Consider the following 57,671-nt stretch of genomic DNA (forward strand, 5'->3'; position numbering starts at 1 on the left):
ATGGCAACGATCGGAATTGCAGCGAAACATTGCGGAAACAGAGAATTTAGCCAATGCAGCTTTAAATCAATTTGAGTCTGGTGAAAGTCAGTTAGATGCGTTGATGACAGCAATTGAATCAGGGGAGAGGTTGAAGGAGTTGGTTAAACATACCCCCGATTTAGCCAGTTATCCTACTACACTGCCGTTCTTAGCGTTGCAGAGAATTAATAGTGAGATAAGAAATAAGAACAGGTTTCTCAGCAATGATGTTGTTGAAACCGACGATACATTTTTTACTCCAGATAGTCAACATATCATTTCAGCCAGTCATGCGTATGGAAAAATAACCATCTGGAACCAAGCGGGACAGATTATTGCAGAATGGGAAGATCCACAAAACAAGAAAATCCAGTATGTTTCTATTAGCCCAAATGGAAAGTATATTGCTACAGTCAATTCAGGACACTCAATTCATATTTATAATTTGAATGGAGACCTTGTTTCTAGTGAGAAGCTGGCTGACTATTTTTGGCAAGCAGATTTCTTCTCAAGGGAGCAACGTATAGATCCACGTATAGTTGAATTTAGTACCAAAAGTGATTATATTGCCATAGCTGATACTTACTCATCCAAAGTACAATTTACTGATTTTTCAGGTAAGCTTATTAAAGAAATTGAAAGCAATGCAGAAGGCACAATATATAGTATTAAATTTTACCCGAATGGCAAAGAAGTGATCATTGGTAATGCTGTGGGTGTTTTAGAAGTATATAACTTAGAAACGCTGAATAAAATCAAGACGATTAAAGCACATGATTCTAGAATCATAAAAATTGAAATTAGTGCTGACGGGAATCGAATTGCTACGTTAGGTATTGATAATGGAGATTCTGGGCAACCTGAATATGTATCTAAACTTTGGAATATATCTGGAGATAAAATATCAAATTTGAATTCTTCTAAGGTACTTAATTGGAATGCCAATCTTGGAGATATTGATTTCAGTCCTGATGGTCAACAAATCTCCACAGTACATCCAGGACTTGGATTACTCAATACTTATAATTCTCATTCCGGGGAATTAATTAGACAGACTACAATAAATAGATTATCTGGGTTTGGTTTAAGTTATAGCCCAGATGGTAGTGTCATTGGCGTTGCTGGAGAGCCTGGAATTCAATTTATCAGTGCATCTGATAATATATTTCAAGAATTACCAATAAATTATGAACGCATAGACCCAAGAGGATATAAGGAGAGCAGTTTAGTTAATCTTCAATATACTGATGATAGCAAATACTTATTTGCTACAGATGCTGGCAATCGTGTTTTAGATATTTGGAATTTGGAACAGCTTAACCCTCGAAGACTGGAGCTAGATAGCTCCAGATGGATGACTCTTTCTAGAAATGGTAAGAATTTAATTGAATTTCATAATAGTAGTATTAGTGTTTTTTCACAAAAAGGTGAATTAATTTCGACATTAAAAGGGACATATGAAAACAGAGATGATGAGACAGAAAATGATAGTTTTTTCACTGTGTTTAGCCACCTCTTGGGTAACGGATATGTTTTCCCCGATTACTATAGCTCCAGTTATAATGGCAATGTAATTGTCACGATGGGAAGGGGTTGGAATAGTGTTCCAATTGGAACACGGCCAATCTATTTATGGGATTTGACACAAGAAAGTTTTAAGAAAGTACAAGACAACTCAATAACTCAAGTAGCAGAACGAGTTGTAATTAGTCCAGACGGAAATTACATTGTTGCTCTTGATAATACAGGAGGTGGCTTTATGGGATACCTATTGGATGGATCTGGCAACTTAATTTATGACCTAGATGTTAAGGACATTCAAGAAACTGAAGAAGAGGCCGATAATTTGTTTTCAGGAATAGGGATTCTGTTATCTCATAATTTTTCGGAAACTCGTCATTTTGATGAAAATCTCTCTTATAAAGAGATTAAAGTTATTCCCATTATGCAAGTTTGGAAAAACTCGACGGCAATTCAAGCAGGCTTTCAACCTGGAGATCTTCTTCTAGAAGTGGATGGCAAACCTGTGTCTGAATTTGAAGATCCTCTAGACACCTATCAGATCTTGAATGGAGAACTAGGAACTATTGCTAAACTAAAGATTAAAAGAGGTATTGAAATACAAGAATTTAGTGTTGAACGTGAAAATTTACAATATCCAATATCTAATCAATTCATTATAGGCGATCATGGAAAATTTAGCCCTAATAGTAAATATTTGTTGACATGGATGAGAGGGGAGAAATTATTATTTTTGCGAGATTTAGAATCAGAAGAACAAGTTACCTGGAATCATCCAGCAACGATTCTGAATGTCTATCCTAGTCCTGACAATAAACTGATTGCAATTACTGGCACGGATTATACCATCAGCCTATTAGATTATTCCGGTAACCTAATTCGCTCCATTAAAGTCCAACAATCTCCCAATGACTTAGCATTCAGTCCTGATGGCGAGAGAATCGCTTTTTTAGGACATCCTAATGAACTGAGTATCTGGAATTTAGCGGGAAAGATGCTGGCTAAATATACCATTCCGGAAGAAGGTGCAGGATTAGTTAGATTTGCTCCTGATGGAAAATCGCCGGAAACACTTTGGTTCTTGATATTAGGCAGTATATCTTTCCCATCTCTATGAGTCGATGAGACTATCTCAACTACCAGTATCCCATTACAGGGTATACGGTGGCGATCGCCCCAACTGTAATAAAATAGAGTATCACTCCTACTCAACCGCCCTCTTGTCGTGACGCGCCAACCCCACGATCAATTTGCCAAGCAGTACCTCAAAGAACTACTCGAACCCCTGGGAGAAGTAGAAATTAGTCGGGAAATTTCAGGGGAAGCTCTGGCTATTGACCTGATTTTCGAGCCATCCCCTAAACCACCAAACAACCCTCCAGCCTTGGGTTTACTCTCTCAACTGGCTTCTACGCCTTGTTTACTAGAACCCTATCGCAACTGTCCCAGCAACCCAGAAATTCGCAACTGTATTCTCAAGCTTTTCCATGTCCATGCAGAACTGCAACGTCAAGCCAAACGGGAGCAGCGAACCCTGGAGGAAGAGCAATTGCCTCGATTATGGATTTTAACGCCAACTGTTTCTGAGAAAGTATTAGAAGGATTAGGCGCTCGTCCTGACTTAAAACAATGGTGTGCAGGAGTACATCTTTTAGCAAAAACACTCAAAGCGGGGATTATTGCCATCAACCAACTCCCGGAAATCCCAGAAACCTTATGGTTAAGGATGTTGGGAAAAGGAGGAACACAGAAAAGAGCCATTGAGCAAGTGCTGGAACTACCCATAGAACATCCTCAACGGCGAAATATTCTACAGTTAGTGGGGATATGGCGGATTAATGTTGCCAGTAAAATAGAGTTAGACACAGAAGAAAGGGAGTTGATTATGGAATTATCACCAGCCTATCTAAAATGGCGAGAAGATACAATTCAAGAAGGGGTTCGACAAGGACTCCAACAAGGACTCCAACAAAGTGTTCAGCGACAACGCTTGATGCTTGAAGCTCTTTTAAGAACTCGGTTTGGTGAGTTGGATGAGGCGATTTTGGGCATTATTGACTCTCTGTTAGTCTTATCTCCCGATGAGTTTATGCCTTTGTGTTTGCAGTTATCCCGTGAGGAGTTGTTGGAGCAATTTGGCGATCGCCAATCTTAAGTATTGCTAGTCTAAATGAATTGTGCAACAGGAAATGCCCTCTCCCACGGGATTCTTGACTTTCCCCTTCTCCTGGGGGATGAGGGGCAGTCGCTTCGCTACGGGAGGACACTACTGAAACCTTGAATGTTTTGGTGTGGGAGCGTCTGGCTCCCAAGCGTCTTAACTCTTCCTCCCTCTATTGAGCAGGAAAGACTCCTGGACGGACAGTTAAAGGTAAAGACCGATCGCCACGACGGATTAACACGTTTAAAGAACTACCCACTTGGGTATTTTGTACTGCTTGTTGAATTTCCGTGGCTTCCCTCATCGGTTTACCATCGATTTCGGTAATCACATCTCCAGCGCGGATACCAGCTTGAGCTGCTGGAGATTGGGGCATTACTTGCACAATTAAAACCCCCTGCTCTGCGGAGATCTTAAAGCCACTATTCGGATTTTGATTAATTTCTTTTTGCAGATCTGGCGTTAGGGTGACCATTTGAATGCCAAGGTAGGGATGGTCTACTTGACCTTTACTGACCAGTTGATCGGCAATGTTTTGGGCTGTATTGATGGGAATGGAAAAGCCTAAGCCTTGGGCCCCTTGAATAATGGCGGTATTAATACCAATAACTTCCCCATTTTGGTTGAGTAGGGGGCCGCCAGAATTACCGGGGTTAATGGCTGCATCGGTTTGAATAAAGCTCACTCGTTTATCGGGAATCCCCACTTGGGCGCTAGAGCGACCGGTGGCGCTGATAATGCCTACGGTAACCGTATTGTCTAAACCGAGGGGGTTACCAATGGCGATCGCCCATTCACCGGGCTGTAAAGTATCCGAATTCCCCAATTTTACCGTGGGTAGATTTTCTCCTTCAATCTTGACAACTGCTACATCAGTGACTGGGTCTGTACCTAAAACTTTTCCTTCTAAGGTGCGTCCATCTTTGAGCGTCACATCTACGATATCTGTGCCCTCAATCACATGGGCATTGGTTAAAATCATACCTTCTTCATTAATAATAAATCCTGAACCTGACCCTCGAACTTCTCGTTCTTGGGGCATGGGAGTTGAACCACCAAAGAAGCGCCGGAAAAAGGGATCGTTGAAGACATCCGGGACTTGTTGCGTGACAATCCGGGACGCATCAATGCGAACAACCGCAGGACCAACATTTTGTACAACCTGACTGACAAAACTATCATTACTGGTGGGCACTAATGGAGCCGTTGTGCTTGAAGGAAGGGCTGAGACAGTCGTAGAGGTTTGTTGAGTTGAAGTGGATAAATTTGGCGATCGCGATAAAACCTGAGTCCCAACTAAAGTGAGCGTACTGCCCAAGAGCATTAGGGTAATGTAGATGAGGGGTTGTTTCCAGGGGGCTGGAGTTGCCGGTTTATCGGATGGATAGGGATTGGTCATGGGTCACACTCTGGCGATATCAGGTTAAGTCAATGCTGACCGTTTAGCTTTATATTATTAGGTTAGCGATTTTGTCGGTTGATTGGCTGTTTCGGTTAACCGCACTGGGAGAAGATGCGGGGGCACTCCAGATGCGCAGATTAATCACTACGCCTTATGCTATAGGGGCCAAAATTCTTCATCAGATTGATCGGATGAATTCCGATCGCCACTTCCGCCATTCAACGTAGCAATTTGACGTTGATAATCATTCGGATCGAGTCCCTTACCCATGGCTGCAAATTCTGGATCGATCGCCTGTTCTAAAGCTTGAACTCGATCGTTAGTATGGGGATGGGTGCTGAGAAAGGTTGGTCTAGAGGGCGATCGGCCTAATTTTTTCATGAAGTCTACCATGCCAATTTGGGCATAGCCTGCCGCTGTCATCATATTCAGTCCCACTCGATCTGCTTCATATTCGGCTTCCCTAGAATGGGGTAAACGCAGGGCAATTTCTACTCCTAAGCGTACGATCTGGCTTTGATCGACTCCCGCAGCAGTTGCTAACCCATTGGTTAGAGCGACGCGACGCATTTGGTTAATGGCATGACGTTCGGTGATATGGGCAATTTCATGACCGATGACGCTCGCTAATTCGGCTTCGTTTTCAGCTTCTTTCATCAGTCCGGTGTGGAGATAAACAAAGCCGCCCAGGGTAGCAAAGGCATTAACAGAATCATCATCAACGATTTGGAATGTATACCGATAATTTGATGTGGGTGGACGGTAACTTTCTTTCGCCAGCCGTTGCCCAATGCGATCGATGTAATCCGTTAATTCAGGATCGTCATAGATTCGGACTTCTTGGCTAATGAGTTGCTGGTTAATTTGTTTGCCTAGGGCTATTTCCTGGCGATCGCCTAAACTGGTCAGTTGCACATATTGAATCACATCTGGAAGAATATCCCAAATCGAAAACCCTTGGCTCATTTGGGGACTCCCCACCCAAATTCCCAGGGCAACCCAAAGGGAAATCACGGGATAAATCCATCGCCGAAGCTTCAATTTCTTCATAAGACTTAACATAGCCATCATTCACCGTCACGCAGATGTCCTTAGACGCACCCACCTCTTCAAAGGTTGCTTGAAGCTCTAGAGTTCGATCCTGAGGAAAGTTTTCTATCTACACTTTAATGTAATGTACAGTCTAGTTTTAGGGAATCAGGACTCTCAAGGGTTGTCTTACATCAAGGCGAAATAGGGGTAATTCATTGCCCCTATTGTCGTGAATTGATTGTTCTGGTATTGCATAAAAGAGTGTCCAATTGAGGTTGAGCCACAGAAAGTTAGTTGAGAATAGCTAGATCAATCGTCCCCTTCTACTGGAGACACCACAGTTACGGCTAAGAACAGGAGTCCCACACTGGCTACTCCTAAGAGCAATACGAAAATTAAACGTTTAACCCATTGAACTAATCCGCGATCGACAGACGCTATTTTCTGTAACGAATTCGGCTCAACTTGCAGTTCTAGCCTATCCGCAGAAACGGCAGGGGGAGGGGTGGAATAGGATAATTCTCTCATGGCAGTTTGACCCAAGATTAAGGGAATAAAAATAAGCAATGACTCGTTTTATTCCTGACTAACTGATGTGGTTATCTTTTTTATCCTATGATATCATCTTCAGGAATTGTTTTCCATCTGGTTTTTTACTAATTGACGGCTGATATAGATTCGGATCACTTGAAAGTCTTGCTGGGTAACTGGAATAGACAATATAGCGCTTCACACTCTAGCAATAGTCTGTATCACTTAAGGTCTAAGGCTTCAAGCTGAACTCCATAAGAAGAGAGATACACTATAGAAGACAAATAGAGCAGCAAGTCAAGAGTTTCAGTCTCTAATTCATATCAGACATGATTGGATAAAAATTGGGTTTAAATTAAGTTAGAATTACAGGAAAAACAACTTATATCTATAGTAACAAGTTTATTGGCACATGGGGATCAATTTTAAGAATTCTCAAAATAACGATCGATATCGGTTAAGTATCCAAGCTTATTGCCGTCCATTTAAGCAGCCCTTGCATACCCATCATGGCGTGTGGCGCGATCGCCAAGGGATTTGGATTCAGTTGCGCCGGATCGACGAAGAAGAATCGAACGATCGCGGTTGGGGAGAAATTTCCCCCTTACCTGCGTTTGGGTCAGAAAATGTTACAGAAGCTTTACAATTTTGTCAGTCGTTTGGTGGTCAAATTACCGAGGAACAGATTCGTTCTATTCCCGATCGTTTCCCTGCCTGTCAATTTGGTTTTGAGTCAGCCTTAATCGATCTACACAATTGGGAAGCGCCGCCTAATTTAACTCAGGTTTGTGGCTTATTACCGACAGGAAAAGCCGCCCTCGACCTCCAATTGCCAATTTGGAATCAAGGCTATCAAACATTGAAATGGAAAATAGCGGTAGCAGAGATTTCCCAAGAATTGAACGATTTTCAAGACCTCTTATCGATGCTTTCAGATGGGATAAAACTGCGCTTGGATGCTAATGGGGGACTCACGGAAACTCAGGCCCATCAATGGTTGCAAGCCTGTGCAGATCGGCCGGTGGAATTTTTGGAACAACCTCTAGGGATATCTGAGTTTGAGGCTATGTTAGCCCTCTCTCAGGAGTATCCAACCCCTTTAGCTTTAGATGAATCGATCGCCACCTGGCAACAGTTCCTAAACTGTTATCACGCAGGATGGCCAGGAGTTATGGTTGTTAAACCCGCAATTTTAGGCTTTCCCTCCCGGTTGATCGAGTTTTGCCAAGCTTATCGAGTGGATATGGTTCTCTCTTCTGTCTTTGAAACGGCGATCGCCCGTAAAATGCTCCTCAGATTAGCGGCGACTCTTAACCTACAGCGTGCCCTTGGATTGGGAACCGATCGCTGGTTCGAGGACTGAGGGGATGGGGGGATGGGGCGATAGGGAGACACGGGAACGCGGGGAGATTCCCTATTGCCTCTTCCCTGTTGCCTCTTCCCTGTTGCCTCTTCCCTGTTGCCTCTTCCCTTCCCTCAAATTCTTACCAAATGTGGAGACTCTGAGCGCAACCGTTGCAAAATCTGCTTTAACACCATCGCTGTCCAATCTATATCCGCTTCAGTGGTTTGTTTACCCAACGTGAAGCGAATGCCGCCGATCGCCTCCCGATCGGAATATCCCATCGCTTTTAAAATTGGACTTGGAGAAAGTTTCCCACTATGACAAGCCGAACCTGCACTAATCCCAATTCCTGCTAAATTCAGTTGCCGTACTAAGGTTTTGCCCGTAATTTCCCGAGTATCTTGCCAACATAAGCTTACGTGATGAGGTAAGCGATGCCAGCGATCGCCCGTAGGGACTAAGCCCTCAATATCCACCAATTGCTCAAAGAGGCGATCTCGCAACCGCCTTAACCGCAGCATTTCTTCTGGTAACTCTTCACTAGCTAATTCCGCAGCTACCCCAAAACCAGCGATCGCCACCGTAGCCTCTGTTCCCGAACGTAATCCCCGCTCCTGTCCACCTCCACCGATTAAGGGATGCAACTGAACTCCCGGTCGCACATACAACGCTCCCGTTCCTTGAGGACCATAAATCTTATGACTCGACAACGACAACAAATCTACCGGCAAACTGGCCACATCTAAAGGTAATCGTCCTGCCACCTGTACCGCATCTGTGTGAAAAACGATGCCATGGGCTTGTGCAATTTTTCCCAACTCCTCAATCGGTTGTAAGGTTCCCACCTCACTTTGACCATAGATAACCGAAATTAACACCGTATCCTTACTAATAGCCGCTTCTAAATCCGCCGGATTGATCCTGCCCTGGCGACTCACCGGTAAACGAGTCACCCTCCATCCCCGTTGCTCTAAAAATTGGGCCGGTTGGGCAACAGCCGAATGCTCCACACTGGAAATAATTAAATGTTGCGGTTGAGTATATTGCCCAGCAATCCCCATCAGGGCTAAATTATCAGACTCTGTGCCACCAGACGTAAAAATAATCGATTCGCTAGAACTGGCTCCAATTAAACCAGACACCTGCATTCTGGCTAATTCTAATACCGTCGCTGCCCGTTGTCCCCAACTATGTAAACTGGACGGATTGCCCCATTGATGAAGCAAAATCTCCTGCATGGCAGCGATCGCCTCTGGGCGTGTTGGGGTGGTAGCACTATAATCCAAATAAATTTGCATAAGTGGGTTCAGTAGCGTCGGGATCTCCTCTCTTCAGCTTAGTATGGTTTGACCGCTGTGTGTCAATTGGCATCTTCGGCTAGAGATTGGATAGACTAAGCAAGGTGATTGCCATACGGGACTTTGATTACCTGAGTCCGAAAATTTAGGCGACAGGGAGCAGGATCGCCAATTGATCTACCTATGCTTAACAATGATGGAAATTTTGGCTAAACAACAACATAAACAGGGAATTCGGTGGTTGATGGGATCGGGGGCGATCGCCGCAATTTCTGTTTTCAGTCTTCTGGCTTATACCTCAATACTTCAACGTACCCCTTCACCCGTGAAAGTCACGACAACAGCGATTGAATCCGGTTCACTAGAGCAGACGATTAATGAAAGTGGAATCGTGCGATTGGGCGATCAACAAACGATCAAAGCCCCTGATGATAGTACAGTCGAGCAAGTGTTAGTCACTGTGGGTGAACAGGTACAGGCTGGAGAGGAAATCATTCGGTTACGCAATCCAGAACGGGAAACTCGTTTGCAAGCACAACTGACTGAAATCGAAGAAACGATGGTTCAGTTGGCACACGATCGACAGAAGGTGCAAGCAGCCGAACAGACATTAGAAACAACCCAACGACAACTTCAGATTCACACGTTGGAATTGGAAGAAAAACAGTTAAGGTTAGAACGTCACCAACAACAGGTGCAGGAAAAACAAGCGGATTTAGCCGATAGTCAAGAAGAGTTAGAAAATCTACTAGAATTAGAGGAGAAGGGATTTATTTCTGGAGATCAATTGCGAAGCCAACGCCGAAAGGTGAGAGATGCTGAAATTGCTGTGCGTGAGGCCCAATTAACAGTAGAAACAGAAACCCTCATCTTAGAACGGCAGAAATTAGAACAATCTAATCAACAGCAGACGGCGATCGCAAGTGCCACTTCTGAACTGCAAAATGCCCAACTTGCTGTCAACAGAATCCAACTGCAACTGCAACGACAAGAGTTAGAGTTACGCAAAATTCAACAAGAACTGCAAGATACCCTGATTACTACTCCCATCAATGGCGTAGTTTTACGGGTGAATGTTAATAATGGTGAGGGAGTCACACGGGGGCATGAGTTATTAACCCTGGGAGACCCCACCCAGGAATATGTACGGCTGAGTTTATCCACCCTGAATGCAGCCAAAGTACGCTTGAATCAACCTGCTCGGATTACGATTATTGGTCCGGATTCCCCAGTTTATGACGGTCAAGTCGTGGCGTTATCTCCCCAAGCGATCTCCGTCTCCGACTCTCAAGGCTCGCCAGGTGGACTGGCGACTGTATCAGCTATCATTCAACTCAATCAGTCCACAGGAACTTTGATTCCGGGAAGTCAGGTCAATGTGGAAATTATCCTCGATCAGCGCCAAGATGTGGTGGTGGTTGGTTTAGAGGCGTTACAAAGGTCAGGCAAAATGACGTTTGTTTGGGTCAAAGATGAGCAGGGTTTCGCCCAAAAACGAGAAGTGACCCTAGGTTTAGAAGGCTTAGATACAGTAGAAGTACTATCTGGTTTAACACCAGGGGATAACGTGATTCTACCCAATCCAGATCTAAATTTGGAACCGGGAACCCCTTTAGAGACCCAATCGAGTTAGGATGGGTGACTTAAGATTCTCCAGGGGAGGTATGTTGGATGACTCGATAGAGAAGCCAGAGGGTGACGGTTACACCAACGAGTTCAGCGGCGATCGTATTCATCATTGCTTGTAGGGCAATCATATTCATAGGCACAATAATAGAGCCGGGATTAACAACCGCAGCTCCTGGCATAGGCGTATAAATGGTTGAGGCTCCAGGAGGCAAGGATAACATCCGGAATAATAAGGTTCCGACTCGCCAGAGAGCCACAATCATCGCGCAAGTCATGCCACACAAATTGGCTAGAATCCCAATCCATAGACTACGACGAATTTGAGCCTTAGAGGGGCGCAATTCTGGATTTTTGAGTTGATCGGACAATTGAGTGTAATGAAAACACCAATAAATCGTAAAAATTAAGGTTAATAAACACCCATAGGCTAGAATTGTACCTAGCCAAGCATTACCCGCTTGTGCAGAGTTCGGTCTATTGTCAAATAACAAGACAAACAGCAAAATAACAATGGGTATGATTCCTAAACCAAGTTGTACCCAAAAACCAATCCATCCCAATCGATAAAATTCGCTGGCAATTTGGTGGACATTAGGTTTAGAAGGAGGTAGCGGATCAAACATAAATTTAGGAAAGCAGAGACTATGATCGATAGTGTACAAGGAACAGGAAACTCGAGAGAATTAGATCCTTACTTCTTTAACTTCTAGAGAATTCGTTTATCTTAAAAACTATGTCAGGATGCATCTAGGGACATCATAACTGCAATGAGGCCGTCCACAGTGAGCGTAAATACTCCTCCTTATCTTGTCCTTAAAACCCCTTCATCAATTCGCCATCTTTCATTAGCGGGCAATCAGTGTTGGACCATTGGACGCACTCAAGACAATACCGTCGTGTTGTCTGATCCATGGATCTCGCGTAACCATGCCATGATCCAACATACAGACACGGGAACAGTTTATTTAATCGATCTTGGAAGTCGTAATGGAACGTTTGTCAATGGTCGTCGGGTGAATGTGCCAGTCACCCTACAAGATGGGGATCATTTGATGTTTGGCCAGACTGAGGCCCACTTTCACGATCCCTTGGCGGTTCCAGACCCAACCTTAGATTTGGAAGATATAGAAGAGAATTCCCATGTGACGGCGGCTTTACATGTGCGTCGGTTGATTTCGGTGATGGTGGTTGATATTCGCAATTTTACCGGTTTGACTCAGCAGATGGATGATGTCACTTTATCAACGATGATGGGCAATTGGTTTCGCAATGTTGGCAAGATTCTCCGCAAGTATGATAGCTGGGTGGATAAGTATATTGGGGATGCGGTGATGGCGGTTTGGTTTCATGGTACGGAGGGGGTAAACCAAATGGAGGTGATGAAAATCCTCTATGCTCTCCATCAACTGCATCAGATGACCCAGAAGTTGGCCAAGGAGTATCCTTTGCCGTCACCGATGCGTATTGGAGCTGGAGTAAATACGGGATATGCCATGGTGGGCAATACGGGAAGTGGCGATCGCCCGGATTATACAGCTTTAGGAGATACCGTTAATGCGGCTTTCCGACTCGAATCTTGTACGAAGCAAATTCAGAAAGATATTGCTCTAGGTAAAACAACTTATCAGTATTTGTTTAGTGTGGGAACGAATCCGACTCTATTTGAAAAACATATGGTGCAACTGAAAGGGTATGAACATCCTGCTGTTACCTATGGCTGCTCGTTTTCTCAATTGCAGGCATTTTTGCTTAAATCCCCTAAATTTCACTGATGCATGGCATCAATGGGCCAAATCAGTCCCATAATAGGTAATGATGGCTGTGTCATGGTTTAGTAATAACTGATTAATAAAGGAGGAATGATGCCCATGAAACGATTGCTGTGCCTATTCTCTGCTTTCGTGATTTTGCTTGCCACTCTGATGAGCGTTAATACAGCACCTGCTACGGCTGGGGCTTTGACAGTTTCAAGTGTACAGCCTATCTTGGCCGAGGCTAATGTGCGCAATAAGGCCGATGATAAATTGGCGGAAATAGGCGATCTCATTGATTTGAATAACTCTAGTGTCCGATCTTTTCTAGATCTCAAAGGATTTTATCCAGTCTTAGCAACCAAAATTGTGAACAATAGCCCTTATGGGAATGTGGAAGAGATTCTGGACATTCCTGGGTTGAGCGATCGCCAAAAAGCTAGACTTGAAGCCAATTTGGATAAGTTCACCGTTACTGAACCCACAGAAGCGTTTGTCTATGGACAAAATAATGTGAATAACGGTAACTATGACTAAGCACAATTGCTGAAACTAAGAGGTTGGGATCATTGTATAGATGACTCCTCAACCTATCCGATCCTCTGATTCAGGTTCAGGATCAATTTTTAAAGTTTTTTCTCCCCCAGTCTCTTTCTCTATAGATTCACAAGAGGCTGGGATTTTTCTGTCTTTTGCTCTGGTTACACAATTGAGAACGTGCTATACTGAAAACAATTGATAAGTTATTGAACTCAATAAAGATCAAAAACGCGTACAATTGTGAAATATCTGTTACCTACGCTACTGAATTCCGGAAACCACCTGAACTATACTAGGATGCTGCCGATTCTAAGTCCTACTCGGTCAAATCCCGTTGCGACGAACCCGGTTAGGTGTCCTCAGTTCCCTGGCCAAGCAAGAATACTAGGGTCGGAATATCCTTACTTTCCTAGCTAGAAGGTTCTGGTTACTGGTATCTATCAATTAATCAGCAAAATTGCTCCTTGTAGAGTATGAGCGTTAGCGCCCTCCAGTGTCTCCTGTACTTTCAGGAGAACCATTGTCAGGAGGTTCGTACCCTTTGAGCAGTTGAATCGCATCTTGATGGGGGGGATCAACCCGATCAACAGAGGAATTGGCCCAACTTGGTTGTGAACAACTGGCGATCGCTAATGCTCCCGCTAGGAGGAGAGCTGTGTATTTGTCAAGGCTTAACGGTGTCCTCATACCCATAACCCTAGTTAATGCGAGACCTACTTTCCATTATACTGGCAATTTCACTGGCAGTTTTACCGAATTTAACAAATATTGTCAATTGGTCAATCCTGAAGATTCCGTAGATATACGGTTTCACCTTCAGAAGGCTTACGATAGCTCTAAGTGCCACACCTCAAAATCAAGTCTGAGGATTTACGTAACCTTATTCTTTTATTCTGACCCGTTCGCTCAAACCCGGAAATCCTAAAGCTCTAATTGTAAAGATTTGATACAACTTTAGGGATTGCTCTGATGGGAAGACGCAAGAAAATACTGATTTTTACCCTGGATCTTGGCTTGGTACATCGCTTGATCGGCAGATTTGATCAACACCTCAAGACTCTTGCCATCTTGAGGATATACACTAATACCCAAACTTAAAGTGATTTTGAGATCCGCTCCTTTGAGAGTTAGGGGTTGAGTCACGGCCAAAATAATCTTTTCCGCAACCCGAATAGCTACAGATCGACTGGGAATTTGGGGTAGTAAGACTGTAAACTCATCTCCTCCGAGTCGAGCGACTGTATCACTTCCACGCAAACAACTTTTCAGGCGTTTAGCCACTTCCTTAATCACCAAATCCCCCATATCATGGCCAAAGGTATCATTAATATTCTTAAAGCCATCTAAATCCAGGAAGAAGGTCGCTAGCATTTTTTCATTGGCCTGAGCATAAACGAGCGCTTCTTGCAGTCTCTCTTCAAACAACTTACGATTGGCTAAACCGGTCAGTACGTCATGATTAGCAATATGGCGCATCTGGTCTTCTGAGAGCTTCAATTCATCATTGTGGCGTTTGAGATCTTCGGCTAATCGCTCTAATTCCGCTTCCCGTTCTTTTTGTTGAGTAATATCGCGGATCACACCCACTAGAAATGAATTACCCCCAGCATCCCGATGAAGCGATCGCTTAGTTTCAATTACTCGGTGAATTCCCCCAGCATCCGTAAATCCCTCTTCTTGTTGGGTACTTTCCTGAGTTACAAACAGGCTCTCATCTTGTTTCCAGAATTGTTCTGCTTCTTCAGGTGCAAACAAATCATAATCCGATTTATCCATTAACACTTGCAAGGGATAGCCCACTAACTGAGCGTAGGCTTGGTTTAAGACAATCCAACGATGGTTTTGATCTTTGACAAAAATGGGATCGGGAATCGTATTAATAATTCCCTGGAGAAATTCTGTAGAGCGCTTAAGTTCTCCTTCCTGATGGGCAAAATGAATCAAAATCATCAGGGATGAGCCAACAAAGCCGAACAGAGGTGGAATGAAGGGAAACCACCAGCGAGCCAGAAACAGAACATAGCTGGTGAGACAGAGCGTTCCTAGGGTGACTCCTGAACTGAGGGTTAATTGGAAGGGTCTTCTCAATTTCCAGGCTAGAATAGAGCCTAATCCTGACCAAGCGAAAATCCACAAGCCTTCAATAGGATCGGGTAAGGTTCGGATTGCAGTCTGTTCTCCAGTAGCCAGATCTAAAATAAAGCTAATTAAATTGGCTTGAGCTTCAACACCAGGGACGGGATCGGGGTTACTGTAGGGAATAGGAACAAAATCTTTGAGGCTAATGGCAGTTAAACCAATTAAAACCAGGCGATCGCGAAATAACTGTGGATCAACTTCTCCATTTAAAACCTCAGACATAGAAACGGTTGTAAAAGTATCGCGAGGACCGCGAAAATCCGCTAAAAAAGGGTATCCGCTAGCCTCTGCATTGACATAGGCTCCATCGTAGGACTTAAAGGGATAGAAGACGGCTTCGCCTAATTGTAAGTATTTGGGATTGACTGATGAAGCCGTTTCCTCTATACCGAACTGGTCTAAGTATTTTAAGGCGAGTTGGAGGGCAAAACTTTTGTGAACTCTTTCTGTATGTACATAGAGTAACCCTCGACGCACCTTACCATCAATATCTAAGAGAACATTATTAAATCCCACTTGGGTTGTGGGGTTCAAAACTGGAGGAGCGGGAATATTTGGAGCTTTTTTATCAGCTACCCGTTCAATACCGACTAGGTTAGGCAACTGTTGCATCACCTGTTTGAGTTCTTCATGGCCAGGATTGACCGGTAAATCCCGATATAAATCTAATCCAATGGCTTGAGGTTGGCTTTGAGCAATCGTTTCTAGGAGAGTAGCCAAGGTAGAATCAGGGACTGGCCATCCTAGGTTTTGTAGGTCTGGTTCATTGATGCCAATAATAATGATTCGGTCATCTTTTGGTAAGGCAGGACGCAGACGAACGAAGGCATCAAAGGCCAGTAATTCGATCGCCTGTAATAGACCCAAAAATCGTAGAGTCAGGAGGGCAAGAGTGATGCCAGAAGCGGTAAAAATGACTCGATGTTGATTGAAAAAGCGCCGGATGAGCCGATTCCAAAAAGCGGGTATGAAACTTGGATATGACACGGATCGGGTTTTAGGTTAAGAAGAAGGGTAGTGACCCCAAAAGCAGGATGGCATATCCGGTTATTCACTGATTAAAGATATAGATGCACAGAACTAGAGGGGTAAAGTTGTACTCCAAACTTTTCCCGATAAGGGCGTTTGGATCGTTGGTTTTAAGGGACTAGCATTTACATTTTCAATCAATGAGTTGCGATCTGAAGTTGAATGCCAAGGTTGCTCAAGGTGAGCGATCGCTCCTAGACCGACGGTTAAGGCGATCGCGTGAAAAAAAACCCATCCCTTAAACTGTAAACGCATGATTATCGACCCTTGAAAGACTACCAGAATCCTTTATATGCGCTTTTGCTCTTGGAGTGTGTGATAATTTCCAGAGTGGGTGAGTGATTCCAATCACCGTTGTAGGAAATCACGGGGCCCCTGATAATCAGATAAATCAGCTAACTCGTTGAGTGATAGCACTCCAGCATAAATCTGACCGTTAATTTCCCAACTGGGAAAAGCCTGAATGCCAGCAGTTTGACATTGTTCCACTTGCGGATTTATTCCGTCAGCAGCACATTCAACATAATTGAGTTTATCCACTGCTTCTTTACCAAACATTTGTTTTTGGTCATGGCAGTGGGGACACCAATACGCACCATATTTTTTGGCTCCAATCTCATTGAGATGGTCAATCAAGGCCAATTCAGCCGGTCCAGAGGGGGTCGTAATTGGGGGTGGCGCTCCTGCGGCAGCTTGGGGATTATTGACACTTCCATAAACGCCTAGGGTAGCGACCAGGGTAACCATGGCTACAGTTAACCCGGTAAACGCTAATTGTCCGATATCGTCCCAAGCGTGGCCCATGAGGGTAACCACAAATAGGGAGAGAGATAAGAGAGCTGAAAGCACACAATAGGGACAAAAAGCTCCAATGGCGAAGGCCATGATGTACATTAAATAGACACTCCCCACGACCATCACCGTACTGGCGATGAACATCAGGAAACGAGTCCACTGGTCTAGGGTGGTTCGTAGTTCCTGATTGCGATCGGGATTGATAAGTAAGGGAGCGATCGCTAGCATCAGCATGGCTGCATAGCCAAAAAAGCCGAACAGGGTGAGAGGCAAACCAAAAACCGTTGCATAGGGACTGCCCAAGACCTCTTTACAGCCTGTGTTAGGGCAAACCACTTCTGCACTACCCATGAACTCAGCCACGGTTAAAAATGCTGTTTCAATCGCCCCAACGGTCGCTATCGCAGCGGTAATGGGTCGAGACCAACGATGAATCCAGGGACTAGAACGCCTACGCCTCATAACTTAAATTGAGTAATAACGATGTAGATATTTCGATTGCAGCTTGACCTCCTCCCCGGTCTAAAGACACAGGGATTCCTAAATCTCACAATTTAGGTTTCTGCTTCATCGCAGTTGCCTTCGCCGATTTCCTCGACTCCGGTCTTACACTCACTCCACAGACTATCCCCGCGAGCCACGCGGTTCTTATGTATTGAAATCCATACCAGAAAATTCAATTTTAAGTTTGATTCTAGGGTTAAAACTCTTAAAGTTTATACTTTTTATTGCCCTGTCCTCTTTTCCCGGTCTACCGAGCTTTCTGCGCCACGAGCTGAACTCGATTTCGTCACGTTAAGGCTTTCTGTTTCGTCTGCGTCGCGGGTGGGTCATTGACCAATATTATTTTAACATAATCTGTCCTAAAATGAAGGGAGTTAACAGGCAAGTTTTAACTTGCTTTTAGCCTTCATCCCCGGAATGAATTCACGGGGGTTTCGGCATATCCCCTATAAAAATCTTAGGCTTGCCACCTGCAATGAATTCAGGTGAAGCCGGTTTTCCGCAGTTAAAAGTTCTGTGAACCTTGATATCCAGACAATTGGGCCAACTCCTCTAAGGACAAATTTCCTTCATATTTTTGACCGTCAACGATCCAAGTTGGATAAGCGCTAATGTTTGCCTGTTGACAGATTTGTGCTTGGGGAGCTGTTCGCCCTTCTGGGGAACATTCGATATAAACCGGCTCACTTTCAGCTAGCAGGATGCGATCGACAGCTTCTTGCCCAAACCGTTCTTTTTGGTCATGGCAATGGGGACACCAATAAGCGCCATACATTTTAGCGCCAATGCGCTGGAGATGCTCTGCTAGAGCTAAACTCGCTGGGGTTGAAGCTGTTTCTATTGGCCGGTTTTCAGGTTTTGAGGCTTGAGCTTGAGCCGATCTGCCGATGGTGGAAGGGTTAAAATCTCCTAGGAATAATAATCCACCCGTGTATAGGCCGAGCCACAGGAGGGAAAGGGTTAATCCTTTGGGAATCCATTTTAGGGAAGAGTTCACAGGTATTCCTCCATAGATAGGGGTTTGAGAAGTGTGGATGTGGACTAGGATTCAATGCTGGAAGTTTCCACCGATTCACTTAATTTAGGTTAGTTTGAGGGTAAACTCTGTTGGGCAAATTCGACAAATTGATTGACTCGGTTGGGATCAATGGGGTGTTCAATATGCCCATGGCGTTTGAGGGAACTGGAGACAATCACACCATCAGCATGGGGGAATAGATGACCAATATTCTGCCAATCTGCTCCACTACCGATAAATACGGGGGTTTCTTGGGCGAGTTGGCTAGCCAATTTCAGGTCTTTAATATCAGGGGGACTGCCAGTTGCTGGGCCAGATAGAATGATGGCATCGGCCAGTCCTCGTTCAATCGTGTCTGTAAGAGTAGACGCGAGGGTTTGCTCTCCTAAGGTGTGAGCATGTTTGACTAAGACATCTGCCAAAATTTTTACGTCTGCTCCAAGTTCGCGCCGATAGCGTAGGAGTTCGTGTGCTTTACCTTCAATTAATCCTTGATCGGTAGCCATTACGCCAGTGAGGACGTTGACGCGAATAAATGCTGATTCGGTGCAGGAGGCGATCGCCAAAGCACTATGAGCATCATTGCGCAGGACATTGACTCCAATGGGCAAGGTCACAAGGTTTTTTAGGCGATCGATAATTAGGCTCATGGCGCTCACCACAGATGGATCGACCCGATCTTTTGTGAAGGGGGCATCAAAAAAGTTTTCTACCATGATGCCATGGACTCCGCCTGATGCTAGGGCAGTGGCTTCTCGTTCGGCTCTAGCAATGACGGTTTGCAGGTTCCCTCCCCACCGCGATGATGTTGGTAGGGGTAAAAGATGAACCACGCCAATAATGGGGTTTGAGGTTTGAAAAATCTTAGTTAAGTCCACCCGTTTTCTCTTTCCGGACTCATCAACAACAACTGCACTTGGATATCTGAAGTCGGTTTTCTGTAAGGGTTATAAATTTTATGGATTGGGGATTGCTCTTTCATACATTTATTGTTTCTTACAGGAACGGATGCAAGCAGGAGCCACGGTTGGCTCTCCAGTCAGGTTGACTTTTGGAGTTGCTTTTTGGGTGTGCTGGTAAGACAACACCGTATGATAATACCATAGGCTATGCTGTGCGATTCAATCACGCAAGGGGATAGCAAAATGCTCAGTTATCTGAGGGGAACCGTTGCCCAAGTTGACCGGCGATCGGGAAATCGTGTGACTCTGGTGTTGGAGGTGAATGGTTTAGGTTATGAGATCCAAGTGACTCGTCAGTTAGGCGATGGGATCTCTGAGCGTCAAGATGAGGTTCAAGTATTTACCCATTTGATGATTCGCGAGGAGCAACCCTTGTTGTATGGCTTTACGTCGTCAGCAGAGCGGGATCTATTTCGCCAGTTGGTGGGAGTAAGTGGTATTGGGGCACAATTGGCGATCGCCCTTTTGGATACGTTGGGGTTGTCCGATTTGGTGCAGGCGATCGTTACGGGTAATATTAAACAACTGGTACGCACTCCTGGGGTGGGTAGTAAAACAGCCGAACGTATTGCTCTAGAGTTAAGAAACAAGTTATCCCAATGGCGAGATACATCTGGAGTCGCTCTACCGGTCTCTAGTACCATTCCTTCAGCTTTGCAAGAAGATGTGGAAATGACTCTTCTCGCTTTAGGATATAACCAGGAAGAAATCGCCCAAGCGTTAGGTGCATTGAGTCAGAAACCCAATCTGATGAAAACTCAAGAGGCAGAAGATTGGATCAGGGAAGCCATTAGTTGGTTGAGTTAAGTTTTATTTTTCCAGAGGTGATTCCATGAATTCAGCTTGTGCTTACTCGGATCGCTTGATGCAGGTTTGAGAGGCGATAACACATCGTGACTAAAGGGAAATAATTAATGCTTTTCAAGAACGTCTTTTATGGAGAAAAATTAAGCCATTTTTATGAACCTATCGAAAGAAAAAGTTATGCCTTTATCCGCTGAAGAACATCAACAAGTTATTGAATTTTATCGTCAAGATATCCTCAAGCGGCAAGAGCTAATTAACCGTGACCTTTCCCATTGGCTTGTGTAACTGGCTGATTTGCTTAGGAGCTTGGGTCACAATCGAAATTTGTGTTATAGTATAAAATTGCTGAATTTTGATGGATTATACCAACAAAACACCTTATGAGTCTCACACAAACCAAAAAACATCAAATAATGGCTGAGTACCAGGTTCACGAAACCGATACCGGTTCAGCGGATCTGCAAGTAGCTGTTTTGACTGAGCGGATTAACCGTTTAAGTGCCCACTTAAAATCGAATAAGAAAGACTATGCTTCTCAGCGAGGTCTGATGAAAATGATTGGTCAGCGCAAGCGTTTGTTAGGTTACATTAACCAACAAGACAAAGACCGTTACAAAGCGTTAATTAGTCGTTTGAGTATCCGGGGCTAGAGTAATTGCCTATGTCCCCTGAACCCACTCAAAAGGGTGAGTCGGTTGCGAAGGAACGATTGCCCTTCGAGCCAAAAACCAGCCGTAAAAAAAATCGTTCTACTCCTTCATCCTCCTCCAGGAAATCAAAGTCCTCTCAAGGGTCCCAGAAAAGAACCCCAATTCGTCAGGAAGACCGGGCGATCCCCGAAACTGTAAGTAAACGGATGATTAAGCGCATGGCTTTGTTGTCTGGTGTACCTACTGCCCTAGGTGTGTTAACGTTTGCGATCAGCTATTGGATTTTGACCCAAACAGAGTTTGATTTACCTCATATTGCTGTGGTGTTGGTGAGTATGGGGTTTTTTGGCCTGGGTGTCCTCGGTTTAAGTTATGGGGTACTCTCGGCCTCTTGGGATGAAAATCGAGTAGGGACTCTGCTCGGTTGGCAGGACTTTACCCAAAATTTAGGTAGAACGATCGCCGCGTGGCGATCGATCAAACAAGATAAGTATTCAGAATGACCCTATCGAATCAGGATATCAACCATGATTGTAGTAATGAAAAGCGGTACGCCAACCGCAGAAATTGACCGAGTCAGTGATGAACTGGGAACTTGGGGCCTGACACCAGAAAAAATAGTGGGTCAGCACAAGGTGGTCATTGGTTTAGTTGGGGATACAGCAGATTTAGACCGGGAGAGAATTCAAGAATTGAGTCCTTGGATTGAATTAGTATTGCGTGTCGAACAACCCTTTAAGCGTGCCAGTCGTGAATATCGTCATGGTCAAGCCTCGGATGTGGTAGTTTCTACACCTCAAGGTGATGTTCCCTTTGGCGAAAGTCATCCTATCGTTGTAGTTGCTGGCCCTTGTTCAGTGGAGACGGAGGAGATGATCGTTGAAACGGCCCTGCGAGTTAAGGCGGCAGGAGCTAAGTTTCTGCGCGGTGGCGCTTATAAACCAAGAACCTCACCCTATTCGTTCCAAGGCCATGGAGAAAGTGCCCTAGGGCTACTGGCCACAGCGCGGGACAAGAGCGGCTTAGGTATTATTACAGAAATCATGGATACGGCAGATCTGGATGCAGTGGCAGAAGTGGCTGATGTGATTCAGATTGGGGCCAGAAATATGCAAAATTTTGCCTTGCTGAAGAAGGTCGGGGCCCAGGATAAGCCGGTTTTACTCAAGCGAGGAATGTCCGCAACCATTCAGGAATGGCTGATGGCGGCTGAGTATATTTTGGCTGGGGGAAATTCTCAAGTGATCTTGTGTGAGCGGGGAATTCGCACGTTTGACCGTCAATATACCCGCAATACCTTGGATCTGTCTGTCGTTCCGGTCTTGCGGACGCTGACCCATTTACCCGTGATGATTGACCCGTCCCATGGGACGGGCTGGTCTCAGCATGTACCTGCGATGGCGAAAGGGGCGATCGCCGTAGGAGCCGATGCCTTAATGATTGAAGTTCATCCCAGCCCCTCGAAAGCGCTCTCGGATGGGCCTCAGTCCCTCACCCCAGATGAGTTCGATGAACTGATGAAAGAATTGGCGGCGATCGGTAAAACGGTCGATCGCTGGTCTATCCCAGAAACCGTTCTGGCTTAAGAGTTTCGGGAGTTATCAGTATGCCCTAATTGGGTAGGGGCGTTGGTCACCCTACCCTTTTTAGTGAAATAAACTATAATTAGAACTGAAAGTAATAATGGTTTAGGTTATTATTCACCTTGTTTACTGCTGTTTCCTCCCCCACTCACGTCTCTGAACTTCCCGACGACCTCTTTGAGGCGATCGCCACTCTCAAGCGAGAACTCAACGCCATTGTCTTGGCCCATTACTACCAAGACCCCGATATTCAGGACATTGCCGACTATATCGGTGACTCCCTTGGCCTATCCCGCAAAGCTGCAAATACTGACGCAGAAGTCATTGTCTTTGCTGGGGTTCACTTTATGGCCGAAACTGCCAAAATTCTTAACCCTAATAAATTGGTACTTTTACCAGATCTCGATGCAGGTTGCTCCCTAGCCGATAGTTGTCCACCTGATGCCTTTGCTGCATTTAAGGCCCAAAATCGAGATCATTTGGTAATCTCCTACATTAACTGTACGGCCGAAATTAAGGCTATGAGCGATATTATCTGCACCAGTTCCAACGCTGTCCAGATAGTCGAGCAAATTCCTACCCATCAACCCATCATCTTTGCACCAGATCGCAACTTAGGACGCTATGTCATGGAACAAACCGGACGAGATCTCCTCCTCTGGGATGGCAGTTGTATTGTCCATGAAACCTTTTCCGAAAAGAAAATCGTGCAACTGAAAGTGCAGCACCCCGAAGCCGAAATTATAGCCCATCCCGAATGCGAACCCCCCGTACTGCGCCATGCCGATCATATCGGTTCCACCACTGCTTTACTCAACTATGCCCAAACCAGTCACAGTCCCACATTTATTGTGGCCACTGAACCCGGAATTATCCATCAAATGGAGAAGGAAGCGCCCCATAAACAGTTTATTCCTGCACCACCGATAAATAACTGTGCTTGTAATGAATGTCCTCATATGCGGCTCAATACGTTAGAAAAGCTCTACTTGGCCATGAAAAAACGGACTCCAGAAATTACCCTACCCGAAGACATTCAGGTAGCCGCTTTACGTCCCATTCAAAGAATGTTAGAGATGACCTAATGATTGGAAAAAAACATCTTTAGAAACCTAGAAGTCAATGGTGACAGTCAGAATTATCCAGCAAGGAGATAACCAGGGAGATAAATACCAGGTTGCAATTACCCTGGAAGGCTCAGAGGTGAGCCAGAGTGCGGCGGCAGACTTTGAATTTAGAATTGAGGAGCAAGAGCTTGAAGACATTCGCTGGTATCTCGAAGACTTTTTGCAATACCCTCAAGAACCCGCGCCCAAGATTGCCCGTAGGATAGAACGGCGGATGTACGAAATTGGAACGGAACTGTTCGAGAAGGTATTTTACGCCAACAAGGATACCCGCGACCTGTGGGAAGTTTTACGCCATAAAATCGGCGACGCTCGCATAGAAATCGCTTCTCAAGGGGACTCTGATGCGGCGACAATTCCGTGGGAACTCATGCGCGTTCCGTACAGCAATACGCCTCTAGCGTTGGGTGCAAGCGCCTTTGTTCGTACCAATTTTCAAATAAAACGGGAAAGTCAAGCCACTCGCTACGGCAATAGCAAGATTAAGATTTTAATGGTTATCTGTCGCCCTCAAGGTAGCAAAGACGTGGCGTTTCGGTCGGTGGCAACCAAGTTGATTAAGGGGCTGACAGACGGCGGCAGCGAGGTTTTTCAATTAGACGTTTTACGCCCGCCAACATATGACGAGCTAGAGAAGGTTTTGCGAAGAGCCAAGGAGGATGGATTTCCCTATCGAATCGTCCATTTTGACGGACACGGGATTTATGAAGACCTCAGAGCAAAAAGAACGGGCAAGCCTCCTAAAAAGAAGCGGGGTTACCTGATATTTGAAAGTTCGGATTCCGAGTCTGGCAATTCTCCTGCGGAGACGCTTCGCGATCGGGAGGACTTAGTTCACGGGCAGTTGCTCGGTTCGTTGCTCGCGGAAACGGAGGTATCTTTGCTGGTGCTTAATGCTTGTCGTTCGGCTTATATTGAGACACCTAGCAAACCGGGTCAAACTCTTGCAGATAACCGGAGTAGCGCATTAGGTTCTCTAGCACAAGAGGTAATAAATGCTGGCGTGGCTGGCGTGGTGGCAATGCGCTACAACGTTTATGTTTTCACCGCCGCCGAATTTGTGGCTAATTTGTACGAGGCTTTAGCTCTAGGTCAAACACTGGGCGAAGCCGTCACAAAAGGACGCCAGCAGTTACGCGCTCAACCGATTCGGGAAGTTGCCTTAAGCCCGCTGCCATTGCAAGACTGGACGGTGCCGATAGTTTACGAAGCAGCCCCCGTGGCGTTCCCCAGTTCTGCCAACACTCTCAAACAAGCCTTTAACCTTAGCGACAACGATACCCCGCTTGCAGGTGAAGAAAGGAGATGGCAATCGTCCAAAACCCCCGATGCGTTTTTCTTGGGCCGCGACGAAACCCTGCTGGCACTCGACCGTGCTTTCGATACGGGGCGCATTACTCTGCTGCATTCTTATGCTGGAAGCGGCAAAACGAGTACCGCTGTTGAGTTTGGCCGCTGGTACGCGCAAACTGGGGGCGTGAAGGGACGGGTGCTATTTTCCTCTTTCGAGCGATATTTGCCTTTGAGGCGAGTGCTGGACGAGGTTGGCGTAGCATTTGAGGGCTGGTTAAAAACAAGGGGAGTTCGCTGGCTGGCGCTAAGCGATAGCGAGCGGTATTCTTGGGCGCTTTTAGCATTGCGAGAAGTTCCCGTGCTGTGGATTTGGGATAACGTCGAATCAGTAGCTGGGTTTCCTGCTGGCACGGAGTCGACGTGGAGTTCCCAAGAGCGCGACGAACTGGCTAAATTTTTGCAGGAGGCAAGCCAGACGCAGGCTAAGTTTCTACTTACCTCCCGTCGCGATGAGAGAGGGTGGTTGGGCGAAGAGCCTATCAGGATTGCAATACCGCCAATGCCCATGCAGGAACGGGTGCAACTGACACGGGCGATCGCCCAGAGGCTGGGACATCAATTGATAGAGGTAGGGGATTGGTGGCCTTTGCTGCAATTCAGCCAGGGAAATCCACTAACGATTGCGGTGCTAGTAGGCCAAGCACTGCATGACGGATTGAAAACCAAGCAGCAAGTCGAGAATTTTGTGGCTCGGCTAAGAACGGGCAAAGCCGCGATTGAAGATGACGAGAGGGAGGGGCGATCTAAGTCATTGGGCGTGTCGTTGAGTTACGGCTTTGCTCGTGCCTTTACAGAGGAGGAACGCCAACAACTAGCATTGCTGCATTTATTTCAGGGTTTTGTAAATGTGGACGTGTTGTGTTGGATGGGCGACCCCGATGAGGACTGGTGCGTGCCTGCCACGCGCGGTTTGACCCGCGAAGCTGGTATTGCCAAGCTCGACCGGGCTGCTGAGGTTGGCCTGCTTACTGCTCGCGGCAACGGATTCTACACTATCCACCCAGCCCTGCCGTGGTATTTTAAGCGCCTGTTCGACCGATACTACCCCGCGTCTCCTTCCGTTGAGGGAGAAGAATCGGAAGCAACTTTAGCTATCCATGCTTACGTTCGAGCAATTGGCGATATGGGGGATTATTTCTACCGCGAATATGACAAAGGCAAGCGCAATGTTGTCAATTTAATCGCTGCGGAGGAGGCTAACTTGCTCCACGCAAGGGAAGTATCGCTGGCAAGGAGCTGGTGGAATGGAATTATAAATCCAATGCAAGGTTTAAAGGCACTTTACGAACATACGGGACACCATTCGGAGTGGGCGCGGCTGGTAGAGGAAATCGTACCGGAGTTCGTCGATGCAGACAGTGACGAACCCCTTCCAGAGCGGGAGGTTTTATGGATTCTCGTTACCGAATATCGCGTAAAAGTTGCCGCTGCAAGGCATCAGTGGGAAAAGGCCGAACGCTTGCAACGGCTATCAGTCCGTGAAGCTCGCAAACGTGCCAAACCATCTCTAGCCGCGCCTCCAGAATCGTTAGACGGCAGCCAAAGGGATGCTATTAGAACCCTAGCGGTAGCGTTGAGTCAGTTGGGCGATATTCTGCGTGACCTAGGGTCGCCCGAATGTCTTATAGCTTACGAGGAAGATTACAACCTGTCGCTTCGCATAGGCGACCGAGAGGGTGCGGCTGTTACCGCCATCAATATTCGTAAAGCCTATATGACAGTTCCCGATCTGTGCGATTTAGCACGAGCGGAGACTAGCTATCTAGAAACTTTAACAGTCCCTGGCGAGAAAGACCCGCTAAAAATTGCCGGTATTTTGGCACAGCAGGGGCAGATAGCTTACGAACGATGCAAAGAAGCAATCGCCACCGGGCAGTCGCAGGAAGACCAACTCCATCACCTCAATGACGCGCTAGCCTGCTACCAAAAGGCTCTCAATTTGTTGCCTTCGGGTGCGCTAAGTTACTTAGCGCTAGTGCATAACCAGCTTGGCAACATCTACAGCATAGCGGATGCTACTTATTCTCCTCTTGCCTTGGAACACTGGCAGAAGGCCATTCGTTACGAAGAAGACCAAGGAGATATTTACCAAGCCGCCCGAACCCGCTTCAATGTAGCCTTGCATCTGCTAAGGGATAATCGGTATAGCGATGCTTTGCTTTTTGCTGAGGCCGCTCTTAGCAACTACGAAGGCTATGGAGATAAAGCTTTAAACGACGTTCAGAAGACAAGGCAATTAATTGTTCTTATAAGGCACAAACGAGGTCAATAATATGAATGTAAACTGGTTCGATGACTTACCCGCGATAGGTAAAATGCCCGTGACGCAAGCAGCGGCCAAATTGCGCGAGATAGGAGAGGAGGAGTTGGCTATAGCGCTCTTAGCAGCGGAAGACCGGCAACCGGCTGCAAGTACCTTTTCTGGATGGAGTCTGTTTGAAAGACCCTGGCAGCACGCCGCTCATACCTTTGGCTACATTGCTCCGGTGCCTGCTAACACTAAAATTATTCCCATTAAATCTGCCGGAAATATTAATCCCGACCTATCGCTCAAAAATGCTCGTATTAAAATTACGCTAAACTGCTTGCGCGTAGCCTCCTATCCTGGGGGTGACACTCACCAAATATTGTTTGATTTTTATACTCAAAACCAATTACAAAACACCCAAGAGCATTTGCACTTCAACAGCACCTATCGCGTGCGCGAAGGAGAAAGAGCGGCTATTATCAATTATCCTATCTTCGTTGGGTTGAATGTCGGTAATGATGGAATTCCTTTTAAGTGTTATACGGTCAATATCAAAAACGAAGAAGACGAGGCTGCTGTAAAGTTTTTGGAGTCCGACGTATTTAAAGCTGGACTTAAGCTATCGTCAACCGTACAGCCAGCGATCGCGCCTCTATCAGCGATGGCGGTTGGTTTGACTAAAGCGATTGCTCGTCGCCGAAAAAATGTTCCCGTGCAGGATTTTTACTTGGGATTAGATTTTGGCAGCAATCCTCTAGGAGCCCGTTTGGCTGAAGGGGTTTACGTCGCCGTGCAAATCCCAGAAAAAGAAAGGCGCGTGTGGGACTGGAGCGATTGGGTGTACGATGCTGAAACAAGTCAGGTCGTTAACGATTACGATCATACCGAGTTAATTCCCCACAATTATATTGCTTTTGGCATTAGCCGCTAAGGTCGCTGTAGCAACCTTTATCAGTGGTGTTTTGCTGAAAAGATCAACTCAAAAGTCGGGATTGCATAACCATGCCAAACCAATAAGTACAGCCCCATCAGCAGTCCTAAAGCTTTTATTCTGTGAGGGGATTTCAGAAAGACACTATTGGTTAAAAAATAAGGATCTTTCAAAAATCTAAATCCCCGTTCTACTGTCAGAATATTGATCTACCATCGAAACTGTGGTTTCCGGCGATCGCGCTATGATGATTGGCTAACTTCAAAATTGAGTCAAACCCCTTAAAATCAACCGATTTACTAAATCCGGATATTCATCATGGGGACAATGACCCGCATTCGGAATCGAGATAAACTCAACATCTGCGCGGGTTTGAGCCAAACGACGATACAGCTTACCTGCACTAATGGGAGTCCAAGGGTCATTTTCGCCCCACAAGACCAACAAGGGCTGTTTGACTTGGGTTAATAACTCTTCCGGTTTTGGCCCTGGAGGAGCAGTTAATACCGAAGCAAAGACTTTTTGTGCGCCAGGATCGCAGGAGGGTTGATAGAGTAAATCTACTAGCTCATCTGTAATAGCCTCGGAGGACATATAGACTTGGTGGAGCGTCCTGCGAATACGATGTTTTTGTCGCACCTGATTGAACAGAAATGGCCCAGTAACCGGAGAACTTACCAAACGGGTAAATGCTCCCATGATTATCCGTAAGGGAAAATTCAGCTCTTCAGGACGATGGTTCAATCCTCCAGCACAGTTAATCAAAACGCCAGCCTTTCCCCGCTCTGGAGTTTGGGCTAGAATCATTAAGCTCAACAGTCCGCCAATAGAATTACCAATCCATACGGCTGGCTGTTGAATATGAGTTGCCCAAAAGTCCTGAAGCAGGCTATACCAGAGATCCATAGAGTAGTCTAAAGGGGGTTTATCTGAAGCTCCAAACCCTAGTAAATCGAGGGCAAACACTTGATATCCAGCCTGGGCTAACATGGGGATATTTTTGCGCCAATGACCCACACACCCGCCAAAACCATGGAGTAGGACAAGGGGAATACCCTCGCCCTGAACCGTATAGATAATTCGATGGTTTTGCCAGAGCCAGGTTTGAGGGGTTGAGAGTTTTGGAGATAACTGTTGAGTTGTCACAGGGTTTGAGAGAATATCAGGTGTGCTGATTGGATTTTAAACCCTTTTGACAGTTGGGGGTTAGGGTCAGAGGTGAGGTAGGGGGCGATCGCGCAACCCATTGCTTGTGCGATCGCATGGCTGATTATTTGAACATGCCATATCATGAGAATTAAGATCTTTAGTCCTCTGAATCTCAGTTACTAAACTCTATCCCTTTACATGGCTTTAATCTTGATGATTGAGCCTGATAATTGAGAATTGTCTTTATAGTTAAACTTTGTAGCTTATACAACTCTTATTTAAAAACATGATTCAGTCTTTTAATTCTAACCTGTCTCCACAACTGTTAGTCGTTGATGATTTTACAGAAAATCTTCGACTACTGAAAACTGTTTTGCAACAGCAAGGTTATGAAGTTCGTTTAGCCGCTAATGGTAAATTTGCACTCACCAGTCTTGACCATTTCCAGCCTGATTTAATCCTTCTGGATATCATGATGCCGGAAATGAATGGGTATCTTTTTTGTCAAGAACTGAAGCAAAATCCCAAAACCTCTGATATCCCGGTCATTTTTTTGAGCGCTCTTCAAGAAGGAATGGATAAGGCTAAAGCATTTCAATTGGGAGGAGCCGATTATTTGACAAAACCGTTTCAAATGGAGGAACTGTTAGCTCGGGTTAAACATCATCTGGAATTAAGAGATTTACAACGAGAATTACAACTCAATAATAATTTTCTAGAGATCAAGAATAGACAATTGTAGAAAACTCAAGGAGAGATGAGTTTAATGTTAGATGTTACTAAAATAATCAATGATGTTTTTGATATTCAACTGGCTATTTCTCAAGTTTTAGATCGAGTCTGCCGTCATATCTTGTGGGATTATGCAGAAGCTTGGATTCCTAATCATGAGGAAACTTGGTTAACCTATATTCCTTGTCTAGAAACTGGAAGAGAGCAATTTCAAGAAAAAAGTGCCCAGATTGCCTTGGCTCCTAATCAAGGTTTGCCTGGTAGAATTTGGACCTCTCAAAAACCAGAATGGATTCATGATTGTTGTGATTATTTAGATGATTTATGTGTGGGTAAAAAATTGGCTGAAAAGTCGGGATTTAAATCGGTTTTTGGTGTCCCTATTGTTGCCAACCAAAGAGTCTTAGCGATTCTAGTTTTTTATAAATTAAGCGTTGAAGATTGCCAGGATTATTTGGTGGATTTAATTCAAGCAGTTGTCAATCAATTAGCTTCACCTTTAGAAAAGTCGAAATTGTATCAACAACTAGAAATAGCGAACCAAGAGTTAGAACGTTTAGCTAATCGAGATGGATTGACACAGGTAGCGAATAGACGCGTTTTTGATTCTGTATTAGAAAAAGAATGGTTGCGAATGAAGCGGGAACAAAACTGTCTATCTTTAGTTTTGTGTGATGTAGATTATTTTAAGAAATATAATGATTTTTATGGGCATTTGTCAGGGGATGATTGTTTGATTGAAATTGCTGGTGCATTGACGAAAGCAGCGAGAAGACCAGGGGATTTGGTTGCTCGATATGGTGGAGAAGAGTTTGCTATAATTTTGCCCAGTACAAATCGGAATGGAGCTTGCGATGTAGCTCGTAGTTTACAGAAGGAAATGGCTGATTTGCAGATTATACACGAGGAGTCTGAAATCGATCGGTATGTAACGTTGAGTTTAGGAGTTAGCAGTGTAATACCATCCGATAAGTGGTCTGTAAAATCTCTGATTAATGCTGCCGATCAGGCATTATATCAAGCTAAGAAGTTAGGGAGAAATAGATTTTGTTGTCATCCTTTAGATAACGAGCTGTGTTGATTGATTATAAAGGTTTCCAGCGGAAGTGCTGAGGGGAGACAACGGTCAAATTTATGAACCGCAAATTATGGAGGAAATACAAGAAATTAGTTTTTAGCATAGGGTGGATGGGTATTTTATGCTTGCTCAGTTATATTCTATTTTTGAATCTCTTTCTAGAAAGTATTAATCTAGAGCCTTTACCGGTATCTATTATTCAAGTTGCAGATCTCGATTGTCCTGCGGATTATTCAGTTCTGGAAACTAATCCGATCGCCGATTGGTATGGAAAAGAGGCTTATCCCTGGAGCGATCGCTTACCTTGGGGATGCGTGTATAATATTAAGGACTTTCCGGGAGAAAACAGCGATCGCCAGTTTGAGCAAGCCAAAGCAACAGCCATGGAACACGGGGGAGGAGTCATCTATTTTCCCACCGGAACCTATGAATTTTCCGAGGATCTGGTTTTAGACAATAGAATTATTCTGCGGGGAGAGCGTCCGAAGATAACCAACGCAAAATTCGATGACTTTCAACCCCGCTCCCGTTTGGTTTTCCCCGAGTATAAACCCCAGTTATCGGGAGAAGGAACTGCCAACGACACGGCATTTAAGACGATTCGTACGGCTCATCCTGAAACAGACAGTAATCTAGGGTTAGTCTATTTAGATATTAATCGCGCAGGAGTGCAGATTGTACCAGATTTGAACTCAGCAAAGAACCGAAATATCATCCTATTTGGGATTCGTAGTAATAATGTTGCCTATCCTGACAGTCGAGTACCCGATCGCTCTTTTCAAGATGCTTGGATGCGGTTTGCAAGTCGCTTTAGTGCCAATTTTAAAATTAATGGCTATGAACATATTTTAGTCGCCAATAATCGCATCAACGATCGGATTACCGATACTTATGAGCAACCGGGATATAAAGTGAAAGGACTGAAGAAAAAACAGATTATTACTTATGCTCAAGGTAGTCGTGTCCCTTTCGATTATAGCGCCCATCATGGGATTGCCGTGAATCGCTCTGGCCAGTTCGGTTTAGCAGAAACTCCCAGGACTCAACCTGGATTATTTCGTCACGGAATTACGATTCGAGATAATTGGATTTATCATACGATGCGCTCTGGGATTCAAGCTTCCGGTCAAGGATTGGTGATTAAAGACAATGAAATTCACGATCAACGGCGAAAACAAGTGTGGACTCACCCGACAGGATTACGTCAACCCAGAAATGCTAATACGTTTGAAAATAGAGGGATTGATTGGTCAGGACATCAGGTTACTATTGAGGGAAATGAGTATCAGGTGTATCGCCATCAAATTATGGATAATCGGTATTGGAGTGTGGATGGAGAAGGGATTTTAATTCAAGAATGTTGTGGAGGAACGTCGGTTAAGGGGGCAGTGATTCGGGGAAATCAAGGTAATGCGTATATTGGTATTTATAAAATTCCTGAGATTGAAAATGTGACGATCGCGGATAATCTTCTCTTACCCGCTCCAATTGGGGAATCGAATATTTACGTCAGTGCCGATACCAATCGAGGAGCAAGTGGGATGAATAATGTCAGAATTGAAAATAATCAAGTCCATGGCAATATTGTAGTTAAGGCTTCTCAAGGAGGACGAGGAAATGCGATTATCAATAATCAGGGAACGGGTGAGAGTGTATTAGAGTTTTCTTGTCTAATTTCCGTGACCGGCAATCGTGGGTTTGAGGAAAAAGAGTGCCAATAAGCGAACATTTTTTTGCTCCTCCTGCTAAAATACAATGATAATCATTCTAATTTAAGTCCATGATCATTCCAGGAAAGAGAGTAAGTCAATTGGGGATCGCGGTTTTCACTGCCCTATCTCTCGTCAGTTGTGTTTCTAACTCCAGCACTGAACCCATTACAGGGCAAAATACAGCCGTTGTCGAAGAGCAAGACGGCTTGGAGGTAGTGACCACATTTTTGCCGATTACCCAATTTACGAAGGCAGTGGCGGGCGATCGCGCAGAAGTCATACAATTACTACCAACCAACATCGGCCCCCATGACTTCCAAGCCAAACCTGGTGATGTTCAGGCGATCGCCCAAGCGGATATATTGATTAAAAATGGGTTAGAACTAGAATTTTTTCTAGATGACCTCATTAACAATGCCGAGAATACCGATTTAATCATCGTTGATTCAAGTTCCGGTATTGAACCATTAAAGTTTGCAGAACAAGACCATGATGACCACGACCATGGTGATGAAGACGATCATGACCACGACCATGGTGACGAAGACGATCGCGACCATGGTCATGAAGATGATCGCGACCACGATCATGACCACGATCATGACCACGACCACGACCACGACCACGATCGCGAGCATGGTCACCATGATCATGGAGAATTCGATCCTCATATTTGGCTCGATCCCAAACGAGCAATTGAGCAAGTCGAAAATATTCGTGATGCTTTAATTGCTGCCGATCCAGAAGGAACAGAAGTTTATACCCAAAATGCTGCGGCTTTTATCGAGGAACTGAACAGTTTAGATGCTCAGATTACCGAACAACTGAAACCTTACGCCGGACAAACCTTTATCACCTTCCATGATTTTGCTAATTATTTTGCTCAGAGTTATGGTCTCAGAGCTGAATTCTTGGTAGACATTCCGGAAGAAAATCCCTCTCCTGAAGATGTGCGCCGCTTGATCGAAATTGTGCAAGCCGAACAGATTCAAGCCTTACTCCAAGAGCAGCAAGGAAATACTAAAGCCTTTGAAACTCTAGCTCAAGATCTCAAAATTGAAGTTAGTACATTTGATCCAATCGAAACAGGAGGTTCAACCAGTACTGAACCCACTATGTATTTGACGATTATGGAACAAAATGCAACTAATCTAGCTGACGCTTTAAATGAATAAGTTAACTATTCTGAATCCTGAAACCATTTCTTTCTAAGGTTTCCCCTAATCGATCATTAAGAGGCAAGGGGCTGAGTGCCCCTTGTTAAGCGCAAGTGAGAGCAGGGAATTGAGTGTTGTAGGAGTGATATTCCATCATGAAATCTCTTCAGTTACCATGGGTTTAGCGTATCAAATTATATGTAAAAAGAATTAAGTCATTTCTCCATGTTGTCCAGAATGGGATATGGGTGCAAAATTAAAAATAAGCCAAAGGATTGGAAAAATCAGGAAGCGATCGCAGATCATAGAACGAGAACCATACAAGGATATATACACGAATGCTCAAGCAACTGGATCTCGATCGCTCTCTTGACAAGCACCGCTACAAAATAGAAATAGAAGATCTGATGCAACAGTTGCGATCGCTTCAACACGCCTGTTGGGAAAAAAAATTACCCATGATCGTCGTGCTTGAAGGATGGGCAGCCGCTGGTAAAGGCGCTCTAGTCAAAAAAGTGATTGGGTATATGGACCCCAGGGGATTTGCACTGCATCCCATTTGGCCGCCAAACACCGAAGAAAAAAATTATCCTGTCCTCTGGAGATTTTGGCAGAAAATCCCCCACTACGGCAGCATTGGGCTGTTTTACCATAGCTGGTATACCCATGTTCTCGAAGACCGGCTATTTAATCGTGTTCGAGAAGCTCAAGTTCCCGCTCTGATGCGCCATCTTAACGCTTTTGAGCGGCAAATGAGCGATGATGGTTGTGCGATCGCCAAATTTTGGATTCATCTGAGTAAAAAAGAACTCAAGCAACGGCTCAAAGCCTACGCCAAAGACACCCTCAATGCCTGGCGAGTGAGGGATGAAGATTGGCAACAGGTCAAACGGTATGACGACTATCGGATGCTGGCAGAAGAAATGATTATTCAAACCAGCACTGGGTTTGCCCCCTGGACATTAGTCGAAGGCAACTGTCAACGCTGGGCCCAAGTCAAAGTATTACAAACCGTAGCCGCTACCCTGCGAGAAGCCTTAGATCGCAGTCAAAGTCAACTCATTCCCCCTTCTCTTCCTCCCCAAGAGCATTTAGAACCCACAGAACCGGATTTCCTGGCGCGGGTCGATCTGAGTGCTTCCTTCTCTAAGAAAGAGTATCAGAAACGGCTGAAAAAAGCTCAGATGAGATTGCAAGAATTACAACTGAAGATTTTTAAGGCTAAATTGCCCGTATTAGCCTTATTTGAAGGATGGGATGCGGCTGGAAAAGGCGGAGCCATTAAGCGCTTAACCGATAATTTAGATCCTCGCAGTTATGAAGTCAAAGCCTTTTCTGCACCGACGGCTGAGGAAAAAATGCATCATTATCTGTGGCGATTTTGGCGAGATTTACCGACCTCTGGCAAAATTGGTATTTTTGACCGAACCTGGTATGGCCGGGTTTTAGTTGAACGCATTGAAGGCTTTGCTACCGATACTCAATGGCGGAGAGCCTATCGTGAGATTAACGAATTTGAAGCCATGTTGACCGATGCAGGGTATGTTCTAGTTAAGTTTTGGCTTCATGTAAGTCCAGAAGAGCAGTTAAAGCGCTTTGAGTTTCGCCAGGATGACCCCTTTAAGCAGTATAAGTTAACTGATGAAGATTGGCGAAACCGCGAAAAATGGGGATTATATGAGGTCGCAGTGAATCAGGCCATTGGCCGTACCCATACACCCAATGCTCCTTGGACAGTAGTCGCTGGCAACGATAAGCTTTATGCACGAGTGAAGGTATTGGAGTCTGTAATTGAGGCGATCGAACTGGGTTTAAGAAACCCATGATATTCCTCTTCTGTCACGTTGTGAAACAGGTGCTTCAAATCCTGATTCTTTGATTATCCCTTTCCCTGCTGTATCAGACAACAAAACCCCCCACCCGAAGGTGAGGGGTTTTTATCAGTTAATGATCGGTCCAGAAGGATTTAACCGAACTTACCCGCAGTAGAGGCAATTAAGAAGGCTGCATAGGTCAGGACATAGCCAACAGTGAAGTGAGCTAGACCAACTACACGGGCTTGAACGATAGACAGAGCAACGGGCTTATCTTTCCAACGAACCAAGTTCGCCAGAGGAGTACGCTCGTGGGCCCAAACAATCGTTTCAATCAACTCTTGCCAGTAACCACGCCAGCTAATCAGGAACATGAATCCAGTTGCCCAGACCAAGTGTCCGAAGAGGAACATCCAAGCCCAAACAGCCAGGTTATTCATGCCGTAGGGATTATATCCATTGATCAACTGAGAGGAGTTTAACCACAGGTAATCGCGGAACCAACCCATGAGGTGGGTAGAGGACTCATTGAACTGAGCCAGATTTCCTTGCCAAATAGCCAGATGCTTCCAGTGCCAGTAGAAGGTTAACCAGCCCAGAGTATTCAGCATCCAGAACATGGCGAGGTAGAAGGCATCCCAAGCAGAGATGTCGCAAGTACCACCACGACCGGGGCCATCACAGGGGAAGCTGTAACCGAAGTCTTTCTTATCGGGCATCAGCTTGGAACCCCGTGCATCCAACGCACCTTTCACAAGGATTAAGGTGGTGGTGTGCAGACCAAGGGCGATCGCATGGTGAACCAAGAAATCACCAGGGCCAATGGCCAAGAATAGAGAGTTAGTACCACTGTTAATAGCATCTAACCATCCAGGAAGCCAAACGCCGTTAGCTGCGGAAGTAGCAGCACTATCAGCGTTCGACAGCAAGAAGTCAAAGCCATAGATGGCTTTACCAGAAGCAGCTTGAACCCATTGTGCAAATACAGGTTCAATTAAGATTTGCTTCTCAGGAGTACCAAAGGCAACCACAACATCATTGTGAACATAGAGTCCCAAAGTGTGGAAACCGAGGAACAAGGAAACCCAGCTTAGATGAGAAATCAGAGCTTCTTTATGTTCGAGCATCCGAGCCAATACGTTGTTCTTATTGGCTTCTGGATCGTAGTCCCGAACTAAGAATATCGCACCGTGAGCAAAAGCTCCCACCATCAGGAATCCAGCAATGTACTGGTGATGGGTGTATAACGCTGCCATGGTTGTGTAGTCCTTAGCCATAAAAGCATAAGGAGGCAGAGCATACATATGTTGAGCTACTAGAGAAGTAATCACACCCAAGGAAGCCAAGGCTAGACCGAGTTGGAAGTGGAGGGAGTTGTTGATGGTGTCATACAACCCTTTATGTCCTTCACCTAATGCTCCACCAAAGGGAGTTCCACTTGGGGGATTGTGAGCACCCAAGATTTCTTTAATGCTGTGACCAATACCCCAGTTTGTGCGGTACATATGTCCCGCAATAATAAAGACCGTGGCGATCGCCAAATGGTGATGAGCCATATCGGTGAGCCACAGAGACTCAGTTTGGGGATGGAAACCACCTAAGAAGGTTAGAATTGCGGTTCCTGCACCTTCAGATGTGCCAAACACATGACCAGCCGTATCTGCATTTTCCGCATATACGCCCCAGTTCCCTGTGAAGAAGGGAACCAAACCAGCCGGGTGAGGCAAAGTGCTAAGGAAGTTATCCCAGCCCACGTGCTGACCGCGAGATTCGGGGATTGCGACGTGAACTAAGTGACCGGTCCAAGCCAGAGAGCTAACACCGAATAAACCAGCCAAGTGGTGATTCAGACGGGATTCAGCGTTCTTGAACCAAGACAAGCTAGGACGGAAACTGGGCTGGAGGTGTAACCAGCCAGCGAACAGCATCAACGAAGCTAGAACCAAAAGGAAGATAGCTCCTTGATACAGATCGCCATTCGTCCGCATTCCAATGGTGTACCACCAGTGGTAGACACCAGAATAAGCAATGTTTACAGGGTTAGCAGCACCAGCTTGAGTGTAAGCATCGATCGCTGCTTGTCCAAATTGTGGGTCCCAAATCGCATGAGCAATGGGACGGACATTGAGAGGATCTTTGATCCACTGTTCAAAGTTACCTTGCCAAGCTACGTGGAACAGGTTGCCAGAAGTCCACAGGAAGATGATTGCCAGATGACCGAAATGGGAGGCGAAAATCTTTTGGTAAAGATTTTCTTCCGTCATTCCATCATGGGTTTCAAAATCGTGGGCGGTAGCTATCCCGTACCAGATCCGACGAGTTGTGGGATCTTGTGCGAGGTCTTGGCTAAACTTGGGGAATTTCGTTGCCATGTTTAAGTCCTTCTCGACCTCATCCTACTGCAATAATGCGAGCCAGGAAGAATGCCCAAGTAGTGACAATTCCTCCCAAGAGGTAGTGGGCTACCCCTACAGCGCGACCTTGAATGATACTCAAGGCGCGAGGCTGAATCGCGGGTGCGACTTTGAGCTTATTATGGGCCCAAACAATCGATTCAATCAACTCTTGCCAGTATCCACGACCACTAAAGAGGAACATGAGACTAAAGGCGAAGATGAAGTGACCGGCTAGGAACATAATGCCATAGGCGGACAAAGCAGACCCGTAGGACGTAATCACTTGAGATGCTTGCGCCCACAAGAAATCACGTAACCAGCCATTGATGGTAATTGAGCTTTGGGCAAAGTTACCAAAGGTGATATGGCTAACACTGCCATCCGGAGAGACCGTACCCCAGACATCCGATTGCATCTTCCAACTGAAGTGGAAAATCACAATAGAGAGGGAGTTGTACATCCAGAACAGACCCAGGAAGACATGATCCCATCCTGAGACTTGACAAGTACCGCCCCGACCCGGACCATCACAGGGGAAGCGGAAGCCCAGATTGCCTTTGTCAGGAACTAGACGAGAGCTACGGGCATAGAGAACACCTTTGAGCAGGATGAGTACCGTAACGTGGATGGTAAAGGCGTGGATGTGGTGAACCATGAAGTCGGCTGTTCCCAGCGCGATCGGCATCATAGCTACTTTTCCACCAACAGCTACGACATCGCCACCAAAGGCAGGACTTACACTAGCCAACGCATTGGGGGCTGTGTTACCAGGAGCCAGATTATGTAGATTCTGTACCCACTGAGCAAAGATAGGCTGAAGTTGAATTGCCGTATCCGAGAACATATCTTGGGTACGACCTAACGCACGCATGGTGTCGTTATGAACATACAAGCCAAAGCTGTGGAAGCCTAGCCATATGCAAACCCAATTGAGGTGAGAGATAATTGCATCCCGATGACGAATCACCCGGTCTAACAAGTTATCAACATTTTTCGCAGGGTCGTAGTCACGAACCATAAAGATAGCTGCGTGAGCGCCCGCGCCGACAATCAGGAATCCCCCAATCCAAACATGGTGAGTAAACAGGGAGAGTTGAGTCGGATAGTCTGTAGCGATGTATGGATACGGAGGCATCGCATACATATGATGAGCCACAATGATACTCAATGATCCCAACAACGCTAGGTTGAGTGCCAGTTGAGCGTGCCAAGAGGTTGTGAAGATTTCATACAATCCCTTGTGGCCTTCTCCAGTGAAGGGGCCTTTGTGAGCTTCTAGGATTTCCTTCATGCTGTGACCAATACCCCAGTTGGTGCGGTACATATGGCCAGCAATGATAAAGAGGACGGCGATCGCCACATGGTGATGGGCTGTATCAGACAACCACAATCCACCAGTGACCGGATTGAGTCCACCTTTGAAGGTTAAAAAGTCACTGAAAGCACCCCAATTCAGGGTAAAGAAAGGCTGGATTCCACCGAGACCTCCCCACTCTACACTGGGGTATAGTTCCGTCATCAAGCTGGGATTGAGAATAAACTCATGGGGCAAGGGAATATCCTTGAGAGCTACTCCAGAATCCAACAACTTGTTGATCGGTAAGGAAACGTGGATTTGGTGACCGGCCCAACCGAGGGAACCACAACCGAGCAGTACAGATAGATGATGGTTCATCATCGACTCCACATTCTGGAACCATTCCAGTTTGGGAGCTGCTTTGTGATAGTGGAACCAACCGGCAAATAACATTAAGCCAGCCATCACCAACCCACCAATCGCGGTGCAGTAGAGTTGGTAAGAGTTGGTGAAGCCGGAGGCTCTCCAGAGTTGGAATAACCCAGAGGTAATTTGGATTCCGTGGAATCCACCACCAACATCACCGTTAAGAATATCTTGGCCGACAATGGGCCAAACCACTTGGGCACTCGGTTTAATTCCGAGAGGATCGCTCAACCAAGCTTCATAGTTTGAGAATTTAGCACCGTGGAAGTAAGCGCCACTTAGCCAGACAAAGACAACAGCTAAATGACCGAAATGGGCACTAAAGATTTTTCTAGATACGTCTTCTAGATTGCTGGTATGACTATCGAAATCGTGAGCATCGGCGTGAAGATTCCAAATCCAGGTTGTGGTTTTGGGTCCTCTAGCTAGGGTTCTGTCAAAATGACCCGGCTTGCCCCATTTTTCAAATGAAGTGGGGACTGGGTCTTTATCGACGACCACCCTCGCCTTTGCTTTTTGCTCCTTTGGGGTAGTTGTCATTGAGACTCTCCTCTCTTTAGACAAGTAGCGTCATTACAGAACGCTAGGCACTACTTAATCGGGTTAGTTCTGTGAGGGACTTTAACGTGGTTTTGGGATCTATTCGGCTATCTCTTGATGTTCAAGATTAGATTTCTTGATGTTCAAGAGCGGTTTTTTTTGAAGATGTGGGGCTATGTAAAGCTTTGTTACTGAATTTGAGGAATTTTAATTTCCTTACTCAGGACATTGCCCTTTTATAGCCTTTTCTCTTTGATCCCGATACTCCGAAGGTTTCACTAGGATCAAGCGATCCAGAAGGTCACCGGTTTTAAGTAGTGTACTGACTGTGAATTATAGGACTTGTCTTCCCTTTGAGGAAGCTACTTAACAATAATTCAAATTTGCCTTCATCAAGTGTGGGGTTAAATCTTCAGATAGCTTTTTGTTCAAAAAACAGAACAAAAGTCAATAATCTATCAATAATATTTACAAAACTCAATGGAATGAAGGAGACCCAGTTTAGAGACTTCCAGGTTGGTGATAAAATAGCGCTGTACTTTAACGTGCAAGGGATTAAGGATGTCGGTGTTGCGTCAGAAAATCGGGAAACGCATGGTTTCAAGCCTCTTAGGACTCATGTTAGTGCTGGGTCTATCCCTGGGAGTTGTCAGTTGTGGGGATCAAGGAAGCCTCAATCTCCCCAATCCCACCTCCGGGATCTCCAATCCTCTTAAGCGGGAAACTCCCCCCAAAATCGCTGAAGTCTCACCCCCAGAAGCCATCCAAAAACTACGGCCAATTCTCGAAAGCTACCAACCCCAAGTCACAATCCTCAATCCTCAACCTGAGCAAACACTCCAAGACACCACCTTTACCCTAAAACTCGAAGTTCAAGACTTACCCATATATAAAGACCCGAATCTAGCTCTAGGACCTCACCTGGAAGCGATCCTAGACAACGAACCCTACACAACTCTTTACGACCTATCCCAACCGGTTAGGTTTAGCAACCTCAATCCGGGAACCCATACCATTAGAGTATTTGCCACGACTCCCTGGGGAGAGAGCTTCAAAAATGAAGGTGCTTACGCCCAAACCACGTTTCACGTCTTTACGCAAACTGAAGACCAAATCCCTAATCCTGACCTTCCCCTGCTCACCTACAGCAATCCCATCGGTACGTATGGTGCCGAACCCATTCTGTTAGATTTCTATCTCACCAATGCGCCTCTGCATGTTGTCGCGCAAGAAAATTCAGAGGACAATATTCTAGACTGGCGGATTCGGGCATCGGTAAATGGAGAAGAGTTTATCCTCGATCGCTGGGAACCTTTGTATCTGAAAGGATTTGACCGAGGCAAAAACTGGGTCAAACTGGAAATTCTAGATGAACTGGGTAACCCGATTAACAATGTTTTCAATACGACTGCTCGGTTGGTAACCTACGATCCTGAAGCCACGGATACCCTGTCTCAACTGATTCGAGGTGAAATTAGTGCTGAAGTGGCCCAAAGTATTGTCGATCCAGACTATATCACTCCTGCTGTACCAGAGACGGAAGTTTTAGAACCGCAGGAAGAACCAGTAGCGGCGGAGGAAGAAGTTCCGGAAACTCCAGAGGTAGAGGAAGAGGTTTTGGAAACTCCAGAGGTAGAGGAACCTGTAGAAGAAGAGGTTTCTGAAACTGTGGATGTGGAAGAAGAGAGTCTAGAAACTCTAGAGTCAGAATCGATGGAAACGGTAGAACCAGAAGAAATCATACTGGAATCTTCAGGAGTGGAAGAGGAAGCGGAACCAGTTGCTAGTGAAACTCCAGTATGGCGTAAGCAACTAAATCTGAATCAGTGGCGCGATCGCCTAAAATCCAAATGGAACCAACTTGATGTTAAGTCTATTAATCCCTTTGGTAATAAAGCTGTAGAGCCAGAAGAGACTTTGGAAATCGCCCCTGAATCTCCGGTTGTAGAAGAGGTGATTGAATCCCCTTCTGAACCCGAAACTATAGAAGAAGAAATTGAAACTCCAGAACCCGAAGCACTTGAACCCGAAGTTATAGAAGAGGAAATTGAGGCTCCAGAAGCGTTGGAAGAAGACGTTCAAGAGGCGATCGAATTTCCCGATTTAGTCGATTCTGCGCCTTTGGAAGAATCGATAGCTCCTATAGAATCTCCTCCTCTGGAAATCTTGAATAACCCTTCAGAAATAGAAGCATCTGAATAGCAACCAATGCTTCCTACTCCACAGATAGAATCAATGGAGCGCGTTAACTAGAACTGCTCTATTCCCTAGTACCAATCGCTATATCCGATCGCTCTTGGGTAAAATAATGGGGCCAAATGCGATCGCAGAACAATAGAGTGCCACCAGACACACAAAGGGGAACCGTTAAGATATTGATAAACGGAACACTCACCAATCCAAAACACACTAAGCCAAACGTGGCACTGGCGGGAAACGTGCGCCAAACTAAGGTTAACTTTTGCCGAAACGGAAGCTTGCGGCGCTCTAGAGGGGAATCAAAAAAATCTAGGCAAACGAGGGTTGTCGCTAAGGTTAAACTGCCGATGCTAAAGACTAGGGTTCCGATTGCCGGAATAAAGTTAAATAGCAATAAGGGAATACCAGCGATCGCCATCAACAGTAGTTTTTTCAACTCAAACAGGATGGCTCGCCAAATATCCTGGGCGATCGCCAACGGATGAGTATTGATCTGCGGCAGTTGTCCCAGGCGTATTTTCTCAATTTGTTCTGATAATTGACCATACCAGGGAGACCCTAAAATTGCCCCAAACTGAACCAATAAAAAGCCTGTAACCAGAAATAAAACCAACAGCATCAAAACATTTAACAGCCAATGGACGACAACTGCAAACCCAGTTAAAAACCCTAACCACATCGGTAAACTAGCGATCCATTGATTCCACTGAAACGTCCACTGCTGTGTCAGAGTATCCACCAGTTCCAAACCGGGAAACACTAAACCCACATAGAGCGCAATACCAATCAAGATATTGATTAAAATCGGCACAATTACATAACCGCGCAATTTAGGCTGATTCACCAATAATGCCAAAGCGCGAAACGGGTAAGTTGCTCCAGCAATCAATCCCATGGGAAGATTAAACATAGCGATCGCACCTTATCGTAAATCCAGAGAGAGCATCACATGGCTATCCGTCATACATTCTCCACAGATCATCTACAATTATCCTACCTTCAATGGCATTGCTCAGGCACAGAACCCGTGTTGTTATTGCATGGTTTAGCCGATCATGCCCTCGTTTGGTCAAGTTTCGCTTCCTCCCTAGGGCCAAACTTCCATTGCATTGCCCCCGACTTGCGCGGCCATGGAGAAAGTGATAAACCCAAAACCGGATATACCTTCGATCGCCTGATTACCGATTTAGAAGCATTAATGGATCATCTGGAATGGGAAAGCGCCCATATTGTTGGTCACTCCTTTTCCGCGAAATTTTTACCCCTCTGGGCAAGTCAGAATTCCCAACGTTTCCGGACGATGACCTTAGTCGATCCCTTTTTTATTGATAAAATCCCCAATTTCTTTGAGGTCACTTTTCCCTTACTCTATCGCGTCTTGCCCTTCTTGCAAGGGATGGGCCCCTTTAACAGTTATCAGGCTGCCGAAACCAAAGCCAAAACCCTCAAACAATATCAGGGATGGAGCGATTTACAACAACAAGTTTTTCAAGATAGTATCGAATCTAAACCGGATGGTACTTGGGGAAGTAAATTCACTGTTGATGCTCGCAATGAAATCTTTAAAGAAGTTATGCAAGTTGCTGGACTGACCCAACCCCTAAACCTGCCCACTTTATTAATTACTCCAGAAAAAGGCCTCAATCGCACAAACTGGCAATTAAAACCGTACCGCACTTATCTTCAGAATTTAACAATTGAAACAGTCCCCGGTAACCATTGGGCCTTTTTAGTTGAGCCAGAATCCTTTAATCAAGTTTTAGGTGATTTTTTGCAAAGTTATCTCTCTTCTGTCACTCAGAATTCCCCGGAGTGACAGCAATGCAGAGTCTTATTGCCAATAAAAGAATCAGAGTTCCACCTCTCTTTTTGCGAATTACGAAAGGGACAGAAGGGGGATAATTGGAATGACTATTGCCTTTTGTCTGCTCCATCACTATCCCCTAGCCCAAAGTGCTATAAACCGCTAGAGTCAAGACTGTTAGCCTCGTCAGCAGTCGCGGGCAAATGCAGTCCACATTCTTGTTTAAGACCTTGGAAGCGGGTATCACGTTCATGTCCATCTTCCAAACTGAGTGGGCGAGAAGAATGCCAATCTCCAACAGTCATATATCCCTCATCAAACAACGGATGATAGGGTAAATCATGAGCAACTAAATATTGGTAAACATCCCGTGAATTCCAATTCAGAATGGGTAAAACCTTATAAATATCGCCTTGACGATTAATAAACTGTAAACTTTTACGATGATCGGTTTGGTCGCGGCGCAAACCCGCTAACCAAGCAGTGACGTTAAGTTCTTTTAACGCTCGTTGCATGGGTTCAACTTTACGAAGTTGATCGTATTGATTTAATGCTTCTACTGTACCTTGTTCCCAGAGTTTGCCATAAATGGCTTCCATATGGGCTGGACTCATGGGAGATTGGTAAATTTTTAGGTTGAGGTTGAGTTTGTGGGTTAAATCATGGGCAAAGCGATAGGTTTCTGGAGGTAAATAGCCCGTATCTACCCAAATAACTGGGATATTGGGCGCAACAGAAGTGACCAAATGGAGCATCACAGCCGATTGAATGCCAAAACTGGTACTCATGGCTAGACCTTCGCCAAAGGTTCTAGCAGCCCATTGCACAATATCCCTAGCCTCAATATCGGAGAGCTGTTGGTGTAGGGTTTGAGTATCGAGGTTGGGTAGCGCGGTAATGGTTGAATTCATTAATGATTCAGGTTCCTAAGCGGTAGTAGTAGACTGGATTATTCATATCAGGTTATCAAAGGATGGAGATGAAGGGGAGAATTTAAACCTTAAGTCAGGAATTTCCCATTGGTATAGCGCTGCCCGCTAGGGTGGAGCAATTAGGGGAAGCTCATTTGTGCCATTGACTTAGAGTCAAGAGCGGCAATTCCTTCAGAAACCTTAACTTTTTCCTATTTTTGCTCGAAGAAGTGGCGGTGCAGGAGCAGGAGAGGGCTGATAGGGCTGAACGGAGCGCAATAACGATCCGTATCACCTCAGAGGTCGCGAACGTCCTTGCTGAAGCGACTGTTGAGAAAAAAAACAGCTCATTCAACAGTGAAGGGAACGTTGGGTGCAACTGGAGATCGAGCCACAGCCTTTGAGTTACCCTTAAACAGCCATCTCATTATGTTTTAGAAAGTCTAATTGCCGTCTCCAATTCTCGTCGATCCCTTTTAGACATTTTAGGTTTCTGTTTTAGAAAATCCACCAGTATTGTAACTTCAAAAAAAACTGGATTTCTGACATGAGGCTCTCTTGATAGGTGAACTTCAACCCTGTATTCTCCATCAATTAATAAAGTATAAAAATCCATGTCAGGCTCTGGAATCCAGTGCAAAAGAAATATTTCATCTCCTAAATTTGGGAAATGGGATTTAAGGATCGTTCTGAGCAAAGTACATTCTGGGCTATAAAGGATTGCATCTCTAGATTTTTCTAATTGTTCAGAAATTGGGAATAAAACCACGCTCGAATACCACTTACAAATAACGTTTACGCTTGGTTTGGGCTTGAAATTGGTTTGAGTCCCGCTAAGGGTTTAGTGCTTTCTGGATCGCCCTCTTCATCTGGAAGAGGATGGATCGGGTTGTCTGCCACTTGTGGGGTACTGAGGGTGTTGTCGCTGGGTAGGAGTTTCAGGAACGGAAGGGGTAGAAGGGAGGAGAGGTTAGTGAGGGTAACTAACAGGGCAAGGTTGTCGAAGGTGTTGGGGGTAATGCCAAAGCTATGCATGAGAAGAGCGCCCAACTCTTGGGAGACGACATGGGACAGGTTGGCAATGGACATGAGCAGAGCAAACAGGGTGGCTTCGATACCAGGGGGGCAAAGTTTCGCGCAGAGAACAAGAACCGGCATAAAGGCAATTTCGCCAATGACGGTGAGAATTACGCTATCTCCTAGGCTAAACCACCGATCTCCAATCCCCAAGAGTCGATTTGTATGGGTAACCAGCAGTACCGGGGTGAAGCCAAAAAGGACAGCTATGACGGTACTCCAACCAAAGATTTGCCGGAAGGGAACGGCTTTGAGGAAGCGTTGAAAAATCCAAATGCCAATTAATCCGGCAATACTGGTAAATAGACGCACGCGACCCAGAAATTCCGGTTGAAAGCCTAATTCGTTGGTGGTGAAAAAGAAAAAGGCAGAGTCGGAGGAAGGAGTGGCTTGCCAGAGGAAGAGGAAGAGGGTGGGTTTCCAGATGGAGGGGAGCAATATCGCTTCTTTAAGCTGCGATACTTGGTGTTTGATGGTATTCCATGCTGGAGTAGAGTCCGTTACTGGGGATTCGACGATCAGCCCCGCTCCTATGGCTACAATTAATGGGAAAATTGCTGTAATGCCAAACACTTGTTGGGGAGTCAGAATTTCTAATAACCATCCACTTAAATAAGCTGTGATTAATCCTCCTAGGGCTGACGTTCCCCAACAGAGAGATTGTAGCGATCCGACTTGGCTGGTGGATTCCGTTCTAGCTCGTTCAACTACAATGGAGTCGGCAATTACGTCACTGATGGCAACTGAAAGGGAGCTAAGGGCGATCGCCCCTGTTGCCATGACTGCACTATCAACAACTGTTGCCAATACTACCCAAGCCAAACTCCCCAACAAACCCGACAAAATCAGATAGGGACGGCGACGGTAGCCCAAAATCGGCCAACCATCAGACATAAATCCCCACAGGGGTTTAATAATCCAAGGTAGGGCTGCCACTCCCGTGAGCGCTGCCACTTGGGCAGGAGAAAGACCCAAGTCATCTTTGAGAAAAAAACTAATGGCTAATCGAGCCAGACTTAAAACCCCTTGCACGAAATATACCAGCAAAATAGCCAGTAATTCTGGGGTGGGTTCATTACCCAATAGCAGTTTTTTGAACAGATTCTGGGAGCCAGAGGAGGAAAAGCCAATCATGTTACAAATCTTTATATTCCTTAGTAACTATGATAGCGCTTTGATGAGCGGGGGAGTGGGGGAATGGGGGAAACGCGGAAACATGACCCATTGCTGCCTATTCTCTATTCCCTATTCCCCATTCCCTCTCTAGTCTCTCGATTTCCGCGCTCCGATCGCGGCTGCACCATAATTAATCCGACAGCCTACATTAAAAATACTTGCGCCACATTCTAAAGGCACCACCTGGTCGTTGAGAATCGCGCTACAACTGACATACTGATCGCCATTGGTATCCTTAACCATACATTCAATTGGGGTTGCACCGGCCTGTCTTGACCAGAGCCTCATACCCAAAGCCGCCACTTCATGTTGCCAAAAGAAAACCGTTAGAGCGATCGTCACTAGAACCGCCCCCACCAGTCCAACTTTCAGTTGCCAACTGGCCAATATATTACCGACCTTGGTTTGCAGAGGTTCCAGAAAGCTGGTCTCCTCTTTTTGTTCAGTCACCGTTTCCACGGGTTTAGATAATTCTGAATTTCCTTGAGTTTCAGACATGGTATGGCTCCTGTAGTTTTCAGCTCAAGCGAGTCTTTGTCGATAATTATAGGAGATTTGCACAAAAGCTGGTTTCTGTGAACTCCGGCTGGTCTCAGAGCAGTGGATCGGAGATAAACGATGCAAAACTTAACATAATCTCAGAGAGACTGCGATCGAACATTGTCCCCAGACTCTGATAGACTGATACACTGAAACCGGCTAAATATAAGCATTTCACTGAATTACCTCTAGGGAGAAAAACTGTGATTGAAACCACATTGGGATTAGAAATTATAGAAGTGGTCGAACAAGCGGCGATCGCCTCTGCTCGTTGGATGGGGAAAGGGGAAAAAAACACCGCTGACCAAGTCGCTGTAGAAGCGATGCGCGAACGCATGAACCAAATCCACATGCGCGGACGTATCGTCATCGGAGAAGGAGAACGGGATGACGCTCCCATGCTCTACATCGGTGAAGAAGTCGGCATTTGCGCCCGTGAAGATGCCAAAGACTTCTGCAACCCCGACGAATTAGTCGAAATTGACATCGCCGTTGACCCCTGCGAAGGAACCAACCTCGTCGCTTACGGTCAACCCGGTTCCATGGCTGTGCTTGCCATTTCTGAAAAAGGCGGACTCTTCGCTGCTCCCGACTTCTACATGAAAAAACTGGCAGCTCCTCCAGCGGCCAAAAACCATGTAGATATCCGCAAATCAGCGACCGAAAACCTAAAACTCATCTCCGAGTGTCTCGATCGCTCCGTAGAAGAATTAGTCGTTGTCGTCATGGATCGGCCTCGTCACAAAAACCTGATCAACGAAATTCGTAGCGCTGGCGCAAGAGTTCGCCTCATTGCCGATGGAGACGTATCCGCCGCCATTTCTTGTGCCTTTTCCGGAACCAATATCCATGCCCTCATGGGAATTGGAGCCGCTCCCGAAGGAGTCATTTCCGCTGCTGCCATGCGCTGCTTAGGGGGTCACTTCCAAGGTCAACTCATCTACGATCCAGAAATCGTCAAAACCGGCTTAATTGGCGAAAGCAAAGAAAGCAATCTCGAACGTCTACGCAGCATGGGCATCGAAGACCCAGACCGGGTATACAATGCAGAAGAACTTGCCTGTGGAGAAACCGTCTTGTTTGCCGCGTCCGGCATTACCCCTGGAACCCTCATGGAAGGCGTTCGCTATTTCCACGGTGGAGCCAGAACCCATAGCTTGGTCATTTCCAGTCAGTCCAAAACTGCCCGGTTTGTAGACACTGTTCATATGGCTGACGCACCCAAGAATATCCAATTAAAATAGGATAACTTTTCAATTACAGTCGTTTCTGCTGTCAACGATCTCCCCAACCCCCTTTTTTAAGGGGATGGGGAGATCGGGGGATAGGGGGTTTAATCAAAGGAAGTAGAACACCCTAAAACTCCATCTCCATAGGGGCTTCAATGAAACTGAAGCCATCTTTTCTTTATAATCTGCCCAAAATCTTAGCAAGTTGTCTTAACAAACATTAACCCATGAATGTTGCAGTTATCGGTTTAAGCCATAAAACAGCTTCCGTTGAAGTTCGAGAAAAACTCAGTATTCCTGAACCCCAACTCGAACAAGCCATCACCACCCTCAAGCTCTATCCTCATATCGAAGAAGTTGCCATTCTAAGCACCTGTAACCGCTTAGAAATCTATGTGGTGATTCGTGACAATCAACAAGGCGTTTGGGAAGTGACCCAATTTCTTTCCGAACATAGCCAACTGCCCCTCTCCCAATTGCGTCCTCACCTGTTTATTCTCCTCCATGAAGATGCAATTATGCATTTAATGCGCGTGGCAGCCGGATTAGACAGCTTGGTACTCGGTGAAGGGCAAATTTTATCGCAAGTTAAACAAGGTCATAAACTCGGCCAACAGTATAAAGGTGTGGGTCGGATTCTCAACCGCTTAATGAAACAAGCGATTACTGCGGGGAAACGGGTACGCACGGAAACCAACATCGGCACAGGTGCAGTTTCTATTAGTTCAGCCGCGGTTGAACTTGCCCAAATGAAATTAGAAACCCTGGAAGAATGCAAGATTGCCATTATTGGTGCGGGTAAAATGTCCCGTTTGTTGGTACAACACTTGCTCTCCAAAGGCGGTACTCAAATTAGTATTGTCAATCGCTCCATGCAGCGCGCTGAAGAATTAGCCAATAAATTTAGTGAGGCTTCTTTAGCGCTTCATCCCATGGGAGAAATGATGGAGGTGGTTCAGGCATCCGATTTGGTTTTTACCAGTACTGGAGCAACTCAACCCTTATTAAATCGTGCCAATTTAGAACCCATTGTTAATCCAGAACGCCCCTTAACTTTAATTGATATTTCGGTTCCTCGGAATGTGGATGCTGATGTGAGAGAGTTACCCTCAGTCAAACCCTATAATGTGGATGACTTGAAGGCAGTGGTTGCCCAAAATCAGGAAAGTCGCCGTCAAATGGCGATGGAAGCTGAAAGCTTATTAGAAGAAGAAGTAGAAGCGTTTGAGGTATGGTGGCGCAGTCTGGAAACTGTACCGACGATTAACTGTTTACGTCATAAAGTGGAGACGATTCGCGAGCAAGAGCTAGAAAAAGCCCTTTCTCGTTTGGGGTCTGAGTTTGCGGAGAAACATCAAGAAGTGATTGAAGCACTCACCCGTGGAATTGTGAATAAAATTCTACACGATCCTATGGTACAACTGCGGGCCCAACAGGATATTGAAGCTCGCAAGCAAGCCATGGAAACTCTGAAGACGTTGTTTAATTTGGAGATCGAGGCGGCTTCTAGTAATCAATATAGCTAGGGGGAATGACTGGTTATCGCTCTTCCTTGTGCTATCCGGTGGATTTCGATCGCCCTAAATCCCCCTTATCCCATAGGAGATGGGGGGATGAGGGGAATAATTTGCGGATTTATTTGGGATTGGAAGAAGGCGTGTAGTCGGCGATCACAAAAATAAAGATTCCATGGATCGCCAACAGTCCCAACCAGCCTAAGCTAAACCAAGTCAGCCAGAGGAGGGTATCCGGCTTAATTTGATGAACAAACCAGAGTCCGGAGTTCGTTGCGGCATATATCGCTACATGGAGCGCAAAGTTCATCCGGTCATCTAAGCGGCGATAGTCTGGATCGTTGTTACGGTCGGGTTTTCGAGGCCAACGTGGAGGCATAGGTGATAGGGCGCTTCGTGCTAAGGAATGGGGAATAGGGAATGGGTATTGTACTCAGGGTTTGAGTCTGTAACCATGCACCTCATAGGAGCGTTTAACGCTCTACCCTCAATGTAGAATAAATCGAATCCTGAATCAATCGGCTCCCTTCGACACTCGGCTACGCTGCGGCGCTTCGCTCAGGGAGCATCAGCCCCTTTCTCCCCATCCATTTCCCCGTGTCTCCGTGTCCCCGCGTCCCCGATTCCCCCATCCCCCTATGGTTCAACTGATTAATATTGGATTTGGTAATATCATTCATGCCAATCGAGTCATTGCGATTGTCACTCCAGAGTCAGCACCGATTAAACGGGCGATCGCCGAATGTCGCGATCGCGGACAATTAATTGATGCCACCTATGGTAGACGCACCCGCGCTGTGATAATTATGGATTCAGGCCATGTTGTTCTATCTGCCATTCAACCAGAAACCGTTTCCCACCGGCTGATGTCTCAAAAGGGTAACCGGGAATCTTAAGGGAGCAGAGGATAACGTTTAGAATACATTGGGAATGATACAAACGGTTGGGACAGGAAAATTAGTGGTTATTACGGGCCCAAGTGGGGTGGGTAAAGGGACGTTAGTGCGATCGCTGCTCAAGCGTCATCCAGATATTTATTTGTCAGTCTCAATGACCACTCGTTCTCCTCGCCCTGGAGAAGTGAACGGTAAAGATTATTTTTTTGTCACTCCAGAACAGTTTCAAGATTTAATCGCTGCGGAGCAACTGTTGGAATGGGCCCAATTTGCTGGTAATTATTATGGCACGCCTCGCCAACAGGTCGAGGAAAAAATCAAGCAAGGAATACTGGTATTATTAGAGATTGAGTTAGAAGGCGCTCGGCAGATTTGCGCCTCCTTTCCCGAAGCTCTGAGACTCTTTATTTTGCCCCCATCGATGTCCGAGTTAGAGCGCAGATTACGCGATCGTCAAAGCGAATCTCCAGAGGCAATTACCCGCCGTCTCAACCGTGCCATCATCGAAATTGCTGCCGCAGACGAGTTTGATGTGCAAATTGTTAATGATGACTTCGATCGAGCCTTAGCGGAAGTTGAGTTGGTCTTATTTCCTGGTTTACCCGAGTTGAGCCTACAATCTTAAGCGATCAATCCTTAGCATAAGAATTAGCCTTTCTCCGATATCAACACCGTTTAAGACTGAGCTGCCATGGCTTCTTCTACCCAACTATCAAATGTCTCTTGATTATCCTCAATCCACTGATTGACATGACGTTCAATATCTTCCGGTTGGTCTTCTCCTTGTTCCATCAGATTATTTTGGCCGCTAATATCTTCAATCGGAATTTGTACGACCTCAAATAGCTTTTTCGCCGCAGGATTTTCATCAACAAACTTCTTATTGGCCAAAATTCTCATGCGATCGACTGGGAAACCCAGGTTTTTTCCTTCAGCCGTTGTATCTGCTTCAGTTAACTCCGTTTGTCCTTCTGGTAAATCAGTTTTAGAAACTTGTAACCAAATGGTGTCTTCCCCAGGTTTCAATAAGCTCCCGACCCAAAATGGAGTCCACATATAAAACAGGACAGGTTCACCTTGATTATAGCGAACGATGGTTTCAGCAATTAATGCTCCAAACTGCCCTTGATCGTTTTCTACCGTATCTCGCAAGCCGTAAGCGTCTAGATGATGCTCAATGGTCAATTCACAAGCCCAACCTGAGTTACATCCGATTAAGTTGGCTTTACCATCGCCATCACTATCAAAGAGTTTAGCAATTTCTGGGTCTTGTAACTGCTCTAAATTGGTAATCTGATACTTATCTGCTGTCTTTTTGTCAATTTGATACCCCTGTAAAAGGTTGGGTACAATGACTCCAAGTTTGCTTAAGTTGTCCTCACCCCCACTATTTTCATACAATTGGGTTTGGTTATTTTCCCAATGATTGGTGGTGTAGTCCACGTCTCCATTGGAGATTGCCACAACCATCGTTGCAGTTTCAAGTTCTGCGGGTTCTGGAGTCTCATATCCCAATTTTTGTAGGGCTTTATTGACGATCTGAGTTTGAAACCGTTCTTCTAAAAGACTCGTATGAACAGATTGAACGGTTATTCCAGTACCCGGTAAGTCCGTGTTTTCGGAGGAAACTTCACTCTGAGTAGTTGGAGTATTGGAGGGTTGACAGGCGATCGCCCCTAAGAGCAATCCCCCGACTATCGTACCCCAGGCGACAGTCTTTGTTCTCAATTGGATCATAGTTTAATCAGTGGATACAACAATCAAATATTTCATCTTTTGATTGGGTAACCTTAGCATACGAGGTTACCGTACTGGTCTAATCTTGAAAAATCATCAGACTTCCCGTATAACATGCCACCCAAACTTGATGGGTTTCGGGGTCATAGGTTACGCCAATGGGAGCCGCTTCTGTGGAAACCGTTTGCAGGACTTTCATATCCTGAGTGCGAATCTTACTCAGGGTATCGGAATTGTAATTGACTACATATAAAAATTGTCCATCATCAGATAAGACCATGCTGCGGGGGGCACTCCCAGTGGAAACTTTACTAACAATTTCTCCAGTTTTGAGGTCTAGTTTCCCGACTTCGTTATCCAGATTAAAACTGACATACAAATAGGATTCTAAGGGGTCTAAATTTAAGTGACGAGGAGTGACTCCAACCTGGTTAAACCATTGCACAGAATAGTCATTGAGGTTGACTTTGGCAATATCATCCGATCCCATAATGGCAACATAGGCAAATTGAGATTGGGTATCCACTTCAATTCCCCGTGGATAGGCATCAAGGGGAATACGCTTAATTTCTTGATTCTGTTGGGTGTCAATGATACTTAAGTCCCAGCTACACCAGTTGGAAACTAGAACCAGGCGATTATTGGGGGTGGTGGCTACATATTTGGGTACAGATCCCACCCAGATGACGTTTTCAATTTGCAGGGTTTCGGTGTTGATGCGATAGAGGGTGGAGGGGTCAAAGTTGGCATCGGGATGACAGACATCATCTCCAGGACGATTAAATCCGGGGCCGTACATTTGATAGTTGGATACCCAGGCATATTGACCGTTATGAGAAAAGGCGGCTTCTACGGGCGATCCTTGGAAGAGTCCGCTATATTCGGTATGACCAAAGGCTTCTAAGTCGACGCGATCGCTGATTGTTCCGACTAAATTATACTCCCGGTCGTAGACGGTGACCGTATGGGAATACATCATATTTTGGGCGAAGAATAGACCATTTCCTGAATGTACGATTGATTTAGGCGAGAGGTTCCCACGAATCACGTGGTTGAGCGTCATGGGGCTGGAATCGGCCCAGATGGTCTGTTGAACGGTGTCGAGTTGCTGTTGATAGTCTGCTTTGAGGCTAGGAATCTGAGTAAACTGGGGATGATTGGGGGGTAGGGTGTCGAGGGTGGAGATCGCCTGTTGCCAATAGGATTTTACTTCACGCCATTGAGCCTTGGTTCGTGCGGTGGACGTTAAAGAATTGGCTTGATTAACCGCATTTTCCACATCTTGCCAGCGATCGGGTGTGGCTTGGGGTTCTGGTGTGGGTTCGGATGCAGCAATTTCCCACTCATACAAAGATTGCGCCACTTCTCCGTCTTGGATCAAGATTTCCGTGGCAAATAGATAAGTACCGAGGATAGACGCAGGTAAAGAAAGACCTAAACAGAAGGATTTGAAGCGCCACAGTCGTCTGTATCGTCTGCGTACCTTGCGAGGAACCCTGTCAGCAGGCTTGAGTTGTGGGCTAACACCAGGATGTTTAGCTAAAGTTTGGGTTGCAGATTTGCCCACTCTAGAGGGAGCGTAGGTTAGTAATACCATGAAAGTAGGAACTGTACTGAGTCATTGCTAGTTGTTTTTGAGGGCAGCGATCGTGGATACTCAAAATTAGTATGACCCCACCTGTGTTCCCTAGGATTGTACCGACTTTTGTTCCTTAAGTCTTCTCTTGATTTCTATAATCCCGTATGGATGATTTGAGATTAAACGTAAAAGACGGTCATCTGCGGATAGATCGGGAAGGTTTTATTAAACTTTTGGAGGAATTGCTGGATAATGCTTTTAGGTTTTCAGAGCGGTGAACTGAGATGACAGTTGTTGGTGAAATAGAAGGGGAATTTTATCATTTAGCGATTCGCGATCGCGGACGGGGAATGAGTGCAGAACAGATCGCTAATTTCGGTGCTTACCAGCAATTCGATCGGAAAATCTATGAACAACAAGGTTCAGGATTAGGCTTATCGATTGTTAAGGAATTGGTGAATTTATATGACGGAAAATTTACGATTGAGAGTTCTCTCAACAAAGGAACAACCATCCATGTTCTTTTACCCACCCTACCGCAAGCAGAGGAATCTTGATAGACTGAGATTCTATAGTGATTCTACGTTAGGTAGGTATTAATGAGTCTATTTGAAGATCGAGACTTGATGCATCTTCCCTCTGTGTTTATTGGTGGCGAATACAATTGGCAAGCTCAGATTCATGCCGCACAAGTGGAAAGTCAGAAATTGCGGCGCTTACGCCAGCAGTGGAGTTCGGAACGTCCTAGTCATTTCAATCATCCGAAGGGGGGTTCGACTAAAAATTAGGCAATAGGCAATGATGGAGTCCCCGTGTCGTCGCTCCCTGAGCGTAGCCGAAGTGTCGAAGGAAGCGTCCTATTCCTCTATTTCCTATTACTTAACAATTACGGGGGTTCCCAAGGTTGTCCAGTTAAAGAGCCATTGGGCATGATCGACAGCGACATTCACACAACCATGGCTGACGGGTATACCAAATTGATTATGCCAGTAAGCGCCATGGATGGCATAATGACCGGAATAGTACATAGTATAGGGAACGTCGGGTAAATCGTAACCATCTCCTCGCATTCGTGCTAGTTCATGTTTGGATTGGATGGCAAAGCTGCCCCTAGGTGTTTCATGGTAGGCTTTACCGGTGGAGATAATGACGCTGTAGATGGGAATGGAGCCTTCCCAAGCCGTGAGTCGTTGGGTGGCAACGTTAACCTCGATCCAGCGTTGGCTGGAGTTTTTGAGGGTTTGAGTCTGTTCTTCTAGGGTGGGGTTTTGGGCGAAGGTGGGGATGGGTTGAATACCATGCGCTCCAAGAATAATGAGGGTGAGGATAGGAATAATAGCTTTCATGGCAGTGATGCAGAGTCGATCGCTATAGCGCTATGCGCTAGTAATGGGTAATGTCTCAAAACAGAGAGCAAGTGCTATAGCAGAGAAAGGAAGAGTTAGGACACTTTCTATTGCCTATTACGGATTGCCTATTGCTAAAACAATAACCTAACCGTCTTAAAGCACTCCTTTATATATTCCTATTTTGCCTGAAGAACTATCGATCATCCATGCGTAATTGTGCTAGGAGTCGGTGGCTGTTTTCGGAAATTGCTTGCCAATTTTGTGCTTTGACTAAAGATGGAGGAAAAAGTTGGGTGGATAACCCAACGCCGATCGCCCCGGCTTTAATTAAATCTAGGGCATTGTTTGGAGTAACACCTCCTGTGGGAATGAGGGGAATATGACCTAAAGGGCCTTGTAAACTTTTAAGATAGTGGCTACCACCAAGGGATTGAATGGGAAAGACTTTGACGCTACTGGCTCCTGCTTGCCAAGCGGTAACAATTTCGGTGGGGGTAAGAGCGCCGGGAATGATGGGAATATTGACTTCGATCGCCTGTTCAATCAGTGGGGGATGGGTATGGGGTGAAAATAAAAACTCTGCACCGCAGGCGATCGCGTCTTGCATCTGATTGCTAGTGAGTACGGTTCCTGCGCCGATGGTACAGTGGGGTAACTGTTGACGCAGTAAGGCGATCAGATCGGCGGGGCGATCGCTATTCCAGGTAATTTCAATTAAACCCATTCCTCCCTGCGCGACTGCATGGGCAAGTTGCATCCCCAATTTCAGATCGGGAGAACGGATGACGGCGATCGCCCGATAATGATGCAGTAAGTCTAACCACCGTTGCTTGTACATAGGGAATAGAGAACAGGAGACAGGGAATAAGGACAAAAAAAGAAACAAGGCCATTTTAAGAGCCTTGTAATTGAGTCATGGATTGGAATATTTTAAGTTGAGTTGTTGTTGCTTTAGTTGTTAGCAGTACTCCAAGGGCTACAG

52 protein-coding genes (1 of these 52 running past the window's edge) are annotated in these 57,671 nt (G+C 45.6%); 27 read left to right on the forward strand and 25 right to left on the reverse strand.

The genetic code is table 11. The features are described from left to right. Together J7545_RS05235 and J7545_RS05240 are read left to right on the forward strand one after the other, a co-directional pair. Positions 1-2,659: eIF2A-related protein (locus J7545_RS05235; RefSeq protein ID WP_318719264.1), on the forward strand; the 2,659-nt coding region annotated here is incomplete at its 5' end. Between the two features lie 108 nt (positions 2,660-2,767). After that, entirely contained in the window at positions 2,768-3,697 is a 930-nt protein-coding gene (locus tag J7545_RS05240; protein ID WP_318698109.1) for a hypothetical protein, read from the forward strand. A 178-nt stretch (positions 3,698-3,875) separates the two neighbouring features. Here the strand turns inward: J7545_RS05240 and J7545_RS05245 are convergent, their stop codons facing one another. The 3 genes from J7545_RS05245 to J7545_RS05255 all read right to left on the reverse strand — a co-directional run bounded on the left by J7545_RS05245 (position 3,876) and on the right by J7545_RS05255 (position 6,704). Beyond that, positions 3,876-5,102, reverse strand: coding sequence for an HhoA/HhoB/HtrA family serine endopeptidase (locus tag J7545_RS05245; protein ID WP_318719265.1), 1,227 nt, complete (start codon positions 5,100-5,102; stop codon positions 3,876-3,878). A gap of 159 nt (positions 5,103-5,261) precedes the next feature. Next, complete coding sequence (locus J7545_RS05250; protein WP_318698111.1) at positions 5,262-6,155, reverse strand: M48 family metallopeptidase; 894 nt, start codon at positions 6,153-6,155, stop codon at positions 5,262-5,264. Between the two features lie 291 nt (positions 6,156-6,446). Beyond that, positions 6,447-6,704, reverse strand: coding sequence for a hypothetical protein (locus J7545_RS05255; RefSeq protein ID WP_318698112.1), 258 nt, complete (start codon positions 6,702-6,704; stop codon positions 6,447-6,449). Positions 6,705-7,080: 376 nt separating this feature from the next. On the opposite strand from J7545_RS05255, the gene J7545_RS05260 reads away from it, so the two are divergent. Beyond that, positions 7,081-8,031: an o-succinylbenzoate synthase gene (locus J7545_RS05260; protein WP_318698113.1), complete on the forward strand. Its 951-nt coding sequence runs from the start codon at positions 7,081-7,083 to the stop codon at positions 8,029-8,031. Between the two features lie 113 nt (positions 8,032-8,144). Here J7545_RS05260 and J7545_RS05265 read toward each other — a convergent pair whose 3' ends face one another. Then, positions 8,145-9,311 (reverse strand): cysteine desulfurase family protein, encoded by a 1,167-nt coding sequence (locus tag J7545_RS05265; RefSeq protein ID WP_318698114.1) that lies wholly within the window; start codon positions 9,309-9,311, stop codon positions 8,145-8,147. 193 nt (positions 9,312-9,504) lie between these two features. On the opposite strand from J7545_RS05265, the gene J7545_RS05270 reads away from it, so the two are divergent. Continuing rightward, entirely contained in the window at positions 9,505-10,944 is a 1,440-nt protein-coding gene (locus J7545_RS05270; protein WP_318719266.1) for an efflux RND transporter periplasmic adaptor subunit, read from the forward strand. Between the two features lie 10 nt (positions 10,945-10,954). Here the strand turns inward: J7545_RS05270 and J7545_RS05275 are convergent, their stop codons facing one another. Continuing rightward, positions 10,955-11,563: a DUF3611 family protein gene (locus J7545_RS05275; protein WP_318698116.1), complete on the reverse strand. Its 609-nt coding sequence runs from the start codon at positions 11,561-11,563 to the stop codon at positions 10,955-10,957. A gap of 144 nt (positions 11,564-11,707) precedes the next feature. Here J7545_RS05275 and J7545_RS05280 point away from each other — a divergent pair, with 144 nt between their 5' ends. Further along, the gene (locus J7545_RS05280; protein ID WP_318719267.1) at positions 11,708-12,712 is read left to right on the forward strand and encodes an adenylate/guanylate cyclase domain-containing protein; all 1,005 of its coding nucleotides are present in this window, start codon (positions 11,708-11,710) and stop codon (positions 12,710-12,712) included. A gap of 96 nt (positions 12,713-12,808) precedes the next feature. Then, the gene (psbU, locus tag J7545_RS05285; RefSeq protein WP_318698118.1) at positions 12,809-13,228 is read left to right on the forward strand and encodes a photosystem II complex extrinsic protein PsbU; all 420 of its coding nucleotides are present in this window, start codon (positions 12,809-12,811) and stop codon (positions 13,226-13,228) included. A 483-nt stretch (positions 13,229-13,711) separates the two neighbouring features. Here psbU and J7545_RS05290 read toward each other — a convergent pair whose 3' ends face one another. From J7545_RS05290 to btpA, 6 genes are all read right to left on the reverse strand, one after another. Beyond that, positions 13,712-13,924 carry a hypothetical protein gene (locus J7545_RS05290; protein WP_318719268.1) on the reverse strand — a complete coding sequence of 71 codons (213 nt, stop codon included), beginning with the start codon at positions 13,922-13,924 and terminating at the stop codon, positions 13,712-13,714. 261 nt (positions 13,925-14,185) lie between these two features. Then, complete coding sequence (locus J7545_RS05295) at positions 14,186-16,357, reverse strand: CHASE2 domain-containing protein (protein WP_318719269.1); 2,172 nt, start codon at positions 16,355-16,357, stop codon at positions 14,186-14,188. 93 nt (positions 16,358-16,450) lie between these two features. Further along, positions 16,451-16,654, reverse strand: coding sequence for a hypothetical protein (locus J7545_RS05300; protein WP_318700048.1), 204 nt, complete (start codon positions 16,652-16,654; stop codon positions 16,451-16,453). 93 nt (positions 16,655-16,747) lie between these two features. After that, complete coding sequence (locus tag J7545_RS05305) at positions 16,748-17,656, reverse strand: vitamin K epoxide reductase family protein (RefSeq protein ID WP_318700047.1); 909 nt, start codon at positions 17,654-17,656, stop codon at positions 16,748-16,750. A gap of 547 nt (positions 17,657-18,203) precedes the next feature. Further along, positions 18,204-18,695: a hypothetical protein gene (locus J7545_RS05310; protein ID WP_318700046.1), complete on the reverse strand. Its 492-nt coding sequence runs from the start codon at positions 18,693-18,695 to the stop codon at positions 18,204-18,206. Positions 18,696-18,784: 89 nt separating this feature from the next. Further along, positions 18,785-19,594: a photosystem I biogenesis protein BtpA gene (gene btpA, locus J7545_RS05315; RefSeq protein WP_318700045.1), complete on the reverse strand. Its 810-nt coding sequence runs from the start codon at positions 19,592-19,594 to the stop codon at positions 18,785-18,787. Positions 19,595-19,861: 267 nt separating this feature from the next. Here btpA and ruvA point away from each other — a divergent pair, with 267 nt between their 5' ends. The 8 genes from ruvA (at position 19,862) to J7545_RS05355 (ending at position 28,377) form a co-directional block, all read left to right on the forward strand. Next, complete coding sequence (gene ruvA, locus J7545_RS05320) at positions 19,862-20,485, forward strand: Holliday junction branch migration protein RuvA (protein ID WP_318700044.1); 624 nt, start codon at positions 19,862-19,864, stop codon at positions 20,483-20,485. 153 nt (positions 20,486-20,638) lie between these two features. After that, the gene (locus J7545_RS05325; protein WP_318700043.1) at positions 20,639-20,770 is read left to right on the forward strand and encodes a hypothetical protein; all 132 of its coding nucleotides are present in this window, start codon (positions 20,639-20,641) and stop codon (positions 20,768-20,770) included. A gap of 95 nt (positions 20,771-20,865) precedes the next feature. Next, complete coding sequence (gene rpsO / locus J7545_RS05330; RefSeq protein WP_318700042.1) at positions 20,866-21,135, forward strand: 30S ribosomal protein S15; 270 nt, start codon at positions 20,866-20,868, stop codon at positions 21,133-21,135. 11 nt (positions 21,136-21,146) lie between these two features. Continuing rightward, positions 21,147-21,638, forward strand: coding sequence for a PAM68 family protein (locus J7545_RS05335; protein ID WP_318700041.1), 492 nt, complete (start codon positions 21,147-21,149; stop codon positions 21,636-21,638). 24 nt (positions 21,639-21,662) lie between these two features. Beyond that, positions 21,663-22,721 (forward strand): 3-deoxy-7-phosphoheptulonate synthase, encoded by a 1,059-nt coding sequence (gene aroF / locus J7545_RS05340; RefSeq protein WP_318700040.1) that lies wholly within the window; start codon positions 21,663-21,665, stop codon positions 22,719-22,721. Positions 22,722-22,840: 119 nt separating this feature from the next. Beyond that, positions 22,841-23,803, forward strand: a complete 963-nt coding sequence (gene nadA / locus J7545_RS05345; RefSeq protein ID WP_318700039.1) for a quinolinate synthase NadA — start codon at positions 22,841-22,843, stop codon at positions 23,801-23,803. A gap of 37 nt (positions 23,804-23,840) precedes the next feature. Then, positions 23,841-27,470, forward strand: coding sequence for a CHAT domain-containing protein (locus tag J7545_RS05350; protein ID WP_318700038.1), 3,630 nt, complete (start codon positions 23,841-23,843; stop codon positions 27,468-27,470). 1 nt (position 27,471) lies between these two features. After that, entirely contained in the window at positions 27,472-28,377 is a 906-nt protein-coding gene (locus tag J7545_RS05355; RefSeq protein WP_318700037.1) for a hypothetical protein, read from the forward strand. A 261-nt stretch (positions 28,378-28,638) separates the two neighbouring features. On the opposite strand, the gene J7545_RS05360 is transcribed toward J7545_RS05355, so the two are convergent. Continuing rightward, a complete protein-coding gene (locus J7545_RS05360) occupies positions 28,639-29,523 on the reverse strand; it encodes an alpha/beta fold hydrolase (protein ID WP_318700036.1) in 885 nt (294 codons plus the stop codon). A gap of 289 nt (positions 29,524-29,812) precedes the next feature. Between J7545_RS05360 and J7545_RS05365 the strand changes: the two genes are divergently transcribed. From J7545_RS05365 to pap, 5 genes are all read left to right on the forward strand, one after another. Further along, entirely contained in the window at positions 29,813-30,268 is a 456-nt protein-coding gene (locus J7545_RS05365) for a response regulator (RefSeq protein ID WP_318700035.1), read from the forward strand. A 24-nt stretch (positions 30,269-30,292) separates the two neighbouring features. Next, on the forward strand, positions 30,293-31,339 hold the full coding sequence (locus tag J7545_RS05370) for a sensor domain-containing diguanylate cyclase (RefSeq protein WP_318700034.1): 1,047 nt from the start codon (positions 30,293-30,295) through the stop codon (positions 31,337-31,339). 53 nt (positions 31,340-31,392) lie between these two features. Then, positions 31,393-33,057: a hypothetical protein gene (locus J7545_RS05375; protein WP_318700033.1), complete on the forward strand. Its 1,665-nt coding sequence runs from the start codon at positions 31,393-31,395 to the stop codon at positions 33,055-33,057. A gap of 59 nt (positions 33,058-33,116) precedes the next feature. Further along, on the forward strand, positions 33,117-34,223 hold the full coding sequence (locus J7545_RS05380; protein WP_318700032.1) for a metal ABC transporter solute-binding protein, Zn/Mn family: 1,107 nt from the start codon (positions 33,117-33,119) through the stop codon (positions 34,221-34,223). A 320-nt stretch (positions 34,224-34,543) separates the two neighbouring features. Continuing rightward, positions 34,544-36,031, forward strand: a complete 1,488-nt coding sequence (pap, locus tag J7545_RS05385) for a polyphosphate:AMP phosphotransferase (RefSeq protein ID WP_318700031.1) — start codon at positions 34,544-34,546, stop codon at positions 36,029-36,031. A 140-nt stretch (positions 36,032-36,171) separates the two neighbouring features. On the opposite strand, the gene psaB is transcribed toward pap, so the two are convergent. Both psaB and psaA read right to left on the reverse strand, forming a co-directional pair. Further along, the gene (gene psaB / locus J7545_RS05390) at positions 36,172-38,391 is read right to left on the reverse strand and encodes a photosystem I core protein PsaB (RefSeq protein ID WP_318700030.1); all 2,220 of its coding nucleotides are present in this window, start codon (positions 38,389-38,391) and stop codon (positions 36,172-36,174) included. A gap of 19 nt (positions 38,392-38,410) precedes the next feature. Next, positions 38,411-40,678 (reverse strand): photosystem I core protein PsaA, encoded by a 2,268-nt coding sequence (psaA, locus tag J7545_RS05395; RefSeq protein ID WP_318700029.1) that lies wholly within the window; start codon positions 40,676-40,678, stop codon positions 38,411-38,413. Positions 40,679-41,272: 594 nt separating this feature from the next. Between psaA and J7545_RS05400 the strand changes: the two genes are divergently transcribed. Beyond that, the gene (locus J7545_RS05400; RefSeq protein WP_318719270.1) at positions 41,273-42,880 is read left to right on the forward strand and encodes a hypothetical protein; all 1,608 of its coding nucleotides are present in this window, start codon (positions 41,273-41,275) and stop codon (positions 42,878-42,880) included. Between the two features lie 58 nt (positions 42,881-42,938). Here J7545_RS05400 and J7545_RS05405 read toward each other — a convergent pair whose 3' ends face one another. After that, positions 42,939-43,787, reverse strand: coding sequence for an EI24 domain-containing protein (locus tag J7545_RS05405; RefSeq protein ID WP_318700027.1), 849 nt, complete (start codon positions 43,785-43,787; stop codon positions 42,939-42,941). Between the two features lie 39 nt (positions 43,788-43,826). Here J7545_RS05405 and J7545_RS05410 point away from each other — a divergent pair, with 39 nt between their 5' ends. Then, the gene (locus tag J7545_RS05410) at positions 43,827-44,693 is read left to right on the forward strand and encodes an alpha/beta hydrolase (protein ID WP_318700026.1); all 867 of its coding nucleotides are present in this window, start codon (positions 43,827-43,829) and stop codon (positions 44,691-44,693) included. Positions 44,694-44,833: 140 nt separating this feature from the next. Here the strand turns inward: J7545_RS05410 and cysH are convergent, their stop codons facing one another. The 4 genes from cysH to J7545_RS05430 form a co-directional block, all read right to left on the reverse strand. Beyond that, on the reverse strand, positions 44,834-45,592 hold the full coding sequence (gene cysH / locus J7545_RS05415) for a phosphoadenosine phosphosulfate reductase (protein ID WP_318700025.1): 759 nt from the start codon (positions 45,590-45,592) through the stop codon (positions 44,834-44,836). A gap of 427 nt (positions 45,593-46,019) precedes the next feature. Beyond that, on the reverse strand, positions 46,020-46,361 hold the full coding sequence (locus J7545_RS05420) for a hypothetical protein (protein ID WP_318700024.1): 342 nt from the start codon (positions 46,359-46,361) through the stop codon (positions 46,020-46,022). A 26-nt stretch (positions 46,362-46,387) separates the two neighbouring features. After that, entirely contained in the window at positions 46,388-47,803 is a 1,416-nt protein-coding gene (locus J7545_RS05425; protein WP_318700023.1) for a folate/biopterin family MFS transporter, read from the reverse strand. A 129-nt stretch (positions 47,804-47,932) separates the two neighbouring features. Beyond that, positions 47,933-48,343, reverse strand: a complete 411-nt coding sequence (locus tag J7545_RS05430) for a hypothetical protein (protein WP_318700022.1) — start codon at positions 48,341-48,343, stop codon at positions 47,933-47,935. 248 nt (positions 48,344-48,591) lie between these two features. Here J7545_RS05430 and glpX point away from each other — a divergent pair, with 248 nt between their 5' ends. After that, the gene (gene glpX / locus J7545_RS05435) at positions 48,592-49,629 is read left to right on the forward strand and encodes a class II fructose-bisphosphatase (RefSeq protein WP_413038722.1); all 1,038 of its coding nucleotides are present in this window, start codon (positions 48,592-48,594) and stop codon (positions 49,627-49,629) included. 212 nt (positions 49,630-49,841) lie between these two features. Continuing rightward, positions 49,842-51,140, forward strand: a complete 1,299-nt coding sequence (locus J7545_RS05440) for a glutamyl-tRNA reductase (protein ID WP_271945352.1) — start codon at positions 49,842-49,844, stop codon at positions 51,138-51,140. 109 nt (positions 51,141-51,249) lie between these two features. Here the strand turns inward: J7545_RS05440 and J7545_RS05445 are convergent, their stop codons facing one another. Beyond that, positions 51,250-51,507 carry a 2TM domain-containing protein gene (locus J7545_RS05445; protein ID WP_318700020.1) on the reverse strand — a complete coding sequence of 86 codons (258 nt, stop codon included), beginning with the start codon at positions 51,505-51,507 and terminating at the stop codon, positions 51,250-51,252. A 259-nt stretch (positions 51,508-51,766) separates the two neighbouring features. Here J7545_RS05445 and remA point away from each other — a divergent pair, with 259 nt between their 5' ends. Beyond that, the gene (gene remA, locus J7545_RS05450; protein WP_318700019.1) at positions 51,767-52,024 is read left to right on the forward strand and encodes an extracellular matrix/biofilm regulator RemA; all 258 of its coding nucleotides are present in this window, start codon (positions 51,767-51,769) and stop codon (positions 52,022-52,024) included. A 34-nt stretch (positions 52,025-52,058) separates the two neighbouring features. Then, positions 52,059-52,649: a guanylate kinase gene (gmk, locus tag J7545_RS05455; protein WP_318700018.1), complete on the forward strand. Its 591-nt coding sequence runs from the start codon at positions 52,059-52,061 to the stop codon at positions 52,647-52,649. Positions 52,650-52,699: 50 nt separating this feature from the next. Here gmk and proX read toward each other — a convergent pair whose 3' ends face one another. Further along, positions 52,700-53,761: a glycine betaine/L-proline ABC transporter substrate-binding protein ProX gene (proX, locus tag J7545_RS05460; protein WP_318719271.1), complete on the reverse strand. Its 1,062-nt coding sequence runs from the start codon at positions 53,759-53,761 to the stop codon at positions 52,700-52,702. A 79-nt stretch (positions 53,762-53,840) separates the two neighbouring features. Further along, a complete protein-coding gene (locus J7545_RS05465; RefSeq protein ID WP_318700016.1) occupies positions 53,841-55,358 on the reverse strand; it encodes a YncE family protein in 1,518 nt (505 codons plus the stop codon). A 266-nt stretch (positions 55,359-55,624) separates the two neighbouring features. Between J7545_RS05465 and J7545_RS05470 the strand changes: the two genes are divergently transcribed. Beyond that, positions 55,625-55,897 carry an ATP-binding protein gene (locus J7545_RS05470; RefSeq protein WP_318700015.1) on the forward strand — a complete coding sequence of 91 codons (273 nt, stop codon included), beginning with the start codon at positions 55,625-55,627 and terminating at the stop codon, positions 55,895-55,897. 42 nt (positions 55,898-55,939) lie between these two features. After that, positions 55,940-56,128 (forward strand): hypothetical protein, encoded by a 189-nt coding sequence (locus J7545_RS05475; protein WP_318700014.1) that lies wholly within the window; start codon positions 55,940-55,942, stop codon positions 56,126-56,128. A gap of 87 nt (positions 56,129-56,215) precedes the next feature. Here J7545_RS05475 and J7545_RS05480 read toward each other — a convergent pair whose 3' ends face one another. From J7545_RS05480 to J7545_RS05490, 3 genes are all read right to left on the reverse strand, one after another. Continuing rightward, on the reverse strand, positions 56,216-56,686 hold the full coding sequence (locus J7545_RS05480; RefSeq protein WP_271945338.1) for a L,D-transpeptidase: 471 nt from the start codon (positions 56,684-56,686) through the stop codon (positions 56,216-56,218). 196 nt (positions 56,687-56,882) lie between these two features. Continuing rightward, positions 56,883-57,527, reverse strand: a complete 645-nt coding sequence (locus J7545_RS05485) for a bifunctional 4-hydroxy-2-oxoglutarate aldolase/2-dehydro-3-deoxy-phosphogluconate aldolase (protein ID WP_318700013.1) — start codon at positions 57,525-57,527, stop codon at positions 56,883-56,885. A gap of 113 nt (positions 57,528-57,640) precedes the next feature. Continuing rightward, on the reverse strand, positions 57,641-57,671 hold the end of the coding sequence (locus J7545_RS05490) for a DUF4149 domain-containing protein (protein WP_271945334.1). The gene runs 479 nt beyond the window's last position; only the last 31 of its 510 coding nucleotides appear in the window; the start codon falls outside the window, past its right edge — the gene reads right to left on this strand; the stop codon is at positions 57,641-57,643.

It is taken from the genome of Roseofilum sp. SBFL (assembly GCF_017746885.1).
Classification (GTDB): domain Bacteria; phylum Cyanobacteriota; class Cyanobacteriia; order Cyanobacteriales; family Desertifilaceae; genus Roseofilum.

Bases quoted from the DNA above. Each gene is read 5' to 3' on its own strand.
- J7545_RS05245 (WP_318719265.1), bottom strand. From the start codon at position 5,102: ATGACCAATCCCTATCCATCCGATAAACCGGCAACTCCAGCCCCCTGG.
- J7545_RS05250 (WP_318698111.1), bottom strand. From the start codon at position 6,155: ATGAAGAAATTGAAGCTTCGGCGATGGATTTATCCCGTGATTTCCCTT.
- J7545_RS05260 (WP_318698113.1), top strand. From the start codon at position 7,081: ATGGGGATCAATTTTAAGAATTCTCAAAATAACGATCGATATCGGTTA.
- J7545_RS05265 (WP_318698114.1), bottom strand. From the start codon at position 9,311: ATGCAAATTTATTTGGATTATAGTGCTACCACCCCAACACGCCCAGAG.
- J7545_RS05270 (WP_318719266.1), top strand. From the start codon at position 9,505: ATGATGGAAATTTTGGCTAAACAACAACATAAACAGGGAATTCGGTGG.
- J7545_RS05275 (WP_318698116.1), bottom strand. From the start codon at position 11,563: ATGTTTGATCCGCTACCTCCTTCTAAACCTAATGTCCACCAAATTGCC.
- J7545_RS05280 (WP_318719267.1), top strand. From the start codon at position 11,708: ATGAGGCCGTCCACAGTGAGCGTAAATACTCCTCCTTATCTTGTCCTT.
- psbU (WP_318698118.1), top strand. From the start codon at position 12,809: ATGAAACGATTGCTGTGCCTATTCTCTGCTTTCGTGATTTTGCTTGCC.
- J7545_RS05290 (WP_318719268.1), bottom strand. From the start codon at position 13,924: ATGGGTATGAGGACACCGTTAAGCCTTGACAAATACACAGCTCTCCTC.
- J7545_RS05300 (WP_318700048.1), bottom strand. From the start codon at position 16,654: ATGCGTTTACAGTTTAAGGGATGGGTTTTTTTTCACGCGATCGCCTTA.
- J7545_RS05305 (WP_318700047.1), bottom strand. From the start codon at position 17,656: ATGAGGCGTAGGCGTTCTAGTCCCTGGATTCATCGTTGGTCTCGACCC.
- ruvA (WP_318700044.1), top strand. From the start codon at position 19,862: ATGCTCAGTTATCTGAGGGGAACCGTTGCCCAAGTTGACCGGCGATCG.
- J7545_RS05325 (WP_318700043.1), top strand. From the start codon at position 20,639: ATGAACCTATCGAAAGAAAAAGTTATGCCTTTATCCGCTGAAGAACAT.
- rpsO (WP_318700042.1), top strand. From the start codon at position 20,866: ATGAGTCTCACACAAACCAAAAAACATCAAATAATGGCTGAGTACCAG.
- J7545_RS05335 (WP_318700041.1), top strand. From the start codon at position 21,147: ATGTCCCCTGAACCCACTCAAAAGGGTGAGTCGGTTGCGAAGGAACGA.
- aroF (WP_318700040.1), top strand. From the start codon at position 21,663: ATGATTGTAGTAATGAAAAGCGGTACGCCAACCGCAGAAATTGACCGA.
- J7545_RS05350 (WP_318700038.1), top strand. From the start codon at position 23,841: ATGGTGACAGTCAGAATTATCCAGCAAGGAGATAACCAGGGAGATAAA.
- J7545_RS05355 (WP_318700037.1), top strand. From the start codon at position 27,472: ATGAATGTAAACTGGTTCGATGACTTACCCGCGATAGGTAAAATGCCC.
- J7545_RS05365 (WP_318700035.1), top strand. From the start codon at position 29,813: ATGATTCAGTCTTTTAATTCTAACCTGTCTCCACAACTGTTAGTCGTT.
- J7545_RS05370 (WP_318700034.1), top strand. From the start codon at position 30,293: ATGTTAGATGTTACTAAAATAATCAATGATGTTTTTGATATTCAACTG.
- J7545_RS05375 (WP_318700033.1), top strand. From the start codon at position 31,393: ATGAACCGCAAATTATGGAGGAAATACAAGAAATTAGTTTTTAGCATA.
- J7545_RS05380 (WP_318700032.1), top strand. From the start codon at position 33,117: ATGATCATTCCAGGAAAGAGAGTAAGTCAATTGGGGATCGCGGTTTTC.
- pap (WP_318700031.1), top strand. From the start codon at position 34,544: ATGCTCAAGCAACTGGATCTCGATCGCTCTCTTGACAAGCACCGCTAC.
- psaB (WP_318700030.1), bottom strand. From the start codon at position 38,391: ATGGCAACGAAATTCCCCAAGTTTAGCCAAGACCTCGCACAAGATCCC.
- psaA (WP_318700029.1), bottom strand. From the start codon at position 40,678: ATGACAACTACCCCAAAGGAGCAAAAAGCAAAGGCGAGGGTGGTCGTC.
- J7545_RS05400 (WP_318719270.1), top strand. From the start codon at position 41,273: ATGGTTTCAAGCCTCTTAGGACTCATGTTAGTGCTGGGTCTATCCCTG.
- J7545_RS05405 (WP_318700027.1), bottom strand. From the start codon at position 43,787: ATGTTTAATCTTCCCATGGGATTGATTGCTGGAGCAACTTACCCGTTT.
- J7545_RS05410 (WP_318700026.1), top strand. From the start codon at position 43,827: ATGGCTATCCGTCATACATTCTCCACAGATCATCTACAATTATCCTAC.
- cysH (WP_318700025.1), bottom strand. From the start codon at position 45,592: ATGAATTCAACCATTACCGCGCTACCCAACCTCGATACTCAAACCCTA.
- J7545_RS05425 (WP_318700023.1), bottom strand. From the start codon at position 47,803: ATGATTGGCTTTTCCTCCTCTGGCTCCCAGAATCTGTTCAAAAAACTG.
- J7545_RS05430 (WP_318700022.1), bottom strand. From the start codon at position 48,343: ATGTCTGAAACTCAAGGAAATTCAGAATTATCTAAACCCGTGGAAACG.
- J7545_RS05440 (WP_271945352.1), top strand. From the start codon at position 49,842: ATGAATGTTGCAGTTATCGGTTTAAGCCATAAAACAGCTTCCGTTGAA.
- J7545_RS05445 (WP_318700020.1), bottom strand. From the start codon at position 51,507: ATGCCTCCACGTTGGCCTCGAAAACCCGACCGTAACAACGATCCAGAC.
- remA (WP_318700019.1), top strand. From the start codon at position 51,767: ATGGTTCAACTGATTAATATTGGATTTGGTAATATCATTCATGCCAAT.
- gmk (WP_318700018.1), top strand. From the start codon at position 52,059: ATGATACAAACGGTTGGGACAGGAAAATTAGTGGTTATTACGGGCCCA.
- proX (WP_318719271.1), bottom strand. From the start codon at position 53,761: ATGATCCAATTGAGAACAAAGACTGTCGCCTGGGGTACGATAGTCGGG.
- J7545_RS05465 (WP_318700016.1), bottom strand. From the start codon at position 55,358: ATGGTATTACTAACCTACGCTCCCTCTAGAGTGGGCAAATCTGCAACC.
- J7545_RS05470 (WP_318700015.1), top strand. From the start codon at position 55,625: ATGACAGTTGTTGGTGAAATAGAAGGGGAATTTTATCATTTAGCGATT.
- J7545_RS05475 (WP_318700014.1), top strand. From the start codon at position 55,940: ATGAGTCTATTTGAAGATCGAGACTTGATGCATCTTCCCTCTGTGTTT.
- J7545_RS05480 (WP_271945338.1), bottom strand. From the start codon at position 56,686: ATGAAAGCTATTATTCCTATCCTCACCCTCATTATTCTTGGAGCGCAT.
- J7545_RS05485 (WP_318700013.1), bottom strand. From the start codon at position 57,527: ATGTACAAGCAACGGTGGTTAGACTTACTGCATCATTATCGGGCGATC.